Origin of the sequence: Rothia nasisuis (genome assembly GCF_928381405.1) — a bacterium.
Lineage (GTDB): Bacteria > Actinomycetota > Actinomycetes > Actinomycetales > Micrococcaceae > Rothia > Rothia nasisuis.
Genome location: NZ_CAKMSB010000005.1, coordinates 57016 through 114224, shown reverse-complemented (window position 1 = coordinate 114224; position 57209 = coordinate 57016). Strand labels below are relative to the sequence as shown.

Genomic DNA, 57209 nt, shown 5'->3' with positions numbered 1-57209 from the left:
GCCGGGGCGGTGCCGTCCGTACCCCTGCGCCAGGACGACTCCGAACGCATCACCCAGGCCATCGAGGACCTAGCCACCGGGTCAGTCGAACTCACCCAGAACTTCTGGGACTTCTACCGGGCCGTGCACACCTGGGACGAACCCGCCGACCTCCCCATAGGCCGCATTAACCGTCTCTTCCTCTCTGATGAGGCTGAAGCCCTGGGCGCCGTCGTGCTGCGCGACGATGTGTTGCGCGCCCAGGCCAACGGGAAGAAGGGCGACATTATCGCCTTTGCTGTGAGCTACCGCCCCATCGAGGTAGATGCTGGCCAGATGCCCGTCTCTGAGGATGATGCCACCGAAATTACCATCGGCTACCGGGTGGGCCACCCCGGTGCCCGCGAGGCCATCATGCAGCTGCTCTCGGTGCTGACCGCCTCCTACCCTGTGCAGATCGAGGTCGATGACTCTATGGAGGATCTGGCCGTGCTGATTGACCAGCTGGTGAAGATGGACGCTGCTTTTGTCACCAGTGAAACCCTGGTGCTGGTGGACGGTTAAGCAGCCATGGACGATACACGTGTAGAGAGAATCTTGCGTGTGGTCGAGTGCCTGCCTGCCGGGCAGGTTGCTACCTACGGGGACGTCGGCGCGGTCACCGGGGAATCGCCCCGGCTGGTGGGGCGCGTGCTGGCGACCTGGGGATCGAATGTTCCCTGGTGGCGGGTCTGCAATGCCCGCGGTGAGATACCGGGGCACCTAGAGCAGGCGTACTCCCATTGGCAGGACGAGGGCACCCCGCTTACCAGCACGGGGCGGGTCGCTCTGGGCGCTGCCCGTATGGACGCGGACGCCCTGGCTCGTCTCTCTGCCCAGCGGTTAGCTGAGCTGGGGGAGGGGCGGGCATAAAAGGGAGGCTATACGCCGATGTCGCGGGCCCTACGTCTCTGAGCTGAAGCCTCCCGGGCGCTACTGCTTGAACCGATGTACCCGATCAACGGCCAGATTGCAGCGTTCTGAGCTTGCATATCCCAAAAGATATTGAGAATTGCCCAGAGAACCCAGGTAATAGTAAGCGCCCAGGCAAAGAGTCCCGGTCGCCATACCATCGTGCGGCTTCCCCTGGGGCGTAGGAACCACTGAGTGAGCACCGTACCAACAGCCACGAGGCCAATCGCCCACAAGGTGATAGCTAGTTCTCGGCTGAGGTACCAGGTGATACAACCGTGGAGACCCCACAGCCCCACCATGATGAGGGGTGCGTAGATACTGTTACCAGGGGAGGGGCGTCGAATCGTCATTGAAGATCACCAATCCTGTTACTTTGCGGGCTGAGTTGAATGAGAGTTGGCCGACCGGCTCTCCATGTTCGTGGCGCAGCCGGTAGGTGAGGGTAAAGCCGGAGCCTGCCTGTTCCACTACCGTTTTCTTGACTTCGACAAAGGGGCCATTTGCCTCAAGCACCTGCTGCCAGGTTTTCAGAATCTTGCGTTTAGACAGTAACCGGGTGGTGGTATAGGTCATGTGGCTGTGTACATGCTCAATGTCTTCGTGGGCAAGTGCGGCGAAGAGGGCCTCGGTGACTTGTTCCAGTTCCACCTGAATCTGCGAGAGAGACCGGGCGTTGTAGACGGTCTCTGAAAAGCGCTGGGCAGCAGCCTGCTTAGTCACTCCGATAGCCGAGCCGATGAGCTGCCAGGTGGCGCCGCCTGCGCGAGCCGCCTGCACGGCGTCCTCAAGCGCACGGGTTGCCTGGCTAACCTGCTCATTAGCGGTGCGGACGGCGGTGATTCGGGGGTCGGTCGAATCCATAGAACCTCCTCCATGTGGGCGATGTCAATATAGGTTGACTTATCACGAGTATGGTGGGTTTTATGTGGGCCTGTCAAGATTCTTTGACTTTTCCTTTTTTGAATGTGGCTTTTACTCCCGAGTGGGGCAGTAAGAGTGGCACGCTCGGGAATAAGTGGCACATTCGACGCTGAGCCGCCCCGGCCCGCCGTGGTAGCGGTAACTGCGCCCACCGCGTCCTTATGACAAAATTGGAAGGTTATGACACAAGAGACCCCAGGAACCGGCCAGGCCCCGGTCCGCGCCAAGCAACTCAAGCTCCCGCCCCTTACCCTGGGCAAGCACACCATCGACACCCCGGTGGTTCTGGCGCCCATGGCTGGCGTGACTAACAAGGCCTTCCGTCGGCTCTGCCGCGACTACGGTGGCGGGCTCTACGTCACCGAGATGGTCACCGCACGGTCCCTGGTGGAACGCAACCCCGAGTCCCTGCGCATTATTGACCATGACGGCGACGAAAAAATCCGCTCCATCCAGATTTACGGGGTGGACGCCGTCAACGTGGGTAAGGCAATCCGCCTGGTGGTCGAAGAAGACCGCGCCGACCATATCGACCTGAACTTCGGCTGCCCCGTCCCCAAGGTGACCAAGCTGGGCGGCGGCTCAGCCCTGCCCTGGAAGACCGACCTCTTTACCGCCATCGTCCAGACCGCCGTGCGCGAGGCTTCCCGCGGGGACGTGCCCCTGACCATCAAAATGCGTAAGGGCATAGACGAGGACCACCTGACCTACCTGGAATCAGCCAAAATCGCCCGCGACGCCGGGGTTGCAGCTATGGCCCTGCACGGCCGCACCGCCGCCCAGCACTATTCGGGTAAGGCTGACTGGGACTCCATTGCCCGCCTGCGCGAAGCTATCCCCGATGTGCCAATTCTGGGCAACGGCGATATTTTCTCGGCCGAGGACGCCGTCGCCATGGTTGAGCAGACAGGGGTGGACGGCATCGTGGTCGGCCGCGGTTGCCAGGGCCGGCCCTGGCTCTTTGGCGACCTGCAAAACGCCTTTGAGGGCTCCGAAGAGCGCCACCGCCCTTCTGTTTCTGAGGTAGCGGATATGATTTATCGCCACGCGGAACTGTTAGTTGAGACCTTTGGTGATGAGCACCGCGGTCTGCGTGAAATCCGCAAGCACGTGGCCTGGTACTTCCACGGCTACCCGGTGGGCGGCAAACTGCGCGCCAAGATGTCTACCGTGCCCACCCTGGAGGCCTTCCGCGAGTACCTGGCCGAACTGGATCACTCCATCGGCTACCCCGGTGCCGCTGTTGAGGGCCCCCGTGGCCGAGCTGGCAACCCCAAGAAGCCCCACCTACCCGACGGCTGGCTGAACTCCCGCGTCCTGGGGGACGCAGAGCGTCTGGGACTGGTGGAGGCCGAACTGGATATTAGCGGCGGCTAAAGATGCGGACGGCCGGGCCCGCCTAATCCATATCGGGCGGCGGTGGGTCGGTGGGAGTTTTGTCTTTCCACAGGTTACATTGAGTGCTTACCAGAATCGCGCAGTGCCCACGCCGTGTGTGGACGCTGCGCGATTCTTGTCAGCAGCGGGCCGATAAAGAAAGCGGATGCCCTGCCCCCACTAGCCCTTGGGCACGACCAGCAGGTTGAAGTGGTGGCCGTCGGGGTCGGTAAAGCCAGCGCCGTAGAAACCATTAAACTCCATCGGGGGAGCGGTGACTGCACCACCGGCTGCCTCAACCTTAGCCATAATCTCAGCAACCTCATCCCGGCTCTTAACACCGATACTAATCAGCACCTCGGTTCGAGAGTTCTCGTAAGAAACCGGTAAAAACTGCTCCATAGCCTCATGCGGAAAGAGCATAATGTAGCTATCATCGGGCAGAGCCACCCGGCGCATAGCCTCGGGCATATGCGAGTCCTGCTCAAAACCAAGAGCGGTAAAGAAACGAGCAGAACGATCAAGGTCGGCTACGCCGATATTAAACCAGAGTGAATGCATATTTTCACTCTACCAGCCGCAGGCCAGGCGGACGCGTCCGCCTTCCCGCTGCAAGTCAGGGAGGTAGGCGAGGGGCGCCCCGCCCCAGCTTGGGCCTAGCCTCTAGACTTAAAGGCATGAGAACCCACACCCTCAGCCCCGAAACCCCGGCCGATACCGCAGAGATCCGCGATTTGCTCCTGGCAGCCTTTGATACCAGCTATGAAGCTGATCTGGTGGAAGCCCTACGCGGCAACCCCAATGCCTGGGAGCCGGGAATCTCCCTCACCGCCCGTGACGCCACCACCGGTGCCCTCGTCGGCTACGTTCTCATCAGTCGTTGCTGGGTAGGCTCCTGGCCCGCCTATGCCCTTGCGCCGCTGGCCGTCCACCCCGACTATCAGGGCAGGGGAGTGGGTACCGCCCTTACCCTTGTCTGAGGTTGCTGGAATCGTCAGGAGTGTTGAGAAGTTCATGCGTGAGAAGTACACCCCGAAAACAGGTGCGCAGGGGCGTGAGCCTGCCCCTGAAGCTGTGCGTGAGTTCATGGCTGAAATCGGAGGTAAGGGCGGGAGCCGAAAGACCGAGAAGCAAAAACAGAACCTTATGAAAGCGACCCAGGCTTCTAGGGCTGTGCGGGGTGCTCAGGCTATCGGTCGTAGGGCACAGATTCAGGCGCTCAAAGAAGCCGGCTATAAGCAACGAGAAGTTGCCGAAAAGACGGGTCTGGGTATCGCTACCGTGAAGCGCGGCTGGAACTAGCCCGCAGGTATCATTTACGAAGCTTAATCAGGGTATTACGGTTTCCGACCCTTCACAGACCCCCCCCTGCCTCCGGTAGCACCTCCCGAGCTACCCAAGAAACCCACTCCAAGGACCCCAGCCCCGCCCAAACCTTCGTCCTCAGCTAAGAGCAGCAGGCACCCCAGGAACCAAAAGCAGAAACAGGCAGAGAAGCAGGGAGGTCTCCCCAGCTTGCTGTTGCCTTAGAAAGTGCGTGGGGAAAATCTACGGAAAATCTACACACCTGTGGCATTGAAATGCACTACCGTAACGGGCTGTTACGGAAAATCGTGTTTCGTTGTGGTCTTAGCTGAGCGAAAAAAGGTCAGTCCGTCGGTCGGTTTTGTGCTCTGATTTTTCGTCACACCTCATGCATCCAATGACTCAGGAAGTTGCATTCGGAATTGTTCTCAATAAGAAATCACCACAAAGTCCCGGCGGAGCAAGCTATACATTTACGTTACGTAAATGGCTTTTTGCCTGGTGAATCCCGAAGTTTTCGGGGTGCTGCGCTGGGCATTTGGGGTGGGGGATTGGTGGTTGGGTGGGGTGGTGCTCCGTCAGGGCTCGGCGGGGTAGTTTGGATGCCGGTTGGGTGACGTTGCCGCCTAGCACCCTGCCGGTAGGGGTGTTACGTAGATTTTTTGAGAGTGTGCTGACTAGGGGGTTTAGTGGGTTTGTTATCAAATCGCAATATAGCAAGTTGACTTATTTAAAGCGTGTGTGATTGGGTTTAAGTGTCGCCAATCACCAGGGTGAAGATGCTCTGGGACGAAAGGAATAACAATGGCCCTCGTAAAGAAAATTTCAACTGGTGTTGTCGCTGGTGTTTTTACTTTTGGAATTTTTTCTAGTATTAATGCGACTGCATATGCATCTGAGAACTTATTTCCTGAAGAAAAAATACATATTATGGATCCGACAGGTCCCAGTGAAGAGATATTAAATCAAGCTACAGAAGAGCAACTAGCTGCATATTACAAGTCTTTGGAGCTATCTCAAAAATACTCGGTAGAGGGTGGCGAGATATCTTCACTTGGAAAGTTTCGTTCTGCATCAGGATCTCCAAATGTAGCTAAGTTTACAGAGGGTGTTAGATGTGTCTTCCAGGTAGGGCCGATTGATTGCTATACTGCAAGAAATGACGCAAATACTGCCTACGCGACCGCTGAAGAACTTTATCCGGATAGCTTGCATAATGGCCCTGGTGATGCGTTCAGGCATTGTTATTGGAATGCATTGATGACCATACACATTAATAAGGACCAGGCAAAGATTGTTGCAGATAACCATGAGGAAATCTCTAATGGTCCAGAAGCTGAGAATAAGATGGATTATAAAAATAACGAAGTTGGTCGAGGGATTGGTGAGAGTTCACCCAATGAAGAAGCTGCAAAAAACGGATGTGTAGATGCCGTTAATGATGGCCGTCTCCAGCTTAGCCCCTAATGTGAGGGAGCTATGTAAGGATTGGGTAAAATTATGAAAAAAAATATATCCCTATGGTTATGTATAACTGGTTGGGTTGCATGGATAACCTCTATAGTTATAAGTTATATAAATTACAGTATTTCAATAGGGTGTCCCACTAGTTCTGACTCTATATTCGGTAAATCAGGATGGTCGTTATTTCCCCCTGGACAGACCTGTGAATGGGTTTTGGAGTCTGGGGTTACAGCATCTAGCGGTCCACAATACATGAGTTTACTAATCCCAATAATCCTTATTTTGTGGAGTGTGGCGGTGTGTATAGATATGAAAAATAAATGATATAAAAATTTCGGTGGAAATGCTATAGTTTTCCATAGATATATTCAGGTGCGAAGTCTAGTCGGCTAACACATAGACATGGCCAAGCTCAAGGCACTGTAGTATTAAAGAAGTCCTCAATAAAATAAAGAACTGGAAGAGCGGTGAGGCTTATTCATAAGGGAGTCCACACCCCAACCCCCACCAAGAAACAACGGCCCCACCAGACAGTAAACATGAGGATAAATCGCCAAAAATATTCTCAAGCCACACCAGGAAAGACCGTTGCACCACCAGCGTACAACCGGCCTCACCGCCACGCAATTCGCCATACTCATCACAGCCCTCAACACCCACCTCACCTGGATCAAACCAGCCGAGAAACCCCGCAGACTCACCCTGACCCAAGCCCTAAAAATCACCCCCATCAGCTACCGACACAACCTCACCCAAGAAGCCCTCGCCCACCTCTTTGAGGTCTCACAACCAACCATTTCAAGGACCATCAGCACCATCGAAAGAGCCTTAGAGAAAGTCCTTACCCCTCTGACCCGACCTCTCAAAGAGAGCCTGAAAGTACCTGGTTCCCTCGTGGTGGATGGCACTTTAGTTCCCATCTGGAACTGGCGTTCACAAGGTAAGATAAACTTCTCGGGCAAGCACAAACGCGCAGGATTCAACCACCAAGTCATCTGCACCCTCGACGGCAAACTCCTGGCCATCACCGACCCGCTACCGGGTGCCAGACATGATGCCCATGCCTTCAAAGCTCACGGGTTAGATCAACTGCTAGATGTTTCGACTCTGGCTGATAAGGGTTATGTTGGCTTGAACCTAGCTACCCCTACCAAACGCAGGCCGGGGCAACGGCTTAGTCGGGAGCAGAAGAAGAATAACAGGGTGCTCAATCGTTTGCGGTCGGTGGTGGAGCGGGTGAAAAGCTCAGGTCAAGACCTGGCGGATTCTTCATACCGGGTTCAGGCGCCCGCTGGGCTGGTATGGGCGGGTGTTTTCTTCTGGTGCGGGGTTGGTTTTTTGGCTGCGGGGCACCCCTTATGAATAAGCCTCAGTACTGGACGGCGCCGTGGGCAAGGCCTGCTTCTTGGGCTACTTTTCGCACACTCACTACATCAAAACCTTGTGTGACAATCACGCGGATTGCCGCATCACTTATGGAGGTTTCTTGAGCAGATGTATCAGACATATATGCACTTTGATCAACGAAGAGGCCTTAACCCTATTTTCTCATACGTTCGTATGGTAATGTCTTATACGATCGTATGAAGGAGCGGGTTATGACCAATTACTTTTCACTCTTTGGGCTGGCGTTAATTGATAGCCTCAGCCTGGGGACCCTGGTGATTCCTATAGTCCTGCTTCTCAAATGGGGGCGGGTGCGGGTACTCCCATACGGCACCTACCTGGCCACAATATCCGTCTCTTATCTTCTGATTGGTGTCGCTCTTTTCTTTGGGATGCGATGGGTGATAGAAGCCTTCAGCCAGGTAGCAACCACCGTATGGTTCAGCTGGATAACGCTGGTACTGGGTGTAGCTCTGTTCATCTTTGGAGTTTTCTCACCGAACCCCGTGAAGAAAACAGCAGATGAGATCATGGACGCTCGCGCCAGCCAGACTAACCTTACGGCTCGGAAGGGAACCGGTTTGTTAGGGGTTATGAGCCTGGCTGTTGGGGCGGCTGTTTTAGAGACGGCAACCATGCTGCCCTACCTGGCTGCTATTGGCATTATTCAATCGTTAGAAGTATCTTTCGGAGCGCAGCTGGTGGTGCTGGCTCTCTATTGCCTGGTGATGGTGGCACCGGCGGCTCTCATCGGTTGCTGTGCGCGCATGTGGGGTGACCGTGCCTTTGAAAAAATCTTCAAAATAATGCCGCGTTTAGAATACGAAGCCAAAGTAACCATCCTCTGGGTTGCGGCTATTGTGGGGGTGTGGTTGGCTATGAATGCTGTGAATAGGCTCGACTTGTTCTAGAAAGCTGGAGTCGGCAGATTTTGATGTGCTGCTGTCAGCTGGACAGGGGCTACTAGACTTAAACCATGAAGACCACCCCAAGTGCACAACAACTGATTGAAAACTCACCCAGTGAGCCCGCGCCCAGCCCCGGCTATACCGAGGCGGACGCCGCCCGCTGGGTGCCCGAGCACCATAAGTTTGTTTACCGGTCGCCCTTTGAACGCGATCGCGCTCGTGTGTTGCACTCGGCCGCCCTGCGCCGTCTGGGGGCTAAAACGCAGGTGGTTGACCCGGATACCGATGACTTCGTGCGCACCCGTCTCACTCACTCCCTAGAAGTTGCCCAGATTGGGCGTGAAGTGGGCAGAATGCTGGGGTGTGACCCCGATGTGGTTGATGCCGCCTGCCTTTCTCACGACCTGGGTCACCCGCCTTTTGGGCACAACGGCGAAACAGCCCTGGACAAACTAGCTGCAGACGCCGGCGGGTTTGAGGGCAACGCGCAAACCCTGCGCTTGCTCACTCGTATCGAACCCAAGGTGATGCGGCATGATGGCGGCAGTGCCGGTCTCAACCTGACCCGGGCGTCCCTAGATGCCACCTGCAAGTACCCATGGGGGTATACGGATGCTCCGCCGCGGCCAGACGGCAAGCCCAACCGTAAGTTCGGTGTCTATGCCGATGACCTGCCGGTCTTCACCTGGCTACGAGCCGGTGCTGTAGAGGCCGGAGCGGCACCCACCCAAAAATGTATCGAAGCGCAGGTCATGGATCTTGCCGATGACATCTCCTACTCGGTGCATGACGTTGAGGACGCTGTCTTTGGCGGACACGTACAGCTGGATGACCTCAAGAGCCCCAGTACCCGTGAGATTCTGTTTGAAAAAACCCGCCAGTGGTATCTGCCGGGGGCTGACGATAGCACCCTCGACGCCGCCCTAAATCGCCTCGAAAACCTGGAACGCTGGGTGCCTTTTATGAGCGGTACCCGTAGTTCGCATGCCGCTTTCAAGGCACTAACCTCAAAACTTATTGGCAGGTTTGCCGCCTCGGCCATGAATGCCACCCGCGAAGTCTATGGTGATGGAGATTTGACTCGCTACAGCGCCCAGTTGGTGGTGCCCCAAGAAACTGAGCATGAGATTGCCGTGCTCAAGGGTATTGCCACCACCTTTGTGATGACCCCTCGTGACGCCCAGCCGCACTACGAAAATCAGAAAGAAATCCTGGAGTTCCTGGTAGCGGCGCTACTTGATAACCCTGAATACCTCGAACCTGTCTTTGCCGCTGATCTGCGCGAGCTAGGACGCAACGATGACGCTGCCAAACTGCGCCTGGTTATCGATCAGGTGGCCTGCCTGACCGACCGTTCCGCTCTGGCCCTGTTTAAGCGGATTACAGGAACCCAATGGTCGGTCGGTGATAAGCCACTGTGGTAGCGCCACAAGACTCAGGAGACAACACATGAGATACAAAAAACCCTTTCAACAAATCTTGACGGCGGCTCTCGCCAGCTTACTCATCGGCCTGTTAGCCGGATCGCTTACCGGCCTCTGGATTGTTGGCGTGGGCTCTTTTATTGTGACCCTGCTGATTGCGCTCTCCCCGGAATCGTTTGGGCTGGGCCGTACCCGGCCGGGGCCGCTCGACGACGACTACAGCTAAATGCTCAGCGCCCATAGACCCTAAAAACCACTTAGCTCCGGCTTGACGCCCCCGACTAGAATTGAACCCGTGGCAGGCTTAATCAAACGAGAAGATATCGACGAGGTGCGCTCCCGCACCGATATACGCGAAATCGTCGAAGGGTATGTGACCCTTAAATCCGCTGGTATTGGCTCTTTCAAGGGCCTGTGCCCCTTCCACGACGAGCGCACTCCGAGCTTCCACGTGCGCCCCCAAATGGGCACCTACCACTGTTTCGGTTGCGGCGAATCCGGTGACGTCATCAGCTTCCTCATGGAGATGGATCACACCTCCTTCACTGAAACAGTTGAAAAGTTAGCGGCCCGCATAGGATACGAGCTACACTACGAGCAGGGCTCTGGCATGAGCCGCGAAGAAGTGGGACGCCGTCAGCGTCTTCTTGATGCTCACAAAATCGCTACCGAGTTCTTTCAGAAGAACCTATACACCCCCGCCGCTGTGCAGGCCCAGAAGTTTCTGGGTGCTCGCGGCTTTGACCCGGCCGCTACCCAAAAATTTGGGGTCGGCTTCGCCCCACGCGGCTGGGATAATCTGCTCAAGTATCTGATGAATAAAGGCTTCACCACCGAGGAGCTACGCGAGACCGGTATGTTCTCTGAAGGGCAGCGCGGTCTTTACGATCGCTTCCGCGGCCGCATCATCTGGCCTATCCGCAATATCACAGGAGAGACTATCGGCTTTGGTGCCCGCCGCCTCTTCGATGACGACCAGGGGCCCAAGTACCTGAACACTCCAGAGACCACCCTCTACAAGAAATCCCAGGTTCTCTACGGCCTTGACCTAGCCAAACGACCGGTTTCCAAAAAGAAGCAGATCGTGGTGGTCGAGGGCTACACCGACGTGATGGCTGCCCACCTGGCCGGTATCGACACCGCAGTAGCCACCTGCGGCACCGCTTTCGGTACCGACCACATCAAAATCGTGCGCCGCCTCATCTCTGATGACGGTACCGGCGGCGAAGTCATCTTCACCTTCGACGGTGACGCCGCAGGCCAAAAAGCAGCCCTGGCTGCCTTCGCCGAAGACCAGCGTTTCGTCGCCCAAACCTTCGTAGCCGTCGCTAAGGACGGCATGGACCCCTGCGATCTACGCCTAACCCGAGGTGACGCTGCCGTGCGCTCACTCATCGCCTCCCGGCGTCCGCTCTTCGAATTTGCTATCGACGCTACCCTCGCAGGCTACGACCTCACCACCCTTGAAGGGCGAGTGCGCGGTATGCGCGCTATCGCCCCCATTATCGCTGGAATCAAGGACGCCGCCCTACGCCCAGCCTATGTACGGCAGGTTGCCGGGCAACTGGGTCTCGATGCCGCAGAAGTGCAAAGAGCTGTGAGCGCTGCCGCCGCCCACCCCCGTATGACAGCCACCCAAAAGCAAGAAGCAGCAGAAGCCGAACGCGCCGCCCGTGCCGCAGAAGCAACCGTCAGCGCTCCCGAACCAGACCCCTATGAAACCCCAGACCTGCGCGACCCCGCAGCCCGCACCGAACGTGAAGCCCTCGAAATTGTGCTGCAATACCCGCAATACCTCTCGGTTGACCAGTGGCAACAGCTAGCCACCGTGCACTACCGCTACGGTGCTCACAGCGGAATCGCGCAGGGCATCGTCGGGGCAGCTGCTTCAATAGCCCCCACCGCGGGCGCCACCTGGGTCAACACAGTGCGTGCACACACGCCCGAACCCGTCCACGGGCTACTGGCAGAACTAACCGTAGCGCCCATACCGGCCCGCACCGAAGAACAGCTTCAACGATACGTACGCGACATTCTCAACCGACTGTTCGAACAGGAAGTTACACGGCAAAAATCCAACCTGCTCATGCAACTTCAACGCATCAACCCCCTCACCGACACCGCCGCCTACCGCAACATCCAGCAAGAACTCCTCACCCTCGAACACCACCGGCGCACACTTATGCAAGGGCAAGACTAGAACAGGCACGCAATGTGACTGAGCTAACTTAGACTCAATTTGCGCCCACCTACAACCAAGGGTAGAGTTATAACTCGTTGTAACGGTGCCATCACCGTGAACAATATTCCCCCGTAGCTCAATTGGCAGAGCATTCGACTGTTAATCGAAGGGTTACTGGTTCGAGTCCAGTCGGGGGAGCACACAAAACCCGGTCATCAGACCGGGTCTTTCCGTATCTAACCAGCAACCCCTCGCTTCGCTCAGGATTCGCTGAACTTTATTATTTCCTCGCGCGCTCGGAAAAGTTCACCTCATCTGGTTCGAGTCATTGATGAGCTCGCTCCGCTCACGCCTTTGTTATTCGCCAGCTCTTGCGTCACCACGCGCGGTGACCCGCTGGCTCATCGGGGGAGCAAATAAACGGCCCGGTCTTATGGCCGGGCTTTTTGTATGCTTACGCTCTCCATATGTGGCGGCGCCACTGTCACATCTGGGAATCAGCGCCACACTTGCTGAAGTCTTGTCTTCTGTTCACTAAGGGTGGTGGCTTTGCCTGAAGGGGTGTAGCATGTGAACTGTTCCATAGTTCATAGATGAAGGAATAGAAAATGTCTGACCAGCAACTTCTAAACGACCTCTACGCCACCGCCGCTCGAAACGAAAAAGACGCCATCACCTGGCGTCACCACCTTCACCAGCACCCAGAACTTTCAAACCGCGAGACCAAAACAGCGGCTTACATTGTTGAACGCCTCAAGGATATGGGCTTCGCAGATACTGACATACAACAGAACATCGGCGGAACCGGAATCATCGCCACCCTGCGAGGGGGCGCCCCCTCCGAAAAGGCCGTTCTATTACGGGCGGACATGGACGGCCTGCCCGTCAAAGAAGAAACCGATCTGCCCTATGCCTCTGAAGCAGTAGATGAAAAATACCCCGGTGGTCCCTTCCCCGTTGCCCATGCCTGTGGCCACGACTGCCACGTCGCCATGCTGTTGGGCGCAGCGCGTGCTTTCACAGAGCATCGGGAGGAACTCGCCGGAACCATCTTCTTCGTCTTCCAGCCAGCTGAAGAGGGCGCCCCGGTGGAAGAAGAGGGCGGCGCTGCCTACATGCTAACGGATGCGGCCTTTGACTCACTTGACCCCCAGCCAACTCTGGCCTTTGGGATGCATGTGATTCCTGCACCAAGTGGCTATGTGGGTTGGTCCTCGGGTGTGCAGCACGCTTCATCTGAAATGGTCAAGATAACTGTGTGCGGTGAGCAGGTGCACGGTTCATCGCCGTGGGCGGGACGAGATCCGATGCCAGCGGCTGCGGACATCATCAGTGCCATGGGGCAAATCTACCGGCAGATAGATGCTAAAGACGCGTTTACTATTTCCATTGGACATGTTGAAGATCAGGGGCGTTTCAACATCATCGGCGAAAAGGTAACCCTCTGGGGCACTGTGCGCTGTCTCAAAGACGGACTGATGGACGCCGTCAACACTAAGATTTCCCGTACAGCTACCCACATCGCAGAAGCCTATGACTGTACAGCTAACGTTGAGTTTTTGCAGCAAATTCCGGCTGTGGTTAACGCGCCTGAAACGGTCGAAGTCTTGCGCCCTGCTTTGGAAAGCGCAGCGGCAGACCCGGATCAGGTCTTTGCAGCGCCAGCGTCGCTGGGGTACGATGACGTCTCTGAGTTCATTAACCGGTACACCGGTATGTATGCCCTGCTCGGTGTGCAGGACGTGAAGTTCGGCTCGGGTGCAATGCCAGAACCTGTTGACGGCGGACGCGGTTTTGCTCCCAATCACTCACCGCGTTTCTACGCTAATGATGAAGCCCTCATCACCGGCGTCCGAATGCATCTTGCGGTTGCACTGGCCCATCTCGAAACAGCGCAAGACTAAGAACCAATAATCGCATCACAAAACGGGGCGCAGTCGCCACAAGCCCCTAAAAGCCGGTAGACTTATAAGTTGGTATACGTAATACGCAAGCACGCTTATTGACAAAGAGAGAGGTGGCACATGACCACTCCGAACGGCCTGCACGGCTCCCGCCGCGCCCAGGGTCTGCGCGCTGGCTTCACCAACATCAAAGCTAGCGTGACCAACGCGGCTGATGCCGGTCGAGTCCTTACCAAGCTTGCCCCTAAGCAGCTCAAAGACGAAATCCAGATCGCCAAGTTCGAGGTCAAAGAGAAGGGCATCGCTCTCGGCAAGGGTGCAGCCGTTGCGGCTGTAGCCGCAGTCTTCGCTCTCTTGATGGCCATCGCACTGACGATTCTGGCCTACGTAGGCCTGTCAGCCCTCATGCCCAACTGGGCTGCTGCTCTAGTGCTGGTTGTACTCTTCCTCATACTAGCCGCTATCACTGGCCTCGTGGGCTTCAAGATGATTAAGGCCCAGCTCCCCTTCAAACCCGAGTCAGCAATCTTTGGTGTGCTCTACGACCTTGGCGTTTTGAAGGAAGGATCAGCTATGACCTCCAAGCGCCTCAAGCGTGAGCAGGCAGAAAAAGCCGAGGCCAAGAAAGCCGAAAAAGCTGCGGAGCAGAAGGACGGCGGCGAGCAGCAGGAGCCTGCTGTACCGCCGGCTAACAAGGAACAGCTACTGCAGCGAACCAAGCAGCGCCGCGAGCACCTCAAGACTTTGCGCGACGACCTTGATGCCTACACCCGCGAAGTCCAGGCAGGTGCGCAAGGGCTGGTTACCAACGCCAAGAATAGCGTTAAGAACGCTCCCGCAACTGCGGCAGACGGCAGCAAGCAGCTCGCCGCTAACGCAAGCAACCCAGAGACCCTGCAGGCCCGCTGGAAGTCTTTTGCGGCCCTGCTGGCCTCGCTTGGTGCATTTGTAATCTTCCTCGGCAAGCTCATCACCCGCCGCAAGTAGAACTCGAAAGCCCCACAGGGCACCAGCGTCCTTGAAATCAGCCCGCCCCGGTACCACCGGGGCGGGCTTTTCTTATGCAAAGGCACTGTGTGCAAGGACGCCACCGGTTGCGTCAGTTCAGACCGTAGGCTGATGCGCTCCCGCAGGGCATGCTGTAAGGTCAGTGTGACACCCATAAGAGATTGACCACTGAAAGGGGCCGCATGGCCAACCAGCTCATGACCGTACTGATTGGCGCAGACACCTACCCGCCAGACATCAACGGAGCGGCCCAATTTTCGTCGCGACTGGCCCACGCGCTAGTGGAGCGCGGGCACACCGTGCACGTCATGGCACCCAAACAAGAGAGAGGCGTGACCAGCAGGCAGGAGCGCGACGGCATCATTGAACACCGTATGCGCTCGCACAGGGTTATTACCCACCCTTATATGCGCCTGAATTTTCCGTGGGAGATTTATGCCGAGGCTGACCGGCTGGTACAAGAAATTCAGCCGGACGTGATTCATATTCAGTGCCACTGGATTGTAGGGCGCGTGCTGGCTCGAGTAGGGCGCAAGCGGGGGGTGCGCGTGGTGGCGACTAACCACGTGATGCCCGAAAACATCACCCCCTTTCTTCCCTTCGGCAAGAGAGGCAATGATCTCATTGTCAGGGCCTCCTGGGGCGATATGCGCAGGGTGCTGTCTCGGGCTGCTGTGGTCACTACACCTACACAGATTGGGGCTGACACCATGGAAGTCGCAGGTAAATTCAGCCGCCCCGTGATGCCGGTGTCGAACGGAATCCAGTCCTCTGACTACGAGCTGGCCCCCGGGGAGAACATTGAGAAAACACCCGGGCAGTTTAATATTTTCTTTGCAGGGCGACTGGCCGTTGAAAAAAATATTGACGTGTTGATTGAGGGCTTTTCTAAACTGCCCGAGAGTTTGCGTGAGCGCACGGTGCTCGAGATAGCCGGGTCCGGTGAAGTTCTTGCCGACCTGAAAACCAAGGCACAGGACTGCGGCGTGGCTGACCGTGTGCATTTTCTGGGGTACATTTCAGATGAACAGCTCCGTGAAGGGTACCTGCGCGCTGACGTGTTCTGCCAGCCCGGAACCGCTGAGCTGCAGTCGCTGGTGACCCTTGAAGCTATGAGTGCCTCCAAGCCTGTGGTCCTAGCAGACGCGCTGGCCCTGCCTCACCTGGTTGAGCAGGGCAAGAACGGCTACCTGTTTGAACCAGGTGATACCGATCAGCTAGCGGCCCGCCTGACTGATGTATTGAGCCTGCCTGAGGATGAGCGGCGGGCTATGGGGGAGCACTCACACCGTATGGTAGAACGTCATGCCGCAGGTAAAACTTGGCAAATCTTTGAATCGCTCTACCGCTCTGATGAGCTGTATGACCGCTTTGTGGCTGAACGCCGCTAGGGTGCACCGGTGGAACTAGCAGGTTCCCGGCCCCTTTTGTCGCCCGGGTTCTCCGGGATCGAAGGAGGGTTTGGTAGGCCCCTACTTTTTGGGTATTCTTAGAGACAGTGCCAGTTGATAGGCTGGTGCTGTGGGGCCTTAGCTCAGCTGGTTAGAGCAGGGGACTCATAATCCCTTGGTCGCGGGTTCAAGCCCCGCAGGCCCTACCAGCAAACCCCATCTCACCGGTTAAAACTAGGGAGGTGGGGTTATTTTCTTACCCTGTAAACCGGGCGGGCTACCCATGAGCACCCCCGTGTTTTTGTTTGCGGGGCTTAAGCTGCAAAGTCATCACCAATAGGTAGGAGCACACTCGGGCCTTCGAGCCCCAGTAAGAGCAGGGGATTGATGTAATCGAACCCCTTTCCTGCTGTACCAGTGCTCCCGCCGGTAGGCTGGCGCACGCCCCAGTGCAGGCAGTGCTCGGAGGTACAGTGCTGCACGGCAGGGTCTAGGTGGGCGAGTACATCCCCGGCTACCACGTGTGTACCCACCGGCAGCGGGTCCGTCACCGGCTCAAAGGACGAGAGCCGCCCATCCGGGTGCTGCACCGTCATAACCTGCCGATCCACCACGGTTCCGGCAAAAACTACCTCACCTTCATAAGGTGCAAGAACGCTCCCTCCCGCCTCCAGCGCAAGGTCAACGCCGCGGTGCCCGGCAGACCACTTAGCCGCGGGTTGCTCAAAGGGCCGGAGCACCTCAAGGTTCTGGCCAACCGGTGCCTTCCACAGAGCAGAACTACTCACCGCATCCGCGGTGGGGGAGGTGCTCAGGGAAAGGCAGATGAGAGTGCAGAGCAACCCCCACCATAGGCCAGTGTGTAGCAGGGAAATAGGCACCCATCGGGGCACCGTCATAGGGGCTGCTGTGTGTATAGAGGGCACGAGAAACCTCCCGGTCGTCACTCACCCCTTACCCATCGGTGGTGCTCCCGCGAAGTACCTCCACTTTTACCACTGGAAACCTGCCACCACAAGACTCAAAATCCCGGTGATTAAAGAGCCAAACATGCTGTATAGTAGATGATTGCAGTTTGCCCTGATTCGTGCCCATAAATAGGCCGAATCGGTGCATGGGGAATCCTCTTACATAGAAACCCCTCCTTGACGTACACCACCTGCTTGCGGGCAGGTGCCACTCCAAGGGTCTGACATCGCGTAGCGCGAAGTAGCTGGCACCCAGCTGATAAGGAACTTTCGGTCCGGCGCACCTGCCGGTCAAGGTCTGAGACTACACACCGCCACTCCAGCGGAAAAGTCTGAGCGCTACCAGGGGAGCGAGGGCAACCTCAAAGCTCCACATGTAAACCGATAACTACTATGCGCGCGGCGGAGCTAGCCTGGAATCAGGGGCCCGCCCGGCACCACATTATATAAGGAGACGACATGCCCGTCGTAACTATGCGCCAGCTTCTCGATTCAGGTGTCCACTTCGGTCATCAGACCCGCCGCTGGAACCCCAAGATGAAGCGCTTCATCCTCACCGAGCGCAACGGCATCTACATCATCGACCTGCAGCAGTCACTGGCCTTCATCGATCAGGCCTACGAGGCTGTTAAGGCAACCGTCGCCCACGGTGGCACCGTGCTGTTCGTTGGCACCAAGAAGCAGGCTCAGGAAGCCATCGCTGAACAGGCCACCCGCGTTAACATGCCCTACGTCAACCACCGCTGGCTCGGTGGTATGCTCACCAACTTCTCAACCGTTTCCAAGCGAATTGACCGCATGAAGGAACTTGAGCAGATTGACTTTGACGACGTCGCAGGCTCACAGTTCACCAAGAAGGAACTGCTGCTTCTGCGTCGCGAGCACGAGAAGCTTGAGAAGACCCTCGGTGGTATCCGTAACCTGACCAAGGCTCCCTCCCTGGTCTGGGTTGTTGACACCAAGAAGGAACACCTGGCTGTTGACGAAGCCCAGAAGCTCGGCATCCCCGTAGTTGCTATCCTCGACACCAACTGCGACCCCGACGAAGTTTCCTTCCCCATCCCCGGCAACGACGACGCAATCCGCTCCGTCAACCTGCTCACCCGCGTCATCGCGGACGCAGTAGCCGAAGGCCTGCTGGAACGCGAAAACAAGAAGGCTGGCAAGTCAGCTAACGCTTCTGAAGAGCCCATGGCTGAGTGGGAGCGCGAACTGCTCGAACAGCACGAAGCTGCCAAGGCTGAAGCACCCGCTGAAGAAGCTAAGTAAAGCATCATAGAGTAACGGCACCCGCCCACATTCGGTGGGTGCCGTTCTCAACCTGCACCACCACGGCAGGAAACCAATAGATTTACCCCAATCTGTTCACAAGACTAGGAGTTCACCATGGCGAACTACACCGCAGCCGATATCAAGGCTCTGCGTGAAAAGACCGGCGCAGGCATGCTCGACGTCAAGAAGGCCCTCGATGAGGCTAACGGCGACCAGCAGAAGGCAATGGAAATCATCCGCGTCAAGGGCCTCAAGGGCGTCACCAAGCGCGAAGGCCGCGCCACCGCAGAAGGCCTCGTTGCTGCACGCGTTGAAAACGGCGTTGGCTTTATGATCGAAGTTAACTCGGAGACCGACTTCGTTGCTAAGTCCGAGCCCTTCATTAAGTTCGGCACCGACGTGCTCGAAGCCGCAGTTGCCGCTAACGCTTCTACCCTGGAAGAACTGAAGGCCGCATCTTTTGAAGGCAAGACCGTTGACGAGCTGACCACCGAGGCAGGCGCACTGCTGGGTGAAAAAATTGTCGTTCGTCGTGTAGCCCGCGTTGAAGGCGACAACGTTGCAGTCTACCTGCACAAGACCTCCAAGGACCTGCCCGCGCAGGTTGGCGTTCTACTCGCAGTAACCGGCGAGAACACCGACGAGGTCGCTCACGACGTAGCCGTCCACATCGCAGCTATGAGCCCCAAGTACCTCAACTCAGACTCTATCTCAGCTGAGGACATCGAGGCTGAGAAGCGCGTTGCTGAAGAAACCGCTCGCGGTGAGGGCAAGCCCGAGCAGATTATCCCCAAGATTGTTGAGGGTAAGCTCAAGGCCTTCTACAAGGAGAACACCCTGCTCGACCAGGACTTCGCCAAGGACTCCTCCAAGTCCGTTGCCGCTGTTCTGAAAGAGAACGGCGCAACCGCAACCGCTTTCGAGCGTTTCCGCGTCGGCGCCTAAAAGGCCCGGGTGTGATTGAGCACCAAAAACGCTAAGAACAAAGGGGAGCCCCCGTGAGGGACTCCCCTTTGCCGTATGCTAGAGACCTAGAGACACAGTACGCACCCCACCGGGGCGTAGACGATCACAGTTTCAGGAGGCCCCATGTCAGTAGAGTCAGCCCGAACCATCCACCGCGACGACACCGGCCGTCGCCGCGTCCTACTCAAACTTTCTGGGGAAGTTTTTGGCGGCGGCGAAGTGGGTATCTCCACCGAAGTTGTGCGCGGCATAGCCGAGCAGATCGCCTCAACCATTGGTCGGGTCGAGGTCGCTGTGGTTGTTGGCGGTGGCAACTTCTTTCGCGGGGCCGAACTCTCTGAAGCAGGCATGGACCGCTCCCGCGCCGATAACATCGGCATGCTGGGTACCGTTATGAACTCCCTGGCTCTCCAGGATTTTCTGGAGCAAGCAGGCATCGACACCCGCGTGCAGTCAGCCATTTCCATGCAGCAGGTCGCCGAGAACTACATACCCCGCCGCGCCATCCGTCACATGCAAAAAGACCGCGTGGTCATTTTCGGAGCAGGCGCAGGGCTACCCTACTTCTCTACCGATACCGTCTCAGCTCAACGAGCCCTCGAAATCCACGCGGACGAGGTGCTGGTAGCTAAGAACGGCGTTGACGGCATTTACACCGCCGACCCCAACAAGGACCCTAACGCCGAACGTCTTTACAAGCTCACCTATGACGAAGCAATGCAGCGCAACATCCGTGTGATGGATCAGACGGCTTTCTCGCTCTGCAAAGACAACAATGTCACCATGCGCGTCTTTGGCATGCAGGGTGAAGGGAATGTAGCCCGGGCCATCCTTGGCGATAAGATTGGAACCCTCGTCACTGCGTAATATACGCCTCGGATGATTCCGCGCATTATTATTTCCTCGCTTACTCGAAAAAATACGCTCCAATCGGCGACAAAATCGAAACCCTCCTTACCGCATAGTGCGACCTCAGGCACTAGACTGGGTAAGGATGAAGAAGAGCGCCTGCCCCGCTGAGGGCAGGCACAACACAAAGGACACAACACAGATGGTTGAAGAAACCCTGCTCGAAGCTGGCGAGAAGATGGATAGGTCCGTTGAGGCCCTGAAGAACGAGTTCGTCTCAATCCGCACCGGCCGTGCCAACCCCTCACTGTTTGCCAACCTCACCGCAGATTACTACGGTGCGCCCACCCCGCTACAGCAGCTGGCGTCCTTCCAAACCCCTGAGGCGCGCACCGTGCTCATCACCCCCTATGACAAGGGCGCTCTCGCCGCAATCGAAAAAGCTATCCGTGACTCAGACCTGGGCGCTAACCCGGCTAACGACGGCAACGTCATTCGTGTTGTTATGCCAGAAATGACTGAGGAACGTCGTAAGGAATACACCAAGTTGGCCGGTCACAAGGCCGAAGAAAGCCGCGTTGCGGTACGTAATACCCGCCGTCAGGCCAAGACCGCCCTCGACAAGCTGGTTAAGGATGGCGACATCGGAGAGGACGATGGCGCCCGCGGCGAAAAGGAACTCGACGCCGTGACCAAGAAGCACATCGACACCATTGATGCCCTGCTCAAATCCAAGGAAGCGGAACTGCTCGAGGTCTAAACCCCCATGACTGTTCAATCTCAAGAACAGCCGCCCAGGGCCTCCAAAGCGGGCCGGAATCTACCCGCCGCCATCACCGTCGGCCTCGTGCTGGGCGCACTGTTGGCGGTGGGTTTGTTCTTTATCCCCCTGGTCCTAGTGCTCCTGGCAGCTGCGGCAGCATCGGTGGGTACCTGGGAAGTCTGCCACGGCCTCAATCAGAAACGCGGTATGGGAATCCCCGTGATTCCTGCGGTGACTACTGCCCTCATCATGCCGTTCACCGCCTACTACGGTGGGGGCCAATGGCTCATATTTACCGTGGTCGCCTCGATTCTACTACTCATCGGCTGGCGACTGGTGGGGGAGCGCGACGGCATGATTATGTCGATCATGGGCTCCATCTTCGTGATGTCGTGGGTGCCCTTCATGATCTCGTTGGCGCTCATGCTCTACCGGGAACCCTCGGGTGCCGGTAAAGTATTCATGATTCTACTCATGGCCATCGGTAACGACACCTGGGGTTACCTTGCAGGTGTGAGATGGGGCAAGACCCCTATGGCCCCAAAAATTTCACCCAAAAAAACCTGGGAGGGCTTCGCCGGGTCAATGGTGGGCTCCATTCTTGTGGGTACCATCTGTTCACTCTTTATCGGTGAACCCTGGTGGCACGGGCTGATCGTTGCAATCTTCCTGGTGATAGCCTCGACTGCTGGAGACCTGGGGGAGTCAATGGTCAAACGTGAAATCGGTATCAAGGATATGTCGAATATTTTGCCGGGCCACGGCGGTGTGATGGACCGCCTGGACTCCATCGTTTTTGCCATTGCAATCGGCTATGTTATTTTTTCGGTGCTCGGCGCCCTCTTTGGGGCCTAGCTGCCCTCATCACACTATCTGGGAGGTAGATTGTGAGCCAACAGGCTAAATCTGGCGGTGGGTTCAGCCGCGTCGACGGCAAGCAGAGCGGCTACAAGGTCGCCGCGGTAGACGCTTTTTTCACTCGGCTAGCCGACGACTACGAACTCATGATAACCGGAGCCCAATTAGGGCCAGACGTGCATACCTCACGGACCGTGAGAGAGGCTTCTTTTCCTACTGAGCTCGGCGGCTATCTGCCGCAGGATGTTGACAGGGCCCTCGACACCGTTGAAGACCGTTTCAGTGAGCTCGAACGTTCCTACTTCATCAACCGTTACGGGCAGCATGCTTGGAATGAGGCGGTTGAGGAGCTACGGACGCTTCTGCTCGGCCGGTTGCGCAGACCGCCAGGGGAGCGCTTCCGCAGGCCCTCAAAGAGATTGACCAAGGGCTATTTTGTGCGTGAAGTCGATGAACTGTGCGAACGTATACTGGGGCATCTGCAGGGGCAGCACCAGCTGACACCCGGCGAGGTGCGGGCCTCGGCTTTCAGTGCAGCCACAGGCAATATAAGCTATGACGAAACCCAGGTTGATGCTTTCTTGGACCGCTGCATCGAGTATCTGAATGATACGCGCCCTATGTGACGCACAATTCTACTGGTAAAGAGGGGGTTGCCCGGACTTTTTCCTGGTAAACCCTCTTTTTTACGCCTCAAATTTGTGTGTAATCTGCCCAACAGTATAGTGTGTGTTCAGTTACACAAAGGAGGTAGTGATGGCACACGCATCACCTGAATCTCAGCAGCCTATCATCGACGCAGAGCACGTCGATTTTAAGGCAGCCCAAAGCAGCAACGAGTTCACAGAGCTTCGGTCAACCCACCGCTCTTTCGTCTTTCCCATGACCGTAGCCTTTTTGGTCTGGTACCTGCTGTACGTCATTCTGGCGGTTTACGCCCCTGGCTTCATGGCAACCAAAGCGTTCGGCAACGTGAACGTGGGCATTATTTTCGGTCTGCTCCAGTTCGTGACCACCTTTACCATCACCGGCTGGTATGTGGCTTTCGCTAATAAGAAGCTGGACCCGCGAGCTAGCGGTCTACGCAACGACATTGAATCTGGGCGCTACGCCCACAAGACCAACTAAAGGGGTGGCATTCACTTGACTTCTGTACACGGAACACTCGTTGCGGCTGAGGCGAGCGCTCAGACCGTAGGCACCCCCTGGGTCAACATGGCCGTTTTTGGGGCCTTCGTCCTTGCCACCATGGTGGTGGTACTGCGTGCATCCAAGAACAATAAAACCGCTGCCGACTACTACGCCGGCGGGCGCTCCTTCAGCGGAACCCAAAATGGCTTGGCCATTGCCGGTGATTATCTCTCGGCAGCCTCCTTTCTGGGAATCGTCGGCGCTATCGCCCTGCAGGGCTACGACGGCTTCCTCTACTCCATCGGCTTTCTCGTAGCCTGGCTGGTGGCGCTCCTCCTCGTGGCTGAGCCTCTGCGCAATACTGGTAAGTTCACCATGGCAGACGTGCTTTCCTTCCGCCTACGGCAGCGCCCCGTCCGCATCGCAGCCTGTATTTCAACCCTGGCCGTCACCCTCTTCTATCTGCTTGCTCAGATGGCAGGTGCCGGTGCGCTGGTCTCCCTGCTCATGGGCATTAGCTCCAAGGCGGGCCAGTCGCTGGTGATTATCATTGTGGGCGTGCTCATGATTGTCTATGTGCTTATCGGCGGCATGAAGGGCACCACCTGGGTTCAGATTATTAAGGCTGTGCTGCTGGTTTCAGGCGTAGCTATTATGACCGTATGGATCCTGGCTATCTATGGGTTCAACTTCTCTGCCATGCTAGGTTCTGCCGTTGAAACCTCCGGCAACCCCGCCATCCTTGAACCCGGTCTTAAGTACGGTCTCAACGACCTGACCAAGCTCGACTTTATTTCTCTCTCCCTGGCCCTGGTCTTCGGCGCAGCGGGTCTGCCTCACGTGCTGATGCGTTTCTACACGGTTCCCACTGCCAAAGAAGCCCGTAAATCTGTGGTCTGGGCGATTGTGCTCATTGGCCTCTTCTACCTCTTCACTCTGGTGCTGGGCTTCGGAGCAGCAGCGCTCGTTGGTGCGGACGCTATTACGGCAGCACCCGGTGGCGTCAACTCCGCAGCACCACTGCTGGCCTTCGAGCTTGGTGGCTCCCTGCTCATGGGCGTCATCGCCGCGGTAGCCTTTGCAACCATTCTTGCGGTTGTTGCGGGGCTTGCTATCACCGCATCCGCCTCGTTTGCCCATGACATCTACACCAACGTTATTTGCAAGGGTAAGGCTGACCCCCGTAAGGAAATTCGGGTGGCAAAGACTACCGTGGTTGTTATCGGCCTGTTTTCCATTGCCGGTGGCATCGGTGCCCAGGGGCAGAACGTGGCCTTCCTGGTGGCGCTCGCCTTTGCGGTCGCCGCCTCTGCCAACCTGCCCACCATCGTCTACTCTCTTTTCTGGAAGGGGTTCAAGACGCGCGGGGCCCTCTGGTCAATGTACGGCGGTTTGAGTATTTCGGTGATTCTGATTATCTTCTCACCGGTTATGTCTGGAGCCGAATCGTCCATGATTCCTGCTGCTGACTTTGCCTGGTTCCCCCTAGCCAACCCCGGTATTGTGGCTATTCCGGCCGCCTTTCTGCTGGGCTTTTTGGGTTCGCTCGGTGGCGAGAAGGAAGACGAGATTAAGCAGGCAGAGATGGAGGTTCGCTCCCTCACCGGTGTCGGTGCAGAAGGTGCGATTGACCACTAAAATCTGCATGAAACCGAGGGTGCGCGCTTTGTCCCCTAGCCAGCTGATTGTTTGAGCGGTGAAGTAGTATCTGTAACCTACTTAGTGTTGTCTCGGCATCTGAGCTATACTCAAAGGGTACTGATTGTTCGGGTGAATCCGATCCCGAACAAGGCGCACACATACAGAAAGAAGGATGATATGTCTATCCTCGGTTGGATTGTTCTCGGCCTCATTGCCGGTGCACTTGCAAAGCTCATCATGCCCGGTAAGCAGGGCGGCGGTATTATCGTCACCATGGTTCTCGGCATCGTCGGTGCTCTGCTCGGTGGTTTCATCGGTAGCTTCATCCCTGGCCTCTCAGACGGTATCCAGAGCTTCAGCATTGGCACCCTCTTTACCGCCGTTGTTGGCTCACTGATTGTGCTGTGGATTTACGGCGCGGTCACCAAGAACAGGGCCTAAGCTAACCGGCACCCGCAAGTGCCTCCCCGCTTAACATGACGGCGGGCGTCCTTTCACTGCAAAGGGCGCCCGCCGTTTTTCATGCCCTACCAGGGCGCGTGGGCAAGAGAACACACAACCCTGCTGCCTATAGCGGGGCACCGCCGGTAGGGTTGTGGGCAACACAGACACAGCAGAGGGACGGACGGTAAACATGAAAAGCATCGCCAGAATACTGAGGGCATCACGGGAACTCACGCCCTATTTCGTTGGAATTATCGTCTGTGCGGTGCTCACCAGCGCCACCTCTCTGCTTGCTCCCTTCATCATCTCCGGTGCAGCAGACACCGTAGTGGGCCATCTCAACGGCTCAGAACCCACCACCGGGGCAACCATCGCCTGGTTTGCCGCCGCCTACCTAGCAGCCCAGCTTTTCAGTGTGCTCACCACCAACGTAGGTGGCTACATCGGTGACGTAATGAGCCAGCGAATGCGCACCCTCCTCTCAGCGCGCTACTACGAGAAACTGCTCAGCCTGCCGCTTTCCTACTTCGACACCGAGCTGACCGGAACCATCATTGCCCGGCTCAACCGTTCTATCACCGAGGTCACCAACTTCGTCAAGACCATGAGCAACACCTTTATCTCGCTGATGCTCACCACGGTTTCGGTCATCGTGATTAGCTCCATTTACTACTGGCCGCTCGGTTTGCTGCTGGTGATTATCTTTCCGGTCTACTTCTGGCTCACCGGCAAAACCAGCGCTCGGTGGCAGGTATGGGAGGGCGAAAAGAACGAGAACATTGATATCGCCTCGGGCCGCTTCGCTGAGGTGATTGGGCAGATTCGCGTGGTCAAATCCTTTGGCCGGGAGCGCCGAGAGCTCACCGACTTTGGCAGCCGCTTTGAGAAAACCATAGGCCTGACCCGTGCCCAGTCACGGTTCTGGCACTCGATGGATGTGGCCCGCCTGAGCTTTCTTAACCTTATTTTCTTTTGCCTCTACCTGCTGATTTTCCTGCGCACCCTGGCCGGTGATTTCACTATCGGTGACATGGTTCTGCTGATTCAGCTACTGGCCATGGCTGTTGCCCCCATCAATTCGCTCTCTTGGATTGTTGACACAGCCCAGCGCGCTATCGCTGGCTCTAAGGACTACTTTGAGGTCATGGAACGGGAGTCGGACGCCCGCGCCCTGGCTATTACCGCCGGAGCGGGGGCGGAGCGTCCGGCTGCTACAGATAGTGGGGCCGCGCCATCTCCCGCTGTGTCTGCTGAGCCCGGTGCTGAGCTGGTGCGCTTTGAGGGGGTGACCTTCGGTTATGACGGTGAGGGTGATGTGCTCCATGGCATTGACCTGAGCGTGAAGCGCGGTGAACGCATCGCCTTTGTAGGGGAGTCAGGTGGTGGCAAATCCACCCTCATGGCCCTGTTGGAGGGACTCTATGACCCCCGCGAGGGGCGGGTGCTGGTTGACGGTCTGGACATCGCCGGTAGTGATCTGGCAAAGGTTCGCTCCCTCATCGGCATGGTCTTTCAGGATGCCTCACTCTTTTCAGGCACCATTGCAGAGAACATCGCCTACGGCCGCCCGTCCGCGTCCTTGCAAGAAGTCGTTCACGCAGCCCAGAAAGCTAACGCCCACGACTTTATCTCGAAGTTTGCGGACGGCTACGACTCGCTCATCGGCGAGCGCGGGCTCAAACTGTCGGGCGGGCAGAAACAGCGCATCGCTATCGCCCGGGCCATGCTCAAGGACGCGCCCATCCTGATTCTTGATGAGGCCACCAGTGCTCTAGATACTAAGGCCGAGCGGGCTGTGCAGAAGGGCCTGGAGGAGCTGATGGAGGGGCGAACCTCCCTGATTATTGCCCACCGTCTCTCAACTATTGCCACGGTTGACAGGATCGTTACCCTCAAGGACGGCCGCATTGACGAGGTGGGTACCCCGGCTGAGCTGGCGGCGTCCGGCGGTATCTACGCCGAACTGCTGGGCCTGCAGACCGAGGGCGGTAAGGCCAGCAAGAAGAAGCTGCAGAGCTTCGACATCGTCGGCTAGCCGGGTAGGTACCATCTGAGTCAGAAATGACCACGAACCAGGTGGGTTTTTCTCACTCAGATGGTACCTACCGGGGTGTAGAACTGTAGGTATGAAGAATTCGACCGTGAAAACCCTGACCGGTGGCCTGGCCCTTGCCACCGCCGGGCACCTTGCTTTCTGGGGCTACCAGCAGCATAAGTACGTCCACCCGGAACTTCGCCACTGGCGCCTCTTTATCGCCCCGCGCCCCGGCTACATGGCCTTGAAAGGACGCTACTCGCGCGAGCCCCGTCGCAACTTTGAGCAGGTCGCGCCCCCTGCCCCCGGCGTCCGCGTCGAGATGGTCAATGTTGCCCAGCCCGGCCTGCCCGGGGGCCTGCCCTGCTTCCTCAACCTGCCCAAGCAACGTCAGTACGACGGGGCTGTGCTCTGGATTCACGGGGGCGGGCATGTGCTCGGTTCGGCAGGCCCCGACCAGACCAAAGTCTCGCAGCTGGCCGCTGACCTGGGCGTGCCCGTTCTCTCCGTTGAATACCGCAATGCCGGTGAAGCCCCCTTTCCCGCAGACCTGGACGACTGCTACGCCGCCCTGCGCTGGCTCCAAACCCAGGCCAAGGACTACAAGATCAACCCGGCCAAAATTGCGGTAGCTGGCTCCAGCGCCGGTGGCGGCCTGGCTGCTTCCCTGGTGCAAAAAGCCCTGGATGCCGGCCACCCGGTGGGCTTCCAGCTGCTGATCTACCCCATGCTCGATGACCGCACTGACCGCCCCGCCCAGGCAGGCCAGGGCCGCTGGCTCTGGACGGCCCTCGATAACAAACTGGCCTGGTCATATTACCTGGGAGGACGTGCGGGCGCAGCTTCCCTGCCCGACTACGCCGCCCCTGCCCGCCGCCAGAACCTGGAGGGCCTGCCGGCGGCCTGGATCGGGGTGGGCGATATTGACCTCTTCTACTCCGAGGATCACTCCTACCACCAGCGCCTGCTGGCGGCCGGGGTCGAATCGACCTTCTACGAGGTGCCGGGCATGTACCACGATGCTCCGGGGCTGAAGCCCCATGCCCCGGTCGTCCGCGAACTCGAAGCCGCCCAGCGCGCAGCCCTGCGGGACTTCTTCGAGAAATAAGAGGCGAAGCCAGTTGGCAGACCTGTGAGAAAATAGGTACATGCGATTTGGCTCAACACAGCGCTTTGGCATCTCCCGCGATACTCTCACCGACCAGCTAGCAGACTTCCTGAAAGATGGGCGGACGGTCACCCTGCTCGGCTCTACCGGCTCCATTGGCACCCAGGGGGTGCAGGTCATTGACCACCTCAACTCCCTGGCCGGGGCTGAAACCGCAAGCAAGGACGCTCCCGTGCGCCTTCTTGCCCTCTCAGCCGGGGCCCGCTCCCTGCCCCTGCTGGCAGAGCAGGCTGCCCGCCTGCGTCCGCAGCTGGTCGCCACCAGTGGCACCGAGGCGGACGCGGCCACCCTGCGCTCCCTGCTAGCTGAGCTGGCACCGGGCTACAGCCCCCAGATTGAGTGGGGGGCGGACGCCGCGACCGCAGCTGCCCGGGCCGGAGCGGACGTCGTCCTCAACGGCATCACCGGCTCTATCGGACTGGAACCCACCCTGGCTGCTCTACAGGCCGGTTCCCAGGTGGCTCTGGCGAACAAGGAATCCCTGATTGCCGGCGGTGAGCTGGTCAAGGCTGCCGTGGACGCTTCGCCCCTGGAGCAGCCCATGATCCCGGTGGATTCTGAGCACTCGGCCCTGGCCCAGGCCCTGGCCTCGGGCACCGACCGAGAGATTGACCGGCTGGTGCTCACTGCCTCGGGCGGTCCCTTTAGGGGCATGACCTATGAGCAGTTGCGGGAGGTCACCCCGGCCCAGGCCCTGGCCCACCCCACCTGGGATATGGGCCTGGTGGTGACCACTAACTCGGCTTCTATGGTTAATAAGGCTCTGGAGGTGCTGGAGGCCCATCACCTCTTCGGCATTGGTTTGGACCGTATTGACGTCACCGTCCACCGCCAGTCGGTGGTTCATTCTATGGTGCAGTTTGTGGACGGTTCCACCCTGGCCCAGGCCTCCCCGCCCACCATGCTGCTGCCCATTGCCTTAGGGCTAACCTGGCCCCACCGGATTCCGGGTATCGCTCAGCCCTGTGACTGGTCACAGGCTACCGAGTGGACCTTCGAACCCCTGGATGATAAAGCCTTCCCGGCAGTGGAGATGATTAAGGCGGCTGGCCAGCGGGGTGGCACCTTCCCGGCCGTCTTCAACGCGGCGAACGAGGAGGCGGTGGCGGCCTTCCACGCCGGGGCCATTCGTTTTACCGACATGATTGAGGCAACCGGTCGGGTGCTTGATGAGCACGCTAGTTCTTCAGCCCTGGCCGAGTCTGGCTCCCTGACCCTGGAGGCGGTGCTGGAGGCCGAGCGCTGGGCCCGCACCCGCGCTAACCAGATTCTGGGGCAGGCCTAGATAGCTCGCCTCCTAGCTTCGATAGAGCATAAGGACGCCCCGCCCCGGCTCCCTGCCCTGAGGCAGGAAAGTGGGAGGGGGCGTCCTTAATCTCTTACCTAGGGTTTGCTTGCCTGCCTACTGAGCCGAGAACACCTGGCTACCGGCAACAGCGGTGGAGCCCAGGTCACTTGCCTGTAGAGCCTGGCCCGCGGCGAGGGCTTCAAGCCACTCGGCCGTCGAGGCAACGGCTGCCCAGTTAGAGTTCAGAAGAACCATCAGAGTCTCATGAACCTGCCGGGCTGAGGCTTCACCAGCCGAGTTCTTCATGTGGATTGCTCCAGTGGCGTCAGAGAGAACCTCAACTTTAAAGCCCAGGGTTTCAGCGTGGGCTGCGGTAGCCAGCACACAGTTATTGGTCATATAACCCACCAAGGTCAGGGTATCGACTCCGCGATCTTTGAGTCCCTGAACCAGGGCGTCATCGGCCAGCGCTGAGGAGAAGGCCTTGGTAGATACCAGCCAGCTGTCGTCCTGGGCCTCAGAAATGCTAGGGCGGTTTTTCTGGCTCTCGGAGCCTCGGGCAAAGACCGGGGCGCCTTCAGGTAGCTCGTGCTGGATTAGGGCAAGGGGAAGTCCTGCCTGCTGGGCTGCCGCGATGCTGCGGTTGATCTGGGCTTCTGAGGTATCACGGGCCGGGTATTGGATGGCCAGAGGGCCCTTAAAGTATTCTTCCTGAACATCGATGATGAGAAGAGCGCGAGTAGGTGACATGGTTGTCCTTCCGATGTTTGGTTACTATGGTGCTACCAGCCTAGAGCCGGGGAAGAGGGGAGTGTGAGTGTCAGATATGACCACTATCGATGAAAAAGGGACAATGTGAAGATTGCTGTACTTGCTTTTGACGGAATGACCCTCTTTCATCTCTCAACCCCGCTTTTGGTGGCGGGTGAGGTAGCGGTCCGAAGGTCGGGGCGGGGCTGGGCTACCACTATCTGTTCTTTAACCGGTGAAGATATCGTCACCGACGAGGGGGTCAGGGTATCTGTGCAGGGGCGGCTAGCAGATGTGCTGGATGCTGACTGCTACATGGTGCCTGCCTGGGGTAACGATCTTCCGCCAGTACCTGCGGAGCTCACCCGTTTTCTACGGGAGCGGTGGGCAGACGGTGCAATGCTGATGGGGCTGTGCCTTGGTGCTTTTGTGCTGTGTAAGGCCGGGGTACTGGACGGACGGGCGGCGACGACCCACTGGGCATGCGGGGCTGAACTGCAAAGCCGCTTCCCCACAGTGGATGTGAAGGCTGAAGCGCTGTATATCGACCACGGGGACGTTATGACCTCTGCCGGGACGGCAGCTGCACTTGATGCCTGTTTGCATTTGGTCCGGAGGGAGCTGGGGGCTGATATTGCGGCTCAGGTAGCCGCACAGTTGGTGATTGCGCCCCATCGGGAGGGAAATCAGACCCAGCATGTGGTGCGTCAGCTACCTCAGTCAGATAGTCCCGACCGTATTTCTGAGTTGCTGGAGTTTATTGATACCCACCTAGAGCATGACTTGAGTGTGGATGCTTTGGCTAGGAGGGTTGCTATGAGTGGCCGGCATTTGACGCGACGTTTTGTGCAGGTGACCGGGGTGACGCCTGCTGTGTGGGTGAAGCAACGGAGGCTGGACGCGGCCAGGCGGCTTCTTGAGAGTACTCAGCTGAGTATTGCTCAGGTATCTGAACAAACGGGGTTTCACAGTACAACTACCTTTAGGCAGGCCTTTGTGAAAGCATTTGCCACTAGTCCCTTGTCGTACCGACAGCGCTTTACCCGGTAGAAGAAACAGATGACCCCCTCGTTTCTCTCTTCACCCCGAGATAATCCATGGGGTGAAGAGAGAAACAAGGGGGTCATCGTTTGATGTATGGAGTCTAGAAGACGGTGAGGCCTCGTGCGCGGAAGATGTCGCGGGCATCTTCGGTGGCCTCACGGCTGGGCGGGTGCACGCCCTTGAGCTTGTAGTCGTAGCCCAGGGACTCCCACTTGTCGGTACCCATCTGGTGGAAGGGCAATACCTCAACCCGTTCAACGACGTTGCGCCAGCGGCAGACGATATCGGCTACCTTTTCGATATTGTCGGGATCGTCGGTGTAGCCGGGTACCAGCACAAAGCGGATCCAGATTTTCTTGCCCAGGGCTGAGAGCCTGTCGCCGAAGTCGATGGTGGGTTGTAGGGCGCGGCCGGTGAGCTGCCGGTAGACCTCCTCAGAACCCGATTTAACATCGAGCAGCACCAAATCAACGTTGTCGAGGAATTCGTCTGAAGCCTGGGCCCCGAGAAACCCTGAGGTGTCGATGCAGGTGTGAATGCCCAGGGATTTGGCGCTCATGAGGATGTTCTCGGCGAAGGGGCGTTGCATGAGCACTTCTCCGCCTGAGATGGTGATGCCGCCGCCGGTGGCTTTGAAGACCTTGCGCATGCGCTTGATTTTTTTGATGAGGTCGGCGGCCATGACGGGTTTGCCGTCCTTCATGTTGAAGGTGTCGGGGTTGTGGCAGTAGAGGCAGCGCAGGGGGCAGCCGTTCATGAAGATGGTCATGCGGGTGCCGGGCCCATCAACGGCAGTCACCAGCTCCCAGGAGTGCACAGACCCTAGTTGGCCTTCGCGCATGAGCTTGAGCTGGGCGGAGCGTTCTAGTTCGGTCAGCTCACCCAGGCCCCAGGTGCCGGCCCCGGAATGCCGGTCCGCCGGCGGAGCAAATGCTAGCTCGCCGGCGGTATCGGTTATCTCGTGAGAGATATCAAGTGACATGAAGAATCACTAGGCTCCGTGGTGGAAGGTGCGGGAGAGTACGTCCAGCTGCTGTTCGCGGGTCAGGCGCACGAAGTTGACGGCGTAGCCTGAGACGCGGACGGTCAGGTTGGGGTACTTGTCGGGGTTCTCCATGGCGTCCTCAAGGGTTTCGCGGTTGAGGACGTTGATGTTGGCGTGGTAGAGGCCCTTGGGGGCGGTCTTGTTGGCGCGGTTTGCCTTCATGGATGCGAGGCGCTCTTCGTAGGTCTTGACGGCCATGATGTTCTCCTTAGTGGTGAGTTAATGAGGTTGCGATCCCGGTAGAGGGGTGCCAGCCAGCTGGCTCGGGGCTGGCGTTAAGGGTGCTGGTGGGCACCCCTCTACCGGTGTTGCTGAATCTATTGAGTTTTAGTCCTCTTCAGGAATAAATCCTGCGTCCAAGATTCCGACCAGGTTGGTGACCTGTTCTTCCTTGGTGCGGCCGAGGGCGGTGGGGGTGATGGTGTTGGTCAGGGAGATGCCGTCGAGGGCGTCTTCGTAGTCCAGCTTGCCAACGGAGAGCATGGAGGCGACCATGCCGTGGGTGTCCATGCCGTTTTCGGGGTTGGCGCCAGGGGAGAAGGGGGTGCCTGCGCGGTGGCCGGAGGGGAAGTTGCCGGTTGCCTTGCCATAGACCACGTTGGAGGTGATGGTCAGGACGGACTGGGTGGGGATGGCGTCGCGGTAGAGGGGGATTGCCTTAATCTTTTCCATGACGGTGTGGACGATGGTGGCGGCGATGTCGTCGGCCCGGTCGTCGTCGTTGCCGTAGGCGGGGAAGTCGCCTTCGGTGATGTAGTCGACGATGAGGCCGGTATCGTCGCGCACGGGGGTGACGGTGGCGTACTTGATGGCTGAAAGTGAATCAGCAACGATGGAGAGGCCGGCGATGCCGCAACCCATGGCTCGGATGATGTCTGAGTCATGCAGGGCCATTTCGATGGACTCGTAGGCGTACTTGTCGTGGCTGTAGTGGATGATGTTGAGGGCTTCGACGTAGGTAGCGATGACCCAGTCGAGCATTTCTTCGTACTTGAGCCAGACTTCGTCGAAGTCGAGGGGGCCGTCGCCCTTGATGGGTTCGTAGCCTTCTACGATGAGTTTGCCGGTCATTTCGTCGCGTCCGCCGTTGAGGGCGTAGAGCAGGGCTTTGGCGGCATTGACGCGGGCGCCGAAGAACTGCATCTGCTTGCCGATTTTCATGGGGGAGACGCAGCAGGCGATGGCGACGTCGTCGCCCCACTGTTCACGAATCTGGGGGTCGGATTCGTACTGGATGGAGGAGGTTTCGATGGAGATGGCGGAGCAGAATTCCTTGTAACCGGTGGGGAGGTTTTCGTCCCAGAAGATGGTGATGTTGGGTTCGGGGGCGGGGCCTAGGTTACGCAGGGTTTGCAGCAGGCGGAAGGAGGTTTTGGTGACCAGGGTGCGGCCGTCATCGGCGAAGCCGCCGTCTGACCAGGTGGCCCAGTAGGGGTCGCCGGAGAAGATCTGGTCGTAGTCGATGGTGCGCAGGAAACGGACGATGCGGAGTTTGATGACCAGGGCGTCAATCATTTCCTGGGCGTCGGTTTCGGTGATGAGGCCGGCGGCCAGGTCACGTTCGAAGTAGACGTCCAGGAAGCCGGAGAGGCGGCCGATGGACATGGCGGCGCCGTCCTGGGACTTGACGGAGGCCAGGTAGGCGAAATAGGTCCACTGGACTGCTTCGGCGGCGGTGCGGGCGGGGCCGGAAATATCGAAGCCGTAGAGGGCTGCCATCTTCTTGAGGCGCTTGAGGGCCTTAATCTGTTCTGAGTGCTCTTCGCGGAAGCGGGCCCAGTGTTCTGAGAAGCCCTGGTCGCCTACGGCGTGCTTGGCGCGTTCCTTATCGGCGATGAGGTTGTCAACGCCGTAGAGGGCCACGCGGCGGTAGTCACCGATGATGCGGCCACGGCCGTAGGCATCGGGCAGGCCGGTGATGATGTGGGAGGAACGGGCTGCGCGAATACGCGGGGTGTAGATATCGAAGACGGCGTCGTTGTGGGTCTTGCGGTATTCGGTGAAGATTTTCTTGATGTTCTCATCGGGTTCTTTACCGGCTTCGCGAATAGCGGTTTCAACCATGCGCCAGCCGCCGTTGGGCATCATGGCGCGTTTGAGGGGAACGTCGGTTTGCAGGCCGACGATGACGTTGTCGTCCTCTGAGATGTAGCCTGCGGGGAAGGCGTCGATTTCTGCTGGGGTGTGGGTGTCTACGTCATAGACGCGGTTTTTACGTTCGACGGAGAGGTAGTTCTTTTCGAGGGTGTCCCAGACGCGCAGGGTCTTGTCGGTGGGCCCGGCGAGGAAGGCCGCATCGCCTTCGTAGGGGGTGTAGTTAGCGAGGACGAAGCCGCGCACGTCGATGCTGTCTTGCCAGGGGCCGGGGGCGAAGCCTTCCCAGGCGATGGTGGATTGTTCGTTGACAAAGACTCCCGGTGCGGGGGCTTCAACCTGTGCAGTCATGATGAGTGCTCCTCGTGAAGTGATGGGGTGGCGCCTCTGCTGAGGTGGCGCTTTCATCTTTTATTCTGCCTAGTCTGCCCACCAAAATAAAAGAGGTATCTGCAATGCTAAAGATCTGCCTGGGCCGTAAAGCTGGGCTGAAAGTGCTGGTCACGCGCATATGATGTGCGTGCTGGGTTCTTTTCTTGCCGCCAAGAGTGGCCCACAGAACTCCGGGGGGAGCTCTCTTTGACTGAATATGACGTTAGAGCCAAACTGACCTAAAAGTAAGGGTTAGCCGCACCCACTCATTTTAAAGAACCCACCCGAACCTGTCAGTGTGGGCAAACTCTAAGCTGTGGGCGGGGTGCATTAGCGGGGTTGATCGCGTACTCTGGCAGGTGTCCCGACTGCCTGTTGCAAGCAGGTAACCCTAGCCTTCGGAGTACATGTGACCGCCCTCCTATTCATTGCCGGTGTTCTGCTGATGGCCCTGGCCATTATTGTCTCCATAGCCCTGCACGAAGTAGGGCACCTGGTGCCCGCCAAACTTTTTGGCGTGCGCGTTCCCCAGTACATGATCGGTTTCGGCAAAACCATCTTCTCCTGGCGGCGCGGTGAAACCGAATACGGCTTTAAGGCTTTACCCCTGGGCGGCTATATCTCCATGATTGGCATGTACCCGCCCGGCAAAGAGGGGGCGGACGGACGCGCCGGCGGCACCAGCCCCCTACAGCAGCTTGCCCGCGAAGCAAGGGCGGCGGACGCTGAACGTATTACCGAGGCTGATCAGGGCAGACTCTTCTACCAGCTACCGGTCTATAAGCGCATCATCATTATGCTGGGTGGGCCTTTCATGAACCTGCTCATTGGTGTGGTGGCAACCGCGGTGCTTGTTACCGGTTTTGGCTCCTATCAGCCGACCACCAGCGTCCAGACCGTTGCCCAGTGTGTGCAAACGGTTGATGCCACCAACGCCAATACAGCTAACTCCACCGAGTGCGGGGCAGAAGACCCGCAGTCCCCTGCCAACGCTGCGGGACTACAACCCGGGGACGTCATTACCTCCTTCGCCGGGCAGGACATCAGTAGCTGGGACCAGCTCACTGAGCTTATCCGCGCCAACGCGGAAGGTGCCGTCCCTATGACCGTGCAACGCGGTAACCAGACCCTCGAGATGACGATTACCCCCATGCTGACCGTACGCCCCGTCTACGACGAGCTGACCGGCACCTATAAGGTGAACGGCGATGGTTCATACCAGACCGAGGAGGTGGGCTTCATCGGCATCGGGCCTTCGAGCGAACTCACGCCGGGTACCGTTGGAGAAGTTGTGCCCACCGTCGGCCAGTCACTGGAACGCATCGGTGCGACCCTCATTAAGCTACCCGCCCGCGTTTACGGCGTGGCCGTCACGCTGGCCACCAACGGTGAACGTGATGTGAACAGCCCGGTTTCTGTGGTGGGGGTGGGGCGTATCGCCGGTGAAATTGCAGCCCATGATCAAATAATTCTGCGCGATAAGGCAGCCTCACTGGTCTCGTTGATTGCGCAGATGAACCTGATGCTTTTCGCCTTCAACCTCATTCCGCTGCTGCCGCTGGACGGTGGGCACGTGCTTGGCGCCCTCTGGGAAGGGTTCCGCCGCAAGACCGCGCGCCTGCTCGGACGCCGCGACCCCGGCCCCTTCGACCCCGTCAAGCTTCTGCCTTTGACCTATGTGGTTGCAGGTGCCTTTCTGCTGATGACCGTGATTCTGGTGGCGGCGGATATCTTCAAGCCGGTGAACGTCCTATAAATACGCCAGGGCTCAATTTTGTGTAAAAATGGGGTGTTTTTCTACACAAAATTGAGCCCTCGCGGCATATGCCAGCTCAACGTCCGTCCCCATAGAAGCGTGGCACAATAGATAGGTGAAGAAACACTTCGTATTTTGGAGGAAGATTTGACCTCGGTCGCTCTTGGTATGCCTGCCGCCCCGCCGCCCGTCCTTGCGCCGCGCCGTAAAACCCGCCAGTTCAAGGTTGGCTCCGTCGGGGTTGGGTCTGAATCCCCAATCTCGGTGCAGTCCATGACCACCACCAAAACCCACGACATCGGCGCGACCCTCCAACAAATTGCTGAGCTGACCGCTACAGGGTGCGACATCGTGCGCGTGGCCTGCCCCACCGACAAGGACGCTGAGGCCCTGCCGATCATTGCCAAGCAATCCCAGATACCCGTCATTGCTGATATCCACTTCCAGCCCAAGTACGTCTTCGCCGCCATCGAAGCTGGCTGCGGCGCTGTGCGAGTCAACCCCGGCAACATCCGAAAATTTGATGACCAGGTCAAAGAAATCGCTGCCGCCGCTAAAGACCACGGCACCTCCATTCGCATCGGCGTGAACGCCGGTTCACTCGATAAGCGCCTACTCGAAAAGTACGGCAAGGCCACCCCCGAAGCCCTGGTTGAATCAGCTGTCTGGGAGGCCTCCCTCTTTGAAGAGCACGGCTTCCAGGACTTCAAAATTTCGGTCAAGCACAACGACCCCGTCATCATGGTTGAAGCCTACCGCCAGCTGGCTGCTGCCGGTGACTGGCCCCTACACCTGGGCGTCACCGAAGCAGGCCCGGCCTTCCAGGGCACCATTAAGTCAGCCACTGCCTTCGGTGCCCTGCTCTCAGAGGGTATCGGTGACACCATCCGCGTCTCCCTCTCAGCCCCTCCAGTCGAGGAGGTCAAGGTCGGTTCCCAGATTCTTGAATCCCTCAACCTGCGCCCCCGCAAGCTCGATATTGTCTCCTGCCCCTCCTGCGGCCGGGCCCAGGTCAACGTATGGGAACTAGCCGAAAACGTCACCAAGGGTCTAGAGGGCATGAAGGTGCCCCTGCGCGTGGCCGTCATGGGCTGCGTTGTGAACGGCCCCGGCGAAGCCCGCGAGGCCGACCTGGGTGTTGCCTCAGGCAACGGCAAGGGCCAAATCTTCGTCAAGGGGGAGGTTATCAAGACCGTACCCGAGGAAGAGATAGTGCAGACCCTGATTGAAGAGGCTAACCGCATCGCCCGCGAGATGGAAGAACGCGGCGAAATCGACCTCTCAGGCGAGCCCACCGTCTCGGTCTCCTAGCCTTCATCATCGAAGAAGCCCACCGTGACCGTCCTTGCCCGTCTCTCACGCGGGGCCGATGACGCTCTCATCCGCCCCCTCACCCTCGATAATCGGGCCGAGCTTGAAACCATGATTGCCTCGGACCCGGTGGGCTTCCTCTTCGCAGCCGAGCACCTAGCTCACTTTGGCCTCCCTGCCCCGAGCGCGCTCACGTCATTGAAAACCCCGCACGGCTTTGTGGGGGTTTTCGTGCCGAGTAAGATGCTGGGCGAGATGGGCCCCAAGGACGTCACTCCCGGCAGGGGCGCGCCACCTCCCCTCTCCGCGGGGGAGGGGCTGCCGGGCCGCGCCCGCACTACCGCCACGGGCCTGCTGACGAAGGCTACAACCCGACTGGGAGCCAGGGCCCGCCGTACTGAACCTGTTGACCGGGCGGCTACTCCCATGCCGGGGCTGACTGAAACTCTCACTCCGATGCGCGCCCAGTCTGAGCGATGCTATGCGCTGGTGGGGGCTTTCTGGCTGGGTGCAAATTGCGTCCCGCTCACCGTTCCCGCAACCTATCATCGGCAGGTTGCTACCTATATTTGGCGGCACAACCGGCGCATCGGATCTATTTTTGGTCACCGAGCCCCGGTACTAGGTATCTGGGAGCATCTAGCCCGGCGTATGCCTGCTCCATTCGACGTGCGCGACACCCAGTTACTGCTTGAGCTACCTTCAAAAGCCAACCTTGCAGAGCTGGCTGCTCGTAGCCTGGCCCGCCCCGAGGTGGCTGTTCCGCCGATTCTTGAGCCGGTGCGCTGGGCTCGTAGCGATGACCGGCCCAGCCTGCTCAGAGCGTCCGTAGCCATGTTTACCGAAGAAGTTGGCTATGATCCCATGACCCGCGACCCGGCAGGCTATTCTCGCCGCATCGATGAGCTCACCCGCACCGGCCGCACCCTGGTTGCTGTCAATAGCGAGAACGTGGTGATTTTTAAAACTGATGTGGGGCTGGCACACGGCTCTATCTGCCAGCTGCAGGGGGTGTGGCTGCACCCGGCCTACCGTGGGCAGGGGCTGGCCCCGGTGCTCCTTGCCCAGGCCTGTCAGCTGATCCGCCCGCGTTTCCCCCATCTTTCACTGTATGTTAATGACTTTAACGCGCCAGCTCGTGCTCTCTACCAGGCGACCGGGTGGCAACAACGAGCAACCTATGCCACCGTTCTATTCTAGGTGGCTTAATCACAAGCCCCTTCTTGTGCGGCACCCCGGGTTCGCGCGATGGAGCCAGGTGGCTCGCCTACGTCCGCAGACAGAACCAGTTGAGCGTGCGTGAAACCGAATCTGCGGGCTTCAATGGGCGGTAGTCTGCGCACTTCATCTAGGCCAGAAGTTTCGCTACGGTTCTGTGTCTGCTGATTACTTTTGAATAAACCTCTTAACCTTCAAAATGGGGTATATTCCCCAGTGAAACCGCACCTGTCCCCTAAAGGGGCTATTTTTCTACCTGCAATAAGCCTGGTAGATTGGGCGGTGCACACTTATTACTTCTGCATCGCAGGTCTGTACCCGCCCACCTTCAGGCGCAGAAGCCACCTAATCACTACAACATTTAGGGAATGCATTGAAGAGTCTTCGTACATCTCTTGGCGTTACTGCGCTCGTAGGTCTTTCACTGACCATGGCACCTAACGCCTTCGCTGTAGACACACCCACCGTAGACACCACAACCGCCATTGGCACCTACTGGTCGAATAACCAGGACGCCCTGGGTCAACCTACCGGTAACCAGCAGACTTTCGCTAACGGGGCCACCCAGCAGGTTTTCGAAAACGGTGTTGTTACCCAAGGCAAGTACGGTGGAGTGCAAGCTATCACCGGTAAGGCCGGTCAAGCGTTTGTAAGCGCTGGCGGTGCTGAAAAGTTTGGAAACGCTGAATCAGCTCCCTGGAAACACGGCTACTGTGGCCTTTCAGTCACCACCTACGACTCTAAAACTCGCTGGCTGGTGGTTCTCGATGAGCAGACCCAGCCGGGCTCCTACCTGGATTTGAAGTCGGCAGAGGCTAAGGCTTGGCAGGCTGAGCGTTCTAAAACTCGCTCCTGCTTTACCAATAACGCCGCAGTGGAAACACCCATTGAACCCGTTAATGAGGTCAACTACGGCAATGCGGCCCAGAAGATCGCTGATGCTCGCGCAACGGCCCTAGCTAACGGCGTCCAGGTCGCAGAAACCGGTGGTGAGCTAATCAAAGCAACCGACGACCTGGTCACCCAGGACTTCGGCGATAACATCTCAGCGGTTTACTCCATGGCCCAGGACCGCGCGCTCATGATTAACACGGACGCGCTGAAGGCCTACCTGGCTGACCCCGCAACCTACGGTCAGTACCTCTACCAGAATGAGTACACCACGAACTGGAAGACCGGCGCCCTTGAGCTCCGGGCCCTCTTCTACAACAGCACTGCCGAGAACTGCTCAACCCCGGTCACTGGGGATGACCACGGCTACGCGCTCTTCTCGCTGGGCGGCACCGTTATCTCCCACTACTTTATTCAGTACAACGACTACGGAACCTGCATCAACTGGGATAACCAGACCGTAGCATCCCCCATCGCCTGGGGCCCCGGCCTGATGGATCGCACTGCTGTAGGCACCGAAATTGATGCTACCTACGACTGGTCAGCAGCTAAATTTATCCCGCTGCAGCAGGTTCTTGAACTGCGCGTTGACGCCGCTAAGGTGGTCTACATCAAGGCAGACGCCGCCGGTAACCCCCTGGCCGGTGCCAAGCCTGTTGAGTCGTCCGCTATGACGGAGGCTCTGAAACTAGCAGATCGCGGGCGCTTCTCTGCCTACAATGATTGGGCAAACGGCGGCAACTGGAACATCTGGAATGAGATGACCATGTTGGGTGCGCCCGTTGCGGCTGCTACCGAGGCAACCGCTGACGACGGCACCGTCACCGTCAGCCAGGAATTTGAGGGCGGTACCCTGGTCTGGACCAAGGGTTCAGAGTCTATGAGCCCCCAGCTCAATGACCTGGGCAAGGCCAAGCTGGACTGGTACAACTCCCTGGGTCTCTAAGTTCACCTCCCAGAGATAGTTCACCGTAAGGACGCCGCCGCGCTACTTCCCTCTCAAAGAATGGGGGAGCGCGGCGGCGTCCTTATTGATGCCGTGCTGTACAAGAGCTACTTTCTCCACCGGGTACCAGATTCCTACCGAACTCTTTTATGCCGCAGCATACCCAATAAACCCATCTGGAACATGAGCTGTTCATAGATGTAGGCGGCTGGCGCGCCTCTGTTGCCCGGGGCGCTAAACTGGTAGGTGTGCCCGTTCCCGAGAGATAGCGAGAAACCACGTGGTCCAGCGCCTGTCACACCTGTTCCTGCGCACCCTGCGCGAAGACCCCGTCGACGCCGAAGTCGCCAGCCACAAGCTACTGGTGCGCGCGGGCTACATCCGCCGCGCCGCCCCCGGCATCTACACCTGGTTGCCTCTGGGGCTGAAGGTGCTGGGCAAGGTTGAGAACATTGTGCGTGAAGAAATGAACGCCATCGGTGCGCAAGAAGTGCACTTTCCTGCTCTGCTGCCTCGTGAACCCTACGAGGCCACCAACCGCTGGAATGAGTACGGCGACAACCTCTTTCGTCTGCAGGACCGTAAGGGGGCAGACATGCTATTGGCCCCCACTCACGAGGAAATGTTTACCCTGCTCGTCAAAGACCTCTACACCTCTTACAAGGATCTGCCGGTTTACCTCTACCAGATTCAAACTAAGTATCGTGACGAGGCCCGCCCCCGCGCAGGCCTGTTGCGTGGCCGAGAGTTCATGATGAAGGACTCCTATTCGTTCACCGTGGACGACGAAGGGCTGGAAGAGGCCTACCAGGCCCACCGTGCAGCCTACATCAAGATTTTTGAGCGCCTGGGCTTAGAGATTGTGATTGTTCAGGCACAGTCAGGCGCTATGGGAGGCTCACGCTCCGAAGAATTTTTGCACCCCACCCCCATTGGTGAAGATACTTTCGTGCGTTCTGAGGGCGGGTACGCCGCCAACGTTGAGGCGGTGACCACTGTGGTACCCGAACCCGTGGACGCTACCAACACACCGGCTGCTACTGTTTTGCAAACGCCTGACTCGCCGACTATCGAGTCCCTGGTGGACCAGTCTAACGCCCTGCACCCGCGCCAGGGTGAGCCCTGGAGTGCAGCTGACACCCTCAAGAACGTGATACTGGCCGTCATTCTCCCTGACGGCACCCGCCAACCGGTCGCTATTGGCGTTCCCGGCGACCGCGGAGTCGATCTGGGGCGGGTTGAGGTCAACGTGGGTGCCCTGCTGGGTGCTGGCGGCGAGGTTGAGGTTGAAGCTGCCTCTGAGGAGGATTTCAGGGCGTTCCCTCAGCTGGTCAAGGGTTACATTGGCCCCGGCCTGACCCTGGGTGAGAAGCTGTTGGGCACCGAGTCAGCTACCGGTATTCCCTACTTTGTTGACCCCCGCATCGTTCCTGGCTCTGCTTGGATTACCGGCGCTAACGAGGATCAAAAACACGTCTATAACCTGGTGATGGGCCGCGATTTTGAAGCCGACGGTGTGATTGAGGCCTGCGAGGTAAGCGAAGGTGACCCCGCGCCGGATGGCTCCGGCCCCCTGATCGCCGCCCGGGGTATTGAGATGGGCCACATCTTTGCGTTGGGGCGCAAGTATGCTGAGGCTCTGGGCTTGAAGGTGCTGGACCAGAACGGCAAGCTGCAGACCGTCACCATGGGCTCCTATGGCGTTGGTGTCACCCGTGCCCTGGCTGCTGTTGCCGAGGGTAACCACGACGAGCGCGGCCTGATCTGGCCCCGCAATCTGGCTCCGGCCGATGTGCACGTGGTGATGACGGGCAAGGGCGATGAGGTCGCCGCCGGTGCGGAGAAGTTGGTCGCCGAGCTTGAGGCCTCTGGCCTGGACGTCATGTTCGATGACCGCCCCAAGGTTTCCCCGGGTGTGAAGTTTGGCGACGCTGAGCTACTGGGCGTGCCCACCATTGTGGTGGTTGGCCGTGGTTTTGCCAACGGTTTGATTGAGATTAAGGACCGCCGTACCGGTGAGGCTCGCGAGGTTGCCCTTGAGGACGCCGTGGCTGAGCTACTGTCTGAAGTCCAGTCCTAACACCCACCGGTAGGTACCATCTGAGTCAGAAAAGACCACGAACTAGCTGGTCTTTTCTGACTCAGATGGTACCTTGTGGTTTAACCGCTCCCGTCAGAAAGTGCCCGATGTGCTTGAAACCCTTGGTCTTGATGCTCACGGCCTAAAGCCGACCACGCTACTTCTGCTGCTCCTGGCGGCTCTGGCCGCAGGCTGGGTGGATGCCGTTGTTGGCGGAGGCGGCATGATTCAGCTCCCCGCCTTACTGATGGTACCAGGGCTTTCGCCTGTGCAGGCCTTAGCCGTCAATAAGCTGGGCTCGGTCTTCGGCACACTGGCCAGTGCGGCCACCTACCTGCGGCGCACCCCGGTCGATGTGCGCACGACCCTCCCGGCAGCCGCTCTAGCCTTTGTGACTAGCATGGTGGGAGCCATCGTAGCCACCGTGCTACCAGCTGAACTCTTCAAACCCATTATCGTCATCGCTCTGCTAGGCGTACTCATATACACAATCTTCAAACCAGCGCTGGGGGAGCTCACCCAGCTCAAACATGGCGGCCTCAAACACCTGATGGTTGGTCTGGCCTTAGGCGGCGCTATCGGCTTCTATGACGGGGTGCTGGGCCCCGGAACCGGCTCCTTCTTAATGCTGGGCATGGTTTCGCTCATGGGTTATAGCTTTTTGCAGGCTACCGCCCAAACCAAAATTGTTAACGCGGCCACCAATTTGGGTGCCCTAGTGCTTTTTGCGGTGGCCGGTGAGCAGGTCTGGGTTCTGGGTCTGATGTTGGGTGTTGCCAACATGGCTGGCGGCTACCTGGGTGCGCGCACAGCACTGGCCAGAGGCTCGGGATTTATCCGCTGGATGATGGTTCTGATTGTCTCGGCCCTCATCCTTAAACTGAGCCTTGACATCTGGCTAGGTAACTAGCCCACGCTCAGAGCCAGGGCCAGGGCTGCCACCTCAAGGTCGGTGGCGTCGGCGCTCACACCGTCTTCTGAGAGAGCAGCTAAAGCATTGGCGCGGACGCCCTGGCTCAGCTGGGTCAGCTGCTCGCTGGCTTCTGCTGGTTCCACGAGCTCGTAGGACGCGGACGCTGCCTGCAACTGACCGGCACAAGCCAGGGTGGGGGTCGTGAGGGTTTGTAATTCCCTAGCCTCTTGGGCCACCTGTTGTGCTTGCTCGGTGACTGCCTCGTAGCCCTGCTGCGCGCGGGCTAGGTAGACGGTGGAGGCATAGTGCATGGCGTGGATGTTCTCCTGCAGGGCAGTCAGCGCTTCAACCGGTTGGGTAGTCGGTGTCTGCGCGGTGCAGGATGTGCCAGCTAACCGGTCGAGCTCCTCGATGAGGGTTGCCGGGTAGGCGTCCTCCGTTATTCCGCTTTTCTGTGCGGTACTCCAGATATCGCTCAGAGCGGTGAATGCTCGGGCCCGGTCACCGGGGTTCTGCGTATCAAGACCTAGCTGAACCAGGGCGTCCGCACTAAGATCCAGCTGCTGGGGTAGGGGGTGTACCGAATCCAGGGCGGGGGTACGGGCAGCCGGGGCAAGGTTCTCAAGGGCCTGCTCAGCTGCCTGCGCCAGCTCCGTTTCGCCCTCAGCTTCGGCTGCCTGCTGTACCGAGAGAAGCTGGGTTGCGATAGCGGTTTGGTCGGTCAGCTTGGCACGGGTTTGCTCAGCCTGGCGTGCGCCCCTGGAGCCCAGCATCAGAAGGATCACCAGCACAAGAGTCAGCGTTGAAGCAACCACAAACAGGATTAGACGAGCAGAACGAGACACGGTATCAACCTTTCACACACACCAAGAGGCTGTTACCTCAGGTACTATTTTGCCAAAAACACCGTAGCCTCGCCTGCCAATATCGAAGGCAGCTTCTGGTTCAGTGCTCCGGTGGTAGGCTAAAGGGCTAGAGAACCGCGCCCAACGACAGTAGAGGGAGAACCAGACATGGCAGCACCGAAGTCTGCGAAAAAGGATACCCCTAACGCACGTGAACGCCGCGCCGCAGCGCGAGCCCAACAGGGTATCACCCAAAAAGCTCCTACCGGTAGTTTCGTGAGCGTTGAGCGCGTGCGTGAGGCCGTGACCGCGGTGATTGAGGGCGAATTCAAGCTGGTTCTCGAGGAGCTACATGCCAAAGGGAGCGGCGCTAACCGCACCCTAGAAATTGTGGTGGACTACCCTGAGGACCGCACCGACTCACTTTCTCTTGACACTATCGCTGAACTTTCCCAGGCACTCTCAGCAGCTCTTGACTCAGCTGATGACGGTGAGGTGCCCTATTTGCTCGAGGTCTCCTCCCGTGGCGTAACCAGCCCTCTGACCGAGCCCCGCCATTGGAAGCGCTCCCTCGACCGCCTCGTCGAAATTACCGAAACCAGCGGAGAGAAATACTTGGCCCGTCTCGACTTCGTGACTGAGGAGGGCCCCACCGTCCGCCGTAAAAAAGAGACCAAGAAGGGTCAGCCCGAAAGCTATCGGGAGCCCATCACCCTACCCTGGGGCACGATTTCTGCTGCTAGGGTAGAAATTGAATTCAACCGCTAGGCTAGAATAGAGACACTGAAAGACCACAACTCAATACGTTTGAGGCAACGCGCCGCAGGGCGCGCGAACAGACACCGAAAGCGGTGCCGGAGCGTGATGCCCCGGCACCGTATTACACGGAAGGGCCCACCATGGACATTGATTTGAGCAACCTTCGCCTGCTCGAAAAAGAGCGCGACATCTCAATCGACACTCTAATCCCAATGATTGAGAGCGCCATCCTGCTGGCCTACCAGAAGCAGCCCGGTGCTATTCGCGGCTCCCGTGCAGAGCTCGATCGCACCAGCGGCACGGTGACTATCTGGGCTCCCGAGCTTGACGAGAACGACGAGCAAATCGGTGAGTTTGACGATACGCCTAACAACTTTGGTCGTATCGCTGCTTCCACCGCCCGCCAGGTCATTCAGCAGCGTTTGCGTGACGCCCAGGATTCAGCCGTACTGGGTGAATACAAGGATCGTGAGGGGCAACTCGTCTCAGGCGTTATTCAACAGGGCCCCAACCCTCGCATGATTCACGTCGATTTGGGCACTCTTGAAGCTGTGCTACCCACTAACGAGCAGGTACCCGGCGAGCGTTACGGTCACAACACCCGTATTCGTGCCTATGTGCTCGAAGCCAAGCGCGGCCCTAAGGGCCCCTCCATTGTGCTGTCGCGCTCGCACCCCAACCTGGTGCGCCGCCTTTTTGAACATGAGGTGCCAGAGATTGCCGACGGTTCCGTAGAAATCATGGCGGTTGCACGTGAAGCTGGTCACCGCACCAAAATCGCGGTGCGTGCCACGAAGCCCGGAATCAACCCCAAGGGCTCCTGCATCGGCGAGATGGGCACCCGCGTTCGGGCGGTGATGGGTGAACTTAACAACGAGAAAATCGACATTGTTGACCACTCCGAAGAGCCCGAGATTTTTATCTCCTCAGCGCTCTCCCCGGCCAAGGTCAAGGAGGTCACCGTCATTGACCGTAAGACCTTCTCTGCCCGCGCCATCGTACCCGATGACCAGCTTTCGTTAGCTATCGGCAAGGAGGGGCAGAACGCCCGTCTGGCCGCCAAGCTCACCGGCTGGCGTATCGACATTGTCTCAGAGTCCAAGTATGAAGCAGCGCTGGCAGCAGTCGAAGCCGCCAGCGTAGATGAGCCAGCTGAATAAGAGAGCTGACTAACATATTTGCCGTTAGCCCCCGCAAGGGGGCTAAACTGGTCTCTAGAGGTTAAAATCAGGTACCGTGTGTGCACCCGCTTGCGCGCACCCGCCCGGCCAATCACAGAGGGGCTGACCGGAGTAGAAGGAAGACGAGAAGGGAGCGCCTACGCTGCACACCCCCGTCCGTACCTGCATAGGGTGCCGAACCACTGCACCCGCGCCTAACCTCATACGAGTTGCCCTTATCCAGGCCGAACCACCTCGGGCGGTCTTCGATGAGGCAAGGAACCTCCCGGGTCGTGGAGCCTGGCTCCACCGCACACCTGAATGCCTGGCTCAAGCGCTCAGTAAAAACGCGCTTGCCAGGGCCTTTAGAACCCGGGTCAATGCCGCCGAGCTGGTGATCACAGCATAGGGCTGTGACTCCGGTTCGTATGCTCGCCCATGAGCCGGCGAACCAACATGTCAACGAGTTTGACGACTTACTATGTACGAAAGCGAGTCAGAAAACTGATGGAAACCCGATGAGTGCCGCGCAATGAGTACTTTCCTGTGCTCACCCACCGGCAAAAACCCAGCTATAGATCAGCTGATCCCTCATACAAACTGAAGGTTCGCCCCTGTTCGGTGCGAACCAGAACAGGAGAAAAGTGGCTAAGCCCCGCGTTCACGAGATCGCTAAAGAACTCGGAATCCCCTCTAAAGAAGCTGTCGCTAAGCTTCAGGAACTCGGTGAGTTCGTTAAGGGTGCATCGTCTACCCTCGAACCGCCCGTGGTGAAGAAGCTCCGCGCAGCCTTCCCCAATGCCGCAGCTAACGCTGAGGCAGTGTCAGACAAACCTGCCCAGAAAAAGACTGCCTCCAAGGCACCTGCTGCGCCCTCAACCGATTCAGCTCCCAAGCCAGGAGCGTCTACCCAGGCGGCCCCTGCTACTGGTACTAAGCCCGCAGCAACGCCCCAGGCGAAGCCCGAACCCGCTGCCCCCAAGGCTGATAAGCCCGAGGCAGCTAAGCCCGCTGGCCCCCGCCCCGGCAATAACCCCTTCTCGACGACTCAGGGCATGGCAGCGCCCAAGCCCGTAGCGCCCAAGCCCGCTGCCCCCAAACCTGCTGGCGCCAAGCCCGGGCCCCGCCCCGGCAATAACCCCTTCGCCCCCTCTCAGGGGATGGGCAAACGCGCTGACCGCACCGAGCGCGGTGGTGAAGGCCGCTCCGGTGGCCCCCGCCCCGCAGGTGGCCGTAACGCTCGCAGTGAAGGCCGCTCCGGTGGCCCCCGCCCCGGTGGTGCAGGTGGCCCGCGTCCTGCTGGCGGCCGCAATAACGCTCCCCGCCCAGCTGGTGCAGGTGCCCCCCGCCCTGCCGATGGTGGCGCGCCTCGCCCCGCAGGTGGCAACCGCCCCTCACCCAACATGATGCCCACCAAGATGAGCGGCAATGTTGGGGCGTCCTCCGGTAATTCCGGTGGCGGCCCTCGCCGCGGATCAGGTGGCCCCGGCGGCGGCTTCAACCGTGGCCCGGGCCGCGGTGGCGCCGGCGGCGGCCGCGGTAATGCCCAGGGTGCATTCGGTCGCGGTGGCGGCAAAAAGAAGAAGGGCAAGACCAAGTCAGCTCTGCGCCGTGAAGAGCAGCTACGTCAGCCTACTATCGGTGGCGTAGCCGTACCTCACGGTGACGGTACTACCGAGGTCCGTATGCGCCGCGGTGCTTCACTCATGGACTTCGCTGAGAAGATTGGCGCAAATGCTGCGGCCCTGGTGACCGTACTAATCCACCTGGGCGAGATGGCAACCCAGACCCAGTCCCTCGACGAAGAGACCTTCGAGCTGTTGGGTGCCGAGCTTGGCTACGTGGTCAAGATTGTCTCGCCCGAGGACGAGGAGCGCGAACTACTCGAGTCTTTCGATATCAACCTGGCCGCTGAGGCTGAGGCCGAGGACGACGAGGTACTTGAGATTCGCCCGCCCGTTGTGACCGTTATGGGTCACGTTGATCATGGTAAGACCCGCCTGCTTGATGCTATCCGTAACACCAACGTCATCGAGGGTGAAGCAGGGGGCATTACCCAGCACATCGGCGCCTACCAGATTCACACCGAGGTTGAGGGTGAAGAGCGCTACCTGACCTTTATTGACACCCCCGGTCACGAGGCTTTTACCGCTATGCGTGCCCGTGGTGCCAAGGTCACCGACATCGCCATTCTGGTGGTTGCCGCCGATGATGGTGTGATGCCGCAGACCGTTGAAGCGCTCAACCACGCCCAGGCCGCCAACGTGCCGATTGTGGTGGCCGTCAACAAGATTGATAAGGAAGGCGCCAACCCCGATAAGATCCGCGGCCAGCTGACCGAGTACGGCCTGGTGCCCGAAGAATACGGTGGCGACACCATGTTCGTTGACGTTTCAGCCCGCCAGGGTATAAACATCGAGGAGCTGCTGGCGGCTGTCACCCTGACCGCAGACGGTGCTCTGGAACTCAAGGCTAACCCCAACAAAGAGGCTCGCGGTGTAGCTATCGAAGCCAACCTCGATAAGGGGCGCGGTGCCGTGGCAACCGTCCTAGTACAGTCCGGTACTCTGCACGTGGGTGACGCTATCGTGGCAGGTTCTGCCTACGGTCGTGTGCGCGCCATGTTTGATGAGAACGGCAACGCTGTTCAAGAGGCTGGCCCCTCACGCCCTGTGCAGGTGCTGGGCCTGAACACTGTTCCCCGTGCGGGTGACACCTTCCTCTCTACCGAGGAAGAGCGCACCGCCCGCCAGATCGCTGAGAAGCGTGAAGCCGCTGACCGCAACGCCCAGCTGGCTAAGCGCCGCAAGCGCGTGACCCTCGAATCCTTCGATGCCGCTGTGGCTGAGGGCAAGATGGACACCCTCAACCTGATTATTAAGGGCGACGTCTCCGGTGCTGTTGAAGCTCTGGAAGAGTCACTTATGAAGATTGAGGCTGGCGGCGACGAGGTTCAGATTCGCGTTATCCACCGCGGTGTGGGCGCAATTACTCAGAACGACGTTAACCTGGCGACCGTGGACAACGCGATTATCATCGGCTTCAACGTTCGCCCCGCCGAGCGTGTCACTGAGTATGCCGACCGTGAGGGCGTAGAAATGAAGTTCTACTCTGTGATTTACCGTGCGATTGAAGAGGTCGAGGCTGCCGTCAAGGGTATGCTCAAACCCGAGTACGAAGAAGTCGAACTGGGCTCTGCCGAGATTCGTGAAGTCTTCCGCTCCTCCAAGTGGGGTAACATTGCAGGTTCCATCGTCAAGTCTGGCATTATCAAGCGCAACTCCAAGGCTCGCCTGGTGCGCGACGGTGCAGTTGTGGCTGACAGCCTCACGATTGAGTCGCTGCGCCGCTTCAAGGACGACGCCACCGAGGTCCGTGAAGGCTACGAGTGCGGTATCGGTCTGGGCTCCTTCAACGACATCAAAGAAGGCGATGTCATTGAGACCTGGGAGATGCAGGAGAAGCCCCGCGTCTAGGTTTATACCTGGCTGATACTAAGGACGCCGGCGGGCGGGGCGCCCCACCCGCCGGCATCCCTTAAAGGCCAGACCCGACCAGTCGGTTCTGGGGGCACCCGGCCCCGCCGACATACCGGGTAAGTAACCTAGCTGTCCCTAGGCTATTTCGGGTGGGCTGGTTTTTGCTGGCTCACCCGAATCTTTTTAATAGATAGACTGGTTTCAGACCAACACACAAGATTTATACTAAGGAGAACACCATGGCAGATCCGGCACGTGCCGCCCGCCTGGCCGACCGTATCAAGGTTATTGTCGCTCAGGCCCTCGAACGCCGTATCAAGGATCCCCGCCTAGGCTTTATCACCGTCACCGACGCCCGCGTCACTAACGACCTGCAACACGCAACCATCTACTACACAGTTTTTGGCTCTGAGGAGGAGCAAGCCTCCACCCGGGTAGCTCTAGAGTCAGCCAAGGGAATTTTACGTTCTGAGGTGGGGAAAAACATCACCGCCCGCCTGACCCCCACCCTTGCCTTTGTTCCCGATGAGGTGCCCGTCAACGCAGCTCACCTTGAAGATTTGCTACGCAAGACCAAGGAGCGTGACGCCGAGCTGGCTGCTGCCCGCGAAGGTGCCGAGTATGCTGGCGGTGAGGATGCCTACAAGAGTACTGAGCCTGAAGAAGGCGAAGCCTAGACCCCATGGTTAAGAAAGCCGCTAGCGGCCCCTCTGGCCTGATTGTCGTTGATAAACCTGCGGGGTTGACCAGCCACGACGTCGTCTCGAAGATTCGTTGGATTGCCGGTACCCGTAAGGTAGGGCACGCCGGTACCCTGGACCCCATGGCTACCGGCGTGCTCGTCCTCGGCGTCAACAAGGCAACTCGTCTGCTGACCTACGTGGTGGGGGAGACCAAGACCTATACCGCCACCATCCGCCTGGGCGTCTCAACCCTGACCGATGACGCGGACGGCGAGGTTACCGCGGTCGCTGAGCCGCAGGCGCTGGCGGCTGTGAGCGAGGACGCTATAGCTCGGCAGGTTGCGGCCTTCACCGGGAAGATCATGCAGGTCCCCTCTGCTGTTTCAGCAATCAAGGTGGGCGGGGTGCGCTCCTACGCGCGGGTGCGCTCGGGCGAAAAGGTTGAACTTGAAGCCCGCCCCGTCACCGTGTACTCCTTTGAGGTGCACGATGTGCGGCCGGGGTACGCCACCTACCTGCTGGGCGAGAGTCAGGTGGGGGTGAACGTCCTTGACCTTGATGTGACCGTGGTCTGCTCGGCCGGTACCTACATTCGTGCCCTGGCCCGAGATCTGGGGTCCGCCCTGGGCACCGGTGCCCACCTGACCGCCCTGCGCCGCACCGCCGTTGGTCAGATAGGCGCTGAGGACGCCCACGCCCTCGAAGAGCTGGTTGCCGGTCGCGAGGCCGGAACACCCGCGCCCCTGCTACCTCTTGAAGGAGCAGCCCGCAGGCTCTTCGAAGTGCGCGAACTGACCGCCTGTGAGGCTACCGACCTAGCCAACGGGAGGCCTATCAGCCCCACCGAGGGAACGGGGGCCGCTGCCAGGGGCACGAAAACTGGCTCCTCTGGCGGGAGTAATAAGCCCACCAGCGCGGGAATCAGCGCCGCCTTCGCCCCTAACGGCACCCTGGTCGCCCTGATTGAAAACACCCGCGTCCGTGGCTGCATGCAAGCTACCCCCGTGCTCGTTTTCGAGGCGGGCACCACTTTCAAGGAAGACTGACCCACCATGATGATTGCCGGTCTTGACCTTTGGTTCTGGGTTTGTGCCCTTCTTGGCACAGCCTCTTTCGTCATCTGCCTGATTCGTTTCTTTCGCGGTGCTGCCCCCGATGACTGGTCACAGGGCTCCGTCATTGTGCTTGAGGCCTTTTTGGTTATTTACCTGGTCGGCTCCATCATTATGCAGGCCGTCACGGGCGGGCCGAGTGGCGACTGGCTCGAATACTACGGCTACCTGCTCACGGCCATGATTATTCCGGTGGGTACTTTTATCTGGTCGCTGGCGGAGCGGACGCATTGGTCTACGCTGGTACTGGGGCTGACTGGCCCAGTGTTGATTATTATGGTGCACCGCATGAATATGCTCTGGTACTACTATTAGGCCGGTGTTATGGGGTGCGATAGAAAGTAAGCGCACACCCTGCGCTAGGAGCTAGAAACGCTCGTTTAGGTATTTGCACTAAAACTTAGGCATGAGCACAGTACATGAGAGAAGTGAAAAGATTATGAGCCAGACACAGATGAAAACTGCCGCTACGAAAAATAGCGGCTTTGGCCGACTACTCGTGGTTATCTACGGCGTCTTTACCCTTTCGGCTGGGGCGCGGGCTCTTTACCAGCTCATTCGTAAGTTTGATGAGGCTCCTCTTTCGATTACTCTTTCGGCGCTTTCAGCGGCTATCTACTTGGTTGCTACTGTTGCCTTGGCCAAGAAGGGGGAGGGGGCCTGGAAGCTCTCTTTGGCCGCTGTTAGCATCGAAATGGCTGGGGTGTTATTGATTGGTATCTTCTCCTACCTGCAGCCGGAGCACTTTGAGATTCCCTCGGTCTGGTCGCACTTCGGCTCTGGCTACGGCTACATTCCGTTGGTACTGCCGGTAGTGGGGTTGTGGTGGCTGAACAAAACCAGGCCGACCCGCGCCGGCAAGTAATTCACGACAGCGAACTAAAAGTAAGTGGTGGAGCGAAGCGACCACCTTTCTTGCTGATGCGGGTGATTCACGCTAGCTCGTATCAGCGGCTGCGCCGTGATTCTGGAGTATATGGGCATTTTTGAGTAAGCCTCGTTACTCGAAGTGCCTTTCATAAAGACCGCAAGGCCGTTGAACCTTTGTGGTCCTTTATAAGTTAAGCCTTAGTTAAGATAGTTCTTTTTTCAAAAAATCTTCTATAAATCCTCGATCTTTCGGAGACAGGGAATTAACAAGATTTGATATTGTGCTTTGGGAAAGACTGCTACGCCATTGTTCTTCAGCTTGTATCATGCTTTTATGAATGGCACAGTTCCCTTGTTTTTTAATTTCCTCCGAAAAGTTGGAGAAGATACCTTTACAGCGAATCTCAGAACAATTAAAAAATGGGCGTCTTCCTTCAAGTGCTTCGACAACATCTAGAAGAGAAATTTCGAGAGCGTTTTGAGCAAGGGTGAAACCCCCGCTGGGACCGGTGGAAGCATTGATAATTTCTGCTTTAGAAAGCATCTGTAGTTGCTTAGCAAGAAAGGCTTCAGGGATATCAAACATCTGGCTTAAAATTCTACGAGGTACCGGCCTGTTTGGCTCTGCAATTGCCAGTACCACTAAGCAGTGAGAAATATATTCTACGCCAGATGATAATTTCATGTTTTTCCTGTTTTAGAATTTATAGAGATTTTGAGGACTGCCCGAGAGAACTAACACTATCACCCCAACCAACAAGACAAAATCACGCTGATGAGGTAAAAATGTGTGAGACATCGTTAGAGGTAACCTCGTGCAAACCAAAAATTAATTTTACCACCATAGTGACCCCTCAATCAATTCATGCAGCGATACCGGATTGATAGACCCCACTAATCATTCTGCGTTGAAAGATAACTCTCCACCTCATGGAATTTGGAGAGAGGGCAATAAGCTTTGGAATTCCTGTTGTTCCTGGGGTGTGAGTCATGTAAACAATTGAGTCTTCAGTTCCCCATCTTCTAGGAGAAATTTCTGTCTGGCTGGAAATTAGCTTCTCATTGGAGAGTTCCAGACAATCAATTTTCCTAGTAGATGGGATATCTGTATATTCAACTTGAGTCCTAGTCTCATCATCAAAAATAACCCAAGAATTATTAAGACGGTTGTGTAGCTGTGCGAAAACCTCAGAGGTGGAATGGGGAGAAATCATAATAACAACTGCCCCAGCGTAAGAAACGGAATTAGCGAGAAGATAGCTATCAAAATTTGCTGATTTAAATATGATAACTTTATCACCAGATTTGATTCCCAGTGAGAGGAGGGTTTCCCCCTTTTGAAGCGACAGACTGAGCCACCTGTAGATAAGTAGTTTTTATTCCTAATTCTGGAAATGTGCTCAGTTTTTTGTCAAAATATATCGGAGTGCTTGGATGCTGTAAAGCGTACTTGTATAAATTCTCGTAAATACGCAAAGGCTCTGGGTGAGGGGCAATCCAGTCTTGAAGGGTTTTGGAAAACAACATTAGAGTTCCTAATCATGTGTAGTTATGAATTGCGATATTTGTAGACCCGGTGAGAGCTGTTCAACATATTTTCAAGTACTTAGGAGTGATTCCGGTAATTAACTAGTTCAGGATTGGCCTTTAAGCGTTTAGGTGTTACCAAGTATAAAAGAAAACTTTGAAGAAACCTCACAAGCGGAGCCAGTAGAAAGACTACTGACTCCGCTACTTCTAGATGAAACGTAACACTCGTTCAACAAGCTCTTTCATTGAGCCGTGTAAGTGTTCGACATAGGCAGAATTACTATCGGAGTGTATAGATTGGGCATCTGAGACTCCGTAAGGGTTGCCCCATACAGGGTGAGAGGTATACTCCCCGTGAGCACCCATTGAGATCGGTAGGGCTCCCCAATGGGTGAAAATAGTATTCATCCCAGTGATAACTGTTTCTTGCCCGCCATGCGCACTTCCTGTAGCCACAAAAGTCGCCATTGGGAGATCGCGCAGAACCTGTTCTTGGTGCAAAGGTAATAGGCTATCGATAAAGTACTTTAAAGGTGCGGACAAAGAGCCAAAACGACCGGGGACGCCCCACAAGACTGCATCGGCCTCACGCAATACCTGAGCGCCACGCTCATGAGCCCTCAGAGTCTTCTCGTGTTCTTCAATCTCTGGAATATAGACCTCAAGAACATCCACCTCTTCAAGATCTTCAATATACTTCTTAGCAATTTTGGCTAAATGTTCTGTAGCTCCAGTTGAGCTGTGATAAATCAGCGCAATTTTATTTGACATAAGAAAAACCTCTGCATTATAGATTTGTACCAAAGGAAAGGTCGATTGTCTGGCCTGTGATAGTTGGAGACTTTGAGGAAAGGAGCAAATAAATCGACTGGGCGATATCCTCCGGGGAAGCTATTCTACGCAAAGCTGTTGTGGATTTGGTGTATTCCGTTGCTTCCTCGTTGCCCCGTAGCCACCTTGCGTTCAAATCAGTATCTACTACACCAGGTGCAACGACATTTGATGTGATTCCTTCTTTGCCAAATTCGAAGGCAACGTTTTTTGAAAGATACTCCAAGGCTATCTTTGTCATACCATATCCAGTTAAATCAGGATACGCATAGCGAGTTAGGCCTGAGCCGATGTATAAAATTTGGCCACCTGGCTTTGTGAGGCGCTTGATAGCACCTGGTGTTAGCGCGTATGGGGCAACAGTGTTGAGTGAAAATAGTTTGCTCAGCTCCAGAGGTGAAAGATTTTTGACGTTTCCGAAGGGTGCATTCCCAGCGTTAAAAATAACGGTATCGAGTGGGCGGTTGCCAATCTTCTGGTCGATATTTTCCCATAGCTCGTCTGCGATGGGGCCCTCTCCTAAGGTTGCGAAGACAAAATATACTTTCGACTGATTCTCAACAGCAGCTCGCTCAAGGCCCTCCTGCCAATCGCCCGGTGTGCGTGAATGCGCAATTACGTCGTAGCCTTGCGCCAGGAGGGTTCGGGTGGTTTCTTTGCCAATTCCTCTACTTGCGCCGGTGATAAGGGCTAGTTTCTGCCTCATTGATACTCCTGAAATGTTGAACCATTCAATCATGGACCAAATTGGTCTATGATTCACTGTATACTTCAAAATCGGGCTTGTCTAGCGACAACTGAGATGAACATGGCACCTCTGTCGTATAAAGATGTGCTGGCTCTCGGTTTTCAGTCTCTAGCAGTGAGGTTGACTCGGGATTCATGGTCACTCACTATTTCAGGTTATAAAGCCTTGCCCAGGAGCCTTGATAGTAACCTGCGGGCAGTTACGGAGCTCGGGATAAATAACAGGCGACCCCAGAAGGTCTCAAACTCATAGAAGAGGCGAGGCGGGTAGCTGATGTTCGAGATAGTAAGACTTGGCTAGAGCAGTTCCACACAGTGCGCCTCCACCGTAAACCGCGTAGTATAGACACGAGCAAGACACCCCAAGGAGCACCGTGAAGCGCTACACCGATCTGGCCCAGCTACCTACAGGCTTCGGCCCCACCGTGGTCACCCTCGGCAATTTTGACGGCGTACATATCGGCCACCAGAAGGTGCTGACCACCCTGGTCGCCACCGCCCGCGCTCACCAGCTCACCAGCGTCGCAGTCTCCTTTGACCCTCACCCCGCGCGCGTGCACGGGCCAGCTGGCGTCCACATCGAAATCATGGGGCAGGACGACCGCCAGCAGCTCATGGCTGATTTGGGCGTCGATGTCTATCTGTTGTTGCACTACAACCTAGCGTTCGCCGCACAGACCCCAGAAGAATTCGTCAAGCGTACCTTCGTGGATGCCCTGCACGCCCAGTACGTTGTTATCGGTGACGACGTGCGCTTTGGCAAGCAAAACTCCGGTGATTTGACCACCATGAAAGAGCTGGGGGAGCACTACGGTTTTGAGGTTCTTGTTGTTGAAGACCTGCTCGCCCACGACGACCGCCGCTGCTCCTCAACCTCCATCCGCAAGTTACTGGCAGAGGGCCGGGTGAAAGATGCCGCCGCCATACTGGGCCGCCCCCACTACATGAGCGGCGAGGTGGTGCACGGCGCCGCCCGCGGCCGCGAACTGGGTTTTCCCACCGCTAACATGGACGTTGACTCGATCGGCCTGGTGCCCGGCGACGGGGTCTACGCGGGCTGGCTCATCGACGAGACTGGAACCCGCCACCCCGTAGCTGTCTCTGTTGGTACCAACCCAACCTTTGAGGGGATTACCACCCGCCAGGTTGAGGCCCACGTGATTGGCCGACCAGCCGAACGAGTAGAA

Annotated in this window: 56 protein-coding genes and 2 tRNA genes (2 of these 58 only partly in view); 44 read left to right on the top strand and 14 right to left on the bottom strand. The window is 57.7% G+C overall.

Annotation, left to right across the window (positions count from 1 at the left end):
* On the top strand, window positions 1–543 hold the 3' portion of the coding sequence (locus L6966_RS06110; RefSeq protein WP_237224518.1) for a GNAT family N-acetyltransferase. The gene continues 432 nt to the left of window position 1, outside the view; 543 of the gene's 975 nt are visible here — the last part of the coding sequence; the start codon falls outside the window, past its left edge; the stop codon is at window positions 541–543.
* A 6-nt stretch (window positions 544–549) separates the two neighbouring features.
* Complete coding sequence (locus L6966_RS06105; protein ID WP_237224519.1) at window positions 550–891, top strand: MGMT family protein; 342 nt, start codon at window positions 550–552, stop codon at window positions 889–891.
* Window positions 892–899: 8 nt separating this feature from the next.
* On the opposite strand, the gene L6966_RS06100 is transcribed toward L6966_RS06105, so the two are convergent.
* Together L6966_RS06100 and L6966_RS06095 are read right to left on the bottom strand one after the other, a co-directional pair.
* Complete coding sequence (locus L6966_RS06100) at window positions 900–1283, bottom strand: hypothetical protein (protein ID WP_237224520.1); 384 nt, start codon at window positions 1281–1283, stop codon at window positions 900–902.
* A complete protein-coding gene (locus L6966_RS06095) occupies window positions 1255–1794 on the bottom strand; it encodes a hypothetical protein (protein WP_237224521.1) in 540 nt (179 codons plus the stop codon). Before L6966_RS06095 ends, L6966_RS06100 begins: the two co-directional genes overlap by 29 nt.
* Window positions 1795–2034: 240 nt before the next feature.
* Between L6966_RS06095 and dusB the strand changes: the two genes are divergently transcribed.
* Entirely contained in the window at window positions 2035–3231 is a 1197-nt protein-coding gene (gene dusB / locus L6966_RS06090) for a tRNA dihydrouridine synthase DusB (protein ID WP_237224522.1), read from the top strand.
* A 180-nt stretch (window positions 3232–3411) separates the two neighbouring features.
* On the opposite strand, the gene L6966_RS06085 is transcribed toward dusB, so the two are convergent.
* The gene (locus L6966_RS06085) at window positions 3412–3792 is read right to left on the bottom strand and encodes a VOC family protein (protein WP_237224523.1); all 381 of its coding nucleotides are present in this window, start codon (window positions 3790–3792) and stop codon (window positions 3412–3414) included.
* 116 nt (window positions 3793–3908) lie between these two features.
* On the opposite strand from L6966_RS06085, the gene L6966_RS06080 reads away from it, so the two are divergent.
* From L6966_RS06080 to L6966_RS06065, 4 genes are all read left to right on the top strand, one after another.
* A complete protein-coding gene (locus L6966_RS06080; protein WP_237224524.1) occupies window positions 3909–4211 on the top strand; it encodes a GNAT family N-acetyltransferase in 303 nt (100 codons plus the stop codon).
* 34 nt (window positions 4212–4245) lie between these two features.
* Window positions 4246–4533 carry a helix-turn-helix domain-containing protein gene (locus L6966_RS06075; protein WP_237233074.1) on the top strand — a complete coding sequence of 96 codons (288 nt, stop codon included), beginning with the start codon at window positions 4246–4248 and terminating at the stop codon, window positions 4531–4533.
* An 807-nt stretch (window positions 4534–5340) separates the two neighbouring features.
* Window positions 5341–6003 carry a DUF6973 domain-containing protein gene (locus L6966_RS06070; RefSeq protein ID WP_237224526.1) on the top strand — a complete coding sequence of 221 codons (663 nt, stop codon included), beginning with the start codon at window positions 5341–5343 and terminating at the stop codon, window positions 6001–6003.
* Between the two features lie 585 nt (window positions 6004–6588).
* The gene (locus L6966_RS06065) at window positions 6589–7362 is read left to right on the top strand and encodes a transposase family protein (RefSeq protein ID WP_237224527.1); all 774 of its coding nucleotides are present in this window, start codon (window positions 6589–6591) and stop codon (window positions 7360–7362) included.
* 7 nt (window positions 7363–7369) lie between these two features.
* On the opposite strand, the gene L6966_RS06060 is transcribed toward L6966_RS06065, so the two are convergent.
* Window positions 7370–7507 (bottom strand): TetR family transcriptional regulator, encoded by a 138-nt coding sequence (locus tag L6966_RS06060; protein WP_237224528.1) that lies wholly within the window; start codon window positions 7505–7507, stop codon window positions 7370–7372.
* A gap of 91 nt (window positions 7508–7598) precedes the next feature.
* On the opposite strand from L6966_RS06060, the gene L6966_RS06055 reads away from it, so the two are divergent.
* The 9 genes from L6966_RS06055 to L6966_RS06015 all read left to right on the top strand — a co-directional run bounded on the left by L6966_RS06055 (window position 7599) and on the right by L6966_RS06015 (window position 16412).
* Window positions 7599–8297: a GAP family protein gene (locus L6966_RS06055; protein ID WP_237224529.1), complete on the top strand. Its 699-nt coding sequence runs from the start codon at window positions 7599–7601 to the stop codon at window positions 8295–8297.
* Window positions 8298–8362: 65 nt separating this feature from the next.
* Complete coding sequence (locus tag L6966_RS06050) at window positions 8363–9718, top strand: deoxyguanosinetriphosphate triphosphohydrolase (protein ID WP_237233073.1); 1356 nt, start codon at window positions 8363–8365, stop codon at window positions 9716–9718.
* 25 nt (window positions 9719–9743) lie between these two features.
* Complete coding sequence (locus tag L6966_RS06045; protein ID WP_237233072.1) at window positions 9744–9944, top strand: hypothetical protein; 201 nt, start codon at window positions 9744–9746, stop codon at window positions 9942–9944.
* Between the two features lie 69 nt (window positions 9945–10013).
* A complete protein-coding gene (gene dnaG, locus L6966_RS06040; protein WP_237233071.1) occupies window positions 10014–11918 on the top strand; it encodes a DNA primase in 1905 nt (634 codons plus the stop codon).
* 107 nt (window positions 11919–12025) lie between these two features.
* Window positions 12026–12098, top strand: a tRNA-Asn gene (locus L6966_RS06035).
* 410 nt (window positions 12099–12508) lie between these two features.
* The gene (locus L6966_RS06030) at window positions 12509–13804 is read left to right on the top strand and encodes a M20 metallopeptidase family protein (RefSeq protein WP_083093454.1); all 1296 of its coding nucleotides are present in this window, start codon (window positions 12509–12511) and stop codon (window positions 13802–13804) included.
* 120 nt (window positions 13805–13924) lie between these two features.
* Window positions 13925–14791, top strand: coding sequence for a phage holin family protein (locus tag L6966_RS06025; RefSeq protein WP_237224532.1), 867 nt, complete (start codon window positions 13925–13927; stop codon window positions 14789–14791).
* A 203-nt stretch (window positions 14792–14994) separates the two neighbouring features.
* A complete protein-coding gene (locus tag L6966_RS06020; RefSeq protein WP_237233070.1) occupies window positions 14995–16203 on the top strand; it encodes a glycosyltransferase in 1209 nt (402 codons plus the stop codon).
* A gap of 132 nt (window positions 16204–16335) precedes the next feature.
* Window positions 16336–16412 (top strand) — tRNA-Ile (locus tag L6966_RS06015).
* 105 nt (window positions 16413–16517) lie between these two features.
* On the opposite strand, the gene L6966_RS06010 is transcribed toward L6966_RS06015, so the two are convergent.
* Window positions 16518–17129 carry a M23 family metallopeptidase gene (locus L6966_RS06010; RefSeq protein WP_237224537.1) on the bottom strand — a complete coding sequence of 204 codons (612 nt, stop codon included), beginning with the start codon at window positions 17127–17129 and terminating at the stop codon, window positions 16518–16520.
* Window positions 17130–17630: 501 nt separating this feature from the next.
* Here L6966_RS06010 and rpsB point away from each other — a divergent pair.
* The 12 genes from rpsB to dxr all read left to right on the top strand — a co-directional run bounded on the left by rpsB (window position 17631) and on the right by dxr (window position 29583).
* Window positions 17631–18440, top strand: coding sequence for a 30S ribosomal protein S2 (rpsB, locus tag L6966_RS06005; RefSeq protein WP_083093469.1), 810 nt, complete (start codon window positions 17631–17633; stop codon window positions 18438–18440).
* Between the two features lie 117 nt (window positions 18441–18557).
* Entirely contained in the window at window positions 18558–19388 is an 831-nt protein-coding gene (gene tsf / locus L6966_RS06000) for a translation elongation factor Ts (RefSeq protein WP_083093471.1), read from the top strand.
* Window positions 19389–19532: 144 nt separating this feature from the next.
* Entirely contained in the window at window positions 19533–20276 is a 744-nt protein-coding gene (pyrH, locus tag L6966_RS05995) for a UMP kinase (protein ID WP_083093472.1), read from the top strand.
* Window positions 20277–20460: 184 nt separating this feature from the next.
* Window positions 20461–21018, top strand: coding sequence for a ribosome recycling factor (gene frr / locus L6966_RS05990; protein ID WP_083093474.1), 558 nt, complete (start codon window positions 20461–20463; stop codon window positions 21016–21018).
* 6 nt (window positions 21019–21024) lie between these two features.
* Window positions 21025–21876: a phosphatidate cytidylyltransferase gene (locus L6966_RS05985; RefSeq protein ID WP_237224539.1), complete on the top strand. Its 852-nt coding sequence runs from the start codon at window positions 21025–21027 to the stop codon at window positions 21874–21876.
* A 32-nt stretch (window positions 21877–21908) separates the two neighbouring features.
* Entirely contained in the window at window positions 21909–22505 is a 597-nt protein-coding gene (locus tag L6966_RS05980) for a DivIVA domain-containing protein (RefSeq protein ID WP_237224540.1), read from the top strand.
* A 130-nt stretch (window positions 22506–22635) separates the two neighbouring features.
* Window positions 22636–23007: a DUF485 domain-containing protein gene (locus L6966_RS05975; protein ID WP_083093479.1), complete on the top strand. Its 372-nt coding sequence runs from the start codon at window positions 22636–22638 to the stop codon at window positions 23005–23007.
* 87 nt (window positions 23008–23094) lie between these two features.
* Entirely contained in the window at window positions 23095–24648 is a 1554-nt protein-coding gene (locus tag L6966_RS05970; RefSeq protein WP_219336375.1) for a solute symporter family protein, read from the top strand.
* Between the two features lie 180 nt (window positions 24649–24828).
* On the top strand, window positions 24829–25092 hold the full coding sequence (locus L6966_RS05965; protein ID WP_083093482.1) for a GlsB/YeaQ/YmgE family stress response membrane protein: 264 nt from the start codon (window positions 24829–24831) through the stop codon (window positions 25090–25092).
* Window positions 25093–25285: 193 nt separating this feature from the next.
* Window positions 25286–27130, top strand: a complete 1845-nt coding sequence (locus L6966_RS05960) for an ABC transporter ATP-binding protein (RefSeq protein ID WP_083093484.1) — start codon at window positions 25286–25288, stop codon at window positions 27128–27130.
* A gap of 91 nt (window positions 27131–27221) precedes the next feature.
* The gene (locus L6966_RS05955) at window positions 27222–28238 is read left to right on the top strand and encodes an alpha/beta hydrolase (protein WP_237233069.1); all 1017 of its coding nucleotides are present in this window, start codon (window positions 27222–27224) and stop codon (window positions 28236–28238) included.
* A gap of 40 nt (window positions 28239–28278) precedes the next feature.
* Window positions 28279–29583 (top strand): 1-deoxy-D-xylulose-5-phosphate reductoisomerase, encoded by a 1305-nt coding sequence (gene dxr / locus L6966_RS05950; RefSeq protein WP_237233068.1) that lies wholly within the window; start codon window positions 28279–28281, stop codon window positions 29581–29583.
* A 117-nt stretch (window positions 29584–29700) separates the two neighbouring features.
* Here the strand turns inward: dxr and L6966_RS05945 are convergent, their stop codons facing one another.
* Complete coding sequence (locus tag L6966_RS05945; RefSeq protein WP_237233067.1) at window positions 29701–30336, bottom strand: isochorismatase family protein; 636 nt, start codon at window positions 30334–30336, stop codon at window positions 29701–29703.
* A 105-nt stretch (window positions 30337–30441) separates the two neighbouring features.
* Between L6966_RS05945 and L6966_RS05940 the strand changes: the two genes are divergently transcribed.
* Window positions 30442–31386: a GlxA family transcriptional regulator gene (locus L6966_RS05940; RefSeq protein WP_237224545.1), complete on the top strand. Its 945-nt coding sequence runs from the start codon at window positions 30442–30444 to the stop codon at window positions 31384–31386.
* Between the two features lie 94 nt (window positions 31387–31480).
* Here L6966_RS05940 and pflA read toward each other — a convergent pair whose 3' ends face one another.
* From pflA to L6966_RS05925, 3 genes are all read right to left on the bottom strand, one after another.
* A complete protein-coding gene (gene pflA, locus L6966_RS05935; RefSeq protein ID WP_237233066.1) occupies window positions 31481–32362 on the bottom strand; it encodes a pyruvate formate-lyase-activating protein in 882 nt (293 codons plus the stop codon).
* A 9-nt stretch (window positions 32363–32371) separates the two neighbouring features.
* Complete coding sequence (gene grcA2, locus L6966_RS05930) at window positions 32372–32623, bottom strand: autonomous glycyl radical cofactor GrcA2 (RefSeq protein WP_083093496.1); 252 nt, start codon at window positions 32621–32623, stop codon at window positions 32372–32374.
* 129 nt (window positions 32624–32752) lie between these two features.
* A complete protein-coding gene (locus L6966_RS05925; protein WP_237224547.1) occupies window positions 32753–34870 on the bottom strand; it encodes a pyruvate formate lyase family protein in 2118 nt (705 codons plus the stop codon).
* A 466-nt stretch (window positions 34871–35336) separates the two neighbouring features.
* On the opposite strand from L6966_RS05925, the gene L6966_RS05920 reads away from it, so the two are divergent.
* From L6966_RS05920 to L6966_RS05895, 6 genes are all read left to right on the top strand, one after another.
* The gene (locus L6966_RS05920) at window positions 35337–36647 is read left to right on the top strand and encodes a M50 family metallopeptidase (RefSeq protein ID WP_419721884.1); all 1311 of its coding nucleotides are present in this window, start codon (window positions 35337–35339) and stop codon (window positions 36645–36647) included.
* A gap of 147 nt (window positions 36648–36794) precedes the next feature.
* On the top strand, window positions 36795–37958 hold the full coding sequence (gene ispG / locus L6966_RS05915) for a flavodoxin-dependent (E)-4-hydroxy-3-methylbut-2-enyl-diphosphate synthase (RefSeq protein WP_083093500.1): 1164 nt from the start codon (window positions 36795–36797) through the stop codon (window positions 37956–37958).
* Window positions 37959–37982: 24 nt separating this feature from the next.
* Complete coding sequence (locus L6966_RS05910; RefSeq protein WP_237233064.1) at window positions 37983–39158, top strand: GNAT family N-acetyltransferase; 1176 nt, start codon at window positions 37983–37985, stop codon at window positions 39156–39158.
* 391 nt (window positions 39159–39549) lie between these two features.
* Complete coding sequence (locus L6966_RS05905; RefSeq protein WP_237233063.1) at window positions 39550–41013, top strand: hypothetical protein; 1464 nt, start codon at window positions 39550–39552, stop codon at window positions 41011–41013.
* 280 nt (window positions 41014–41293) lie between these two features.
* Entirely contained in the window at window positions 41294–43093 is a 1800-nt protein-coding gene (locus tag L6966_RS05900; RefSeq protein ID WP_237224551.1) for a proline--tRNA ligase, read from the top strand.
* Window positions 43094–43202: 109 nt separating this feature from the next.
* A complete protein-coding gene (locus tag L6966_RS05895) occupies window positions 43203–44003 on the top strand; it encodes a TSUP family transporter (RefSeq protein WP_083093507.1) in 801 nt (266 codons plus the stop codon).
* Here L6966_RS05895 and L6966_RS05890 read toward each other — a convergent pair.
* Entirely contained in the window at window positions 44000–44851 is an 852-nt protein-coding gene (locus L6966_RS05890; RefSeq protein WP_083093508.1) for a hypothetical protein, read from the bottom strand. The two genes, L6966_RS05895 and L6966_RS05890, sit on opposite strands and share 4 nt — an antisense overlap.
* A 168-nt stretch (window positions 44852–45019) precedes the next feature.
* Between L6966_RS05890 and L6966_RS05885 the strand changes: the two genes are divergently transcribed.
* From L6966_RS05885 to L6966_RS05850, 8 genes are all read left to right on the top strand, one after another.
* Entirely contained in the window at window positions 45020–45619 is a 600-nt protein-coding gene (locus L6966_RS05885) for a ribosome maturation factor RimP (protein ID WP_083093510.1), read from the top strand.
* 131 nt (window positions 45620–45750) lie between these two features.
* Window positions 45751–46770 (top strand): transcription termination factor NusA, encoded by a 1020-nt coding sequence (nusA, locus tag L6966_RS05880; protein WP_083093512.1) that lies wholly within the window; start codon window positions 45751–45753, stop codon window positions 46768–46770.
* A 163-nt stretch (window positions 46771–46933) separates the two neighbouring features.
* A complete protein-coding gene (locus L6966_RS05875; protein ID WP_083093635.1) occupies window positions 46934–47179 on the top strand; it encodes a DUF448 domain-containing protein in 246 nt (81 codons plus the stop codon).
* A gap of 235 nt (window positions 47180–47414) precedes the next feature.
* Window positions 47415–50246: a translation initiation factor IF-2 gene (gene infB / locus L6966_RS05870; RefSeq protein WP_237233062.1), complete on the top strand. Its 2832-nt coding sequence runs from the start codon at window positions 47415–47417 to the stop codon at window positions 50244–50246.
* Window positions 50247–50488: 242 nt separating this feature from the next.
* A complete protein-coding gene (gene rbfA, locus L6966_RS05865; RefSeq protein ID WP_237224556.1) occupies window positions 50489–50926 on the top strand; it encodes a 30S ribosome-binding factor RbfA in 438 nt (145 codons plus the stop codon).
* 5 nt (window positions 50927–50931) lie between these two features.
* On the top strand, window positions 50932–51978 hold the full coding sequence (gene truB / locus L6966_RS05860) for a tRNA pseudouridine(55) synthase TruB (RefSeq protein WP_237233061.1): 1047 nt from the start codon (window positions 50932–50934) through the stop codon (window positions 51976–51978).
* Window positions 51979–51984: 6 nt separating this feature from the next.
* Window positions 51985–52359, top strand: coding sequence for a hypothetical protein (locus L6966_RS05855; protein WP_237233060.1), 375 nt, complete (start codon window positions 51985–51987; stop codon window positions 52357–52359).
* A 124-nt stretch (window positions 52360–52483) separates the two neighbouring features.
* On the top strand, window positions 52484–52909 hold the full coding sequence (locus tag L6966_RS05850) for a hypothetical protein (protein ID WP_237233059.1): 426 nt from the start codon (window positions 52484–52486) through the stop codon (window positions 52907–52909).
* 207 nt (window positions 52910–53116) lie between these two features.
* Here L6966_RS05850 and L6966_RS05845 read toward each other — a convergent pair whose 3' ends face one another.
* From L6966_RS05845 to L6966_RS05835, 4 genes are all read right to left on the bottom strand, one after another.
* Window positions 53117–53599: an RrF2 family transcriptional regulator gene (locus tag L6966_RS05845; RefSeq protein WP_083093522.1), complete on the bottom strand. Its 483-nt coding sequence runs from the start codon at window positions 53597–53599 to the stop codon at window positions 53117–53119.
* A gap of 178 nt (window positions 53600–53777) precedes the next feature.
* The gene (locus L6966_RS12195) at window positions 53778–54263 is read right to left on the bottom strand and encodes an AMP-binding protein (protein ID WP_272879246.1); all 486 of its coding nucleotides are present in this window, start codon (window positions 54261–54263) and stop codon (window positions 53778–53780) included.
* A 388-nt stretch (window positions 54264–54651) separates the two neighbouring features.
* Window positions 54652–55215 (bottom strand): flavodoxin family protein, encoded by a 564-nt coding sequence (locus tag L6966_RS05840; protein ID WP_237233058.1) that lies wholly within the window; start codon window positions 55213–55215, stop codon window positions 54652–54654.
* 16 nt (window positions 55216–55231) lie between these two features.
* Window positions 55232–56014 (bottom strand): SDR family NAD(P)-dependent oxidoreductase, encoded by a 783-nt coding sequence (locus L6966_RS05835; protein WP_237233057.1) that lies wholly within the window; start codon window positions 56012–56014, stop codon window positions 55232–55234.
* A 382-nt stretch (window positions 56015–56396) separates the two neighbouring features.
* Between L6966_RS05835 and L6966_RS05830 the strand changes: the two genes are divergently transcribed.
* Window positions 56397–57209 carry the 5' portion of a bifunctional riboflavin kinase/FAD synthetase gene (locus L6966_RS05830; RefSeq protein WP_083093530.1) on the top strand. Its footprint extends 144 nt past the window's final position, so the window shows 813 of its 957 coding nt (coding positions 1–813); the start codon lies at window positions 56397–56399; its stop codon lies off the right edge, out of view.

What these genes read in the sequence shown, in the direction of transcription:
- frr (WP_083093474.1), top strand. Translation starts at nt 20,461, where the DNA reads ATGGTTGAAGAAACCCTGCTCGAAGCTGGCGAGAAGATGGATAGGTCC.
- pyrH (WP_083093472.1), top strand. Translation starts at nt 19,533, where the DNA reads ATGTCAGTAGAGTCAGCCCGAACCATCCACCGCGACGACACCGGCCGT.
- truB (WP_237233061.1), top strand. Translation starts at nt 50,932, where the DNA reads ATGGTTAAGAAAGCCGCTAGCGGCCCCTCTGGCCTGATTGTCGTTGAT.
- pflA (WP_237233066.1), bottom strand. Translation starts at nt 32,362, where the DNA reads ATGTCACTTGATATCTCTCACGAGATAACCGATACCGCCGGCGAGCTA.
- L6966_RS05925 (WP_237224547.1), bottom strand. Translation starts at nt 34,870, where the DNA reads ATGACTGCACAGGTTGAAGCCCCCGCACCGGGAGTCTTTGTCAACGAA.
- L6966_RS05850 (WP_237233059.1), top strand. Translation starts at nt 52,484, where the DNA reads ATGAGCCAGACACAGATGAAAACTGCCGCTACGAAAAATAGCGGCTTT.
- L6966_RS06075 (WP_237233074.1), top strand. Translation starts at nt 4,246, where the DNA reads ATGCGTGAGAAGTACACCCCGAAAACAGGTGCGCAGGGGCGTGAGCCT.
- L6966_RS05855 (WP_237233060.1), top strand. Translation starts at nt 51,985, where the DNA reads ATGATGATTGCCGGTCTTGACCTTTGGTTCTGGGTTTGTGCCCTTCTT.
- L6966_RS06060 (WP_237224528.1), bottom strand. Translation starts at nt 7,507, where the DNA reads ATGTCTGATACATCTGCTCAAGAAACCTCCATAAGTGATGCGGCAATC.
- L6966_RS06095 (WP_237224521.1), bottom strand. Translation starts at nt 1,794, where the DNA reads ATGGATTCGACCGACCCCCGAATCACCGCCGTCCGCACCGCTAATGAG.
- L6966_RS05985 (WP_237224539.1), top strand. Translation starts at nt 21,025, where the DNA reads ATGACTGTTCAATCTCAAGAACAGCCGCCCAGGGCCTCCAAAGCGGGC.
- dusB (WP_237224522.1), top strand. Translation starts at nt 2,035, where the DNA reads ATGACACAAGAGACCCCAGGAACCGGCCAGGCCCCGGTCCGCGCCAAG.
- L6966_RS06030 (WP_083093454.1), top strand. Translation starts at nt 12,509, where the DNA reads ATGTCTGACCAGCAACTTCTAAACGACCTCTACGCCACCGCCGCTCGA.
- nusA (WP_083093512.1), top strand. Translation starts at nt 45,751, where the DNA reads ATGGACATTGATTTGAGCAACCTTCGCCTGCTCGAAAAAGAGCGCGAC.
- L6966_RS06050 (WP_237233073.1), top strand. Translation starts at nt 8,363, where the DNA reads ATGAAGACCACCCCAAGTGCACAACAACTGATTGAAAACTCACCCAGT.
- L6966_RS05960 (WP_083093484.1), top strand. Translation starts at nt 25,286, where the DNA reads ATGAAAAGCATCGCCAGAATACTGAGGGCATCACGGGAACTCACGCCC.
- L6966_RS05845 (WP_083093522.1), bottom strand. Translation starts at nt 53,599, where the DNA reads ATGAAATTATCATCTGGCGTAGAATATATTTCTCACTGCTTAGTGGTA.
- L6966_RS06080 (WP_237224524.1), top strand. Translation starts at nt 3,909, where the DNA reads ATGAGAACCCACACCCTCAGCCCCGAAACCCCGGCCGATACCGCAGAG.
- grcA2 (WP_083093496.1), bottom strand. Translation starts at nt 32,623, where the DNA reads ATGGCCGTCAAGACCTACGAAGAGCGCCTCGCATCCATGAAGGCAAAC.
- L6966_RS06085 (WP_237224523.1), bottom strand. Translation starts at nt 3,792, where the DNA reads ATGCATTCACTCTGGTTTAATATCGGCGTAGCCGACCTTGATCGTTCT.
- L6966_RS05965 (WP_083093482.1), top strand. Translation starts at nt 24,829, where the DNA reads ATGTCTATCCTCGGTTGGATTGTTCTCGGCCTCATTGCCGGTGCACTT.
- tsf (WP_083093471.1), top strand. Translation starts at nt 18,558, where the DNA reads ATGGCGAACTACACCGCAGCCGATATCAAGGCTCTGCGTGAAAAGACC.
- L6966_RS06025 (WP_237224532.1), top strand. Translation starts at nt 13,925, where the DNA reads ATGACCACTCCGAACGGCCTGCACGGCTCCCGCCGCGCCCAGGGTCTG.
- L6966_RS05920 (WP_419721884.1), top strand. Translation starts at nt 35,337, where the DNA reads ATGGCCCTGGCCATTATTGTCTCCATAGCCCTGCACGAAGTAGGGCAC.
- L6966_RS05840 (WP_237233058.1), bottom strand. Translation starts at nt 55,215, where the DNA reads ATGTCAAATAAAATTGCGCTGATTTATCACAGCTCAACTGGAGCTACA.
- L6966_RS05885 (WP_083093510.1), top strand. Translation starts at nt 45,020, where the DNA reads ATGGCAGCACCGAAGTCTGCGAAAAAGGATACCCCTAACGCACGTGAA.
- L6966_RS06020 (WP_237233070.1), top strand. Translation starts at nt 14,995, where the DNA reads ATGGCCAACCAGCTCATGACCGTACTGATTGGCGCAGACACCTACCCG.
- L6966_RS06105 (WP_237224519.1), top strand. Translation starts at nt 550, where the DNA reads ATGGACGATACACGTGTAGAGAGAATCTTGCGTGTGGTCGAGTGCCTG.
- L6966_RS06045 (WP_237233072.1), top strand. Translation starts at nt 9,744, where the DNA reads ATGAGATACAAAAAACCCTTTCAACAAATCTTGACGGCGGCTCTCGCC.
- L6966_RS05975 (WP_083093479.1), top strand. Translation starts at nt 22,636, where the DNA reads ATGGCACACGCATCACCTGAATCTCAGCAGCCTATCATCGACGCAGAG.
- L6966_RS05970 (WP_219336375.1), top strand. Translation starts at nt 23,095, where the DNA reads ATGGCCGTTTTTGGGGCCTTCGTCCTTGCCACCATGGTGGTGGTACTG.
- L6966_RS05955 (WP_237233069.1), top strand. Translation starts at nt 27,222, where the DNA reads ATGAAGAATTCGACCGTGAAAACCCTGACCGGTGGCCTGGCCCTTGCC.
- L6966_RS06055 (WP_237224529.1), top strand. Translation starts at nt 7,599, where the DNA reads ATGACCAATTACTTTTCACTCTTTGGGCTGGCGTTAATTGATAGCCTC.
- L6966_RS06070 (WP_237224526.1), top strand. Translation starts at nt 5,341, where the DNA reads ATGGCCCTCGTAAAGAAAATTTCAACTGGTGTTGTCGCTGGTGTTTTT.
- L6966_RS06100 (WP_237224520.1), bottom strand. Translation starts at nt 1,283, where the DNA reads ATGACGATTCGACGCCCCTCCCCTGGTAACAGTATCTACGCACCCCTC.
- rpsB (WP_083093469.1), top strand. Translation starts at nt 17,631, where the DNA reads ATGCCCGTCGTAACTATGCGCCAGCTTCTCGATTCAGGTGTCCACTTC.
- rbfA (WP_237224556.1), top strand. Translation starts at nt 50,489, where the DNA reads ATGGCAGATCCGGCACGTGCCGCCCGCCTGGCCGACCGTATCAAGGTT.
- dxr (WP_237233068.1), top strand. Translation starts at nt 28,279, where the DNA reads ATGCGATTTGGCTCAACACAGCGCTTTGGCATCTCCCGCGATACTCTC.
- L6966_RS05835 (WP_237233057.1), bottom strand. Translation starts at nt 56,014, where the DNA reads ATGATTGAATGGTTCAACATTTCAGGAGTATCAATGAGGCAGAAACTA.
- L6966_RS05945 (WP_237233067.1), bottom strand. Translation starts at nt 30,336, where the DNA reads ATGTCACCTACTCGCGCTCTTCTCATCATCGATGTTCAGGAAGAATAC.